Source organism: Collinsella sp. LCP21S3_C7 (genome assembly GCF_052118485.1).
Lineage (GTDB): Bacteria > Actinomycetota > Coriobacteriia > Coriobacteriales > Coriobacteriaceae > Collinsella.
In genome coordinates, this window is sequence record NZ_JBQKHC010000011.1 from 1 (window position 1) to 57,671 (window position 57,671).

Sequence of the window (57,671 nt, forward strand, 5' to 3'; positions counted from 1 at the left end):
CCGAGCGCGCCAGGTCCATCGCCCTCCACAGCCTGGGGGCCCCGCGGTTCGCCATGTCGTAGAAGTCGCAGGCCCTGCCGCATACGGGGCAGCGGCGCTGCTCGCGCTTGTAGGGCCGGACGCTCACGACGATGCGCTCGGCCTCGATGCGCGCGCCCAGGACGACCGTGCGGGCCAGACCGAGGGCGAGAAGTAGTAGACTCTTCATGCGTCACACCTCTTCGGTTGTCTGAATTTGGCTTAGCAATCATAGGCGGATGACGCGGAAACGGCCCCTCCCGGGGCCGTTTCAGTTCCAGATCGTTGTTTTCGCCCGCTGAGCTGGGCCTATGCCGGAATCTCTCCCACAGAAACCACCGAAGAGCCTGATTTTACGTCTGATCTCGCACTTTTCCATCTGGGTAACTTAGATAAAACTGGGGTTCGAACCAGTTTTCGAATGAGTAGGAATCACTTTCTTCCGTCCATTTGTCGTCGTCAATGAAGAATCTGAAATCATCGTCCCCGCAGATATCTTCGGGCCATTCATCCCAACCTAAATCTCTTGGATAGCCGTTTGCATCGAGATCGGTCTCATCGGATTCCCAGTCGGAAACGAGTTCGAATGACACGTCTCGGATCAGCCGTACAAGTAGTTCTTGTGCAACGGTGTGAGCCATTAAGTCATGTCCGTGTTTTGCTCTCAGGCGATATCTAATCAGATCTGCTCGCAATCTGAAAAGAAAGTCATAGTCGTACTTCATCAGGTATTGAGATGGAAGTAAGTCAATTATCCAGCTATCGGGGAGTTGTCCAACATGAGTCCCTTTTGGAAGATGAGAAAGGTCCTCAAGATCTTGATTAATATAGTCAAGCAGAATATCTGTGCCAAAGGCGAAGGACGCTGCACCCTTATAACCGTATTCGTCTTTTAAGAATTGGGACCAGGCGGCATGAGACGAATCGATCGCCAGCGATTCCTTTGTTGTGTCCTCATTAACAGTCTCTGCTGCGGAATCATCGGGGAAGTTTTTCCATTTAAGGACTTTGCATACAGCTGTTGCCTTGTCGCTTCGAATGGATTGGCCGCTCTCGTACTTACCCCATGTTTTTGCCCCGATACCGGCTCTGGAAGCTGCCTCTTCGATGCTTAGGCCCAGTTCTGCTCTCCTTGTTTTGATTTGGTTTGCTAGATTTTCGCTAACCTGGATCGTCTTTGGAGGCATCTTTGTTCCTTTCAGATACCGGAACGTATAGGATACCTACCATATTAATACTAAATAGGTGTTTGTAAAGCTGGTATGTTGTCAGTTTGCGTTTGATGGGGCTCGAACGAGAAAAAACGCGCGTCCACAGAATGTGTGCTGCGGACGCGCGTTTCTCTTATGGATGTTACCTTGGCGGACAGAAGATCGATGCACTTGATCCAATCGCCTTGTTTGCTTCTTCCTATCCCAGACGCTCCCTCAGCAGCTCCAGCGCGTGCGAATACCCCTGCAGACCCTCGCCGGTGATGGTGGCGAAGCAAGCCAGGCGCGCATAGCTCACCTGGCGGAAGTCTTCGCGGGTCTCGACGGCGCTAATGTGGACCTCAACGGCGGGGATGGCGACGGCTTTGAGGGCGTCGAGAATCGCCACGCTCGTGTGCGTGTAGGCGGCTGGGTTGATGACGATGCCGTCGACCTTGCCGTAGGCCTCCTGGATCTTGTCGACGATACTGCCCTCGTGGTTGGACTGGAAGACTTCGACCTCGTCAAAGCCCTGTGCGGCTCCTGCCTCCTGGCAGATCTGGACCAGGCGGTCGTAGTTGTCGCTGCCGTAGATGCCCGGCTCGCGAATGCCGAGCATGTTGAGGTTGGGGCCGTTGATGACGAGTGCTTTCATGGTTGCTTCCTTTGCGGTCTGGTTGGTGGCGGGGCTTGCTGTCTGCGACGTTTGCCCAGATAAAACCTGCCAAAATAAACCTGTCCCTTTTTGGCAGGTTTTAGAGGGTGTCGAGGAGGGCGCGGGCGGTGTTGGCGGCGCAGTCGCGTGAGTCGATGATGTAGTCGGCCCAGGCGCGGTAGCGCGGCATGCGCTGCGCGGCGAGCTTTTCGATGCCGTCGCGGGCGGTGATGGGGCGTCCCTTGTGGGCGAGCTCGTCGAGCTTGCGGTTGAGCATCACAATCTGACTGTTCTGGTGCAGCAGCGGGTAGTTCTCGTCACGCGTGACCACGCCGCCGCCGGTGGAGAGCACCAGGCCACTGCGCTTGGAGATGTTGGCCAGCGCCGCCGTCTCCTGCTCGCGGAATGCCGCCTCGCCGCGCTCGACGATAAAGTCGGCACAGGGCATGCCGAGACGCTCCTCGAGCGCGCGGTCCAAGTCGATGTGCTCGCGGCCCGTGAGCTGGGCGATCTGCTCGCCCACGCGGGTCTTGCCCGAGCCCGGCATGCCGATGAGCGCGATGTTCTGCTCGCGGCGAGACAAGCGCTCCGTCACATCCAGGATGCGCTCGCGCGGGGTAATCTGGCCGGTGTAGCGCTCAACAGCCTGTGCCGCCTGTGCCACAAGCATGAGCAGGCCACCGATGCAGGGGATGCCGCGGCGCTCGGCCTCGAGCATCAGTCCCGTGCGGGCGGGGTTGTAGACAATGTCGATGACGCCCTCGAGCGCATCGAGCCCTTCGAGCGTGCAGGGAGCGTCGGGGCAGTGGGGGAACATGCCGGCGGGCGTGCAGTTGACGAGCAGCGCCGCGTCGGACTGCTGTGCGATGTTCTCGTAGTTGACCTCGCTCGTGCGACCCACGGGCACCACGACGGCGCCCAGGTCACCGAGCACCATGCTGGCCGTGGTGCCCGCACCACCGGTGGCGCCGAGCACGAGGACCTTCTTTCCGGCAACCTCAACGCCCAGCTCCTCGACCAGGCACTGAAAGCCAAAGTAGTCGGTGTTGTCGCCGCGCAGGCGGCCGTCGGGCAGGCGTGTGATGGTGTTGACGTTGCCCATGCGCTTGGCCAGGGGACTCAGCTCGTCCAGGTAGTCCATGACGGCGCGCTTGTAGGGGATGGTCACGTTGGTGCCCTCCCACTCGTCGCCCGTCATAAAGGCTTCGAGGTCCTCGGGCTCGCGCTCAAAACGCACGTACTCCAGGCCCGCGAGCTCTTTGTAGATGGTCGGGGTGTAGCTGTGGCCCAGCACGCGTCCCAGCACGCCGTAGGGACGGGTTGCGGCGGTATCGGTCATCTAGAGCACCTCCGTGTAGCTGCCAAAGTAGGTGAAACTCTCGCACACGTCGTCAATCGAGTCGAGCAGGTCGTCGAGGGCCTTGCTGCCAAAGGGGCAGTCCAGGTCAAAGTAGAACATAAACTCAAAGTCGTGCCCGGGGATGGGGCGGCTCTCAAGCTTGATGAGGTTGATGTTGAGCGCGTAGAAGCGCTCGAGTACGCGGTAGAGGGCACCTGGCTCATTGGCCGTGGTGATCATAAGCGAAGTGCGGTTGGCACCGGGATAGACGCGCGGCTCGCGGCAGATGACAACAAAGCGCGTGTAGTTGTTGTCCGAGTCCTGGATGTTGGGCTCCAGCACCTCGAGGCCATACAGCGCGGCGCAGCTGCGTGAGGCGATGGCGGCGACGTCGGTGCGATCGGAGTTGGCGACCATCTCGGCCGACATGGCCGTGTTGGGGTACTTGGTGGCGTGCAGGCCGTGGGCTTCGATAAAGCCGGCACACTGGGCGATGGCCTGGCCATGGCTGTAGACCTCGCGCACGTCGGCGAGCTTGGTGCCGGGTTTGACGAGCAGGTTGTGATCGATCTTGAGGCGCAGCGAGCGCACGATATAGAAGTCGAACTGGGCGAGAAGATCGTAGACGGCGTTGACCGAGCCAGCGGTTGAGTTTTCGATGGGCAGCACGCCAAACTCGCAGAAGCCGTCGCGTACGGCGCGCATAACGCCCTCAAAGGTCTCAAAGAACGCGATATCGGGCACGTCGAAGAGCTTGCAAGCGGCGATTTGGCTGTAGGCGCCCTCGACGCCCTGGCAGGCGACGGTGGCCGTCTGAGGGAAAGGTGTGTCAAATGCTGCTGCCGTGGCATGGGCCTTTTGCGACACGGTGATGCCCTTGAGCTCGTTGATGTAGCGCTGCTGCTCGGCCTTGCTCATGCTCATGAGAAGGCGGAACAGGGTAATGGTCTGGGCCTCGTAGCGCTCGGGTGCTCGGCTGGCAAGGTTGTTGAGTTTGGAGCGCTCGCGGGCGGGGTCAAAGACGGCCTTGCCCATCTCGATCTTTGATTTGGCGACCTCGGTGGCAATATCCATGCGCTCGATAAAGCTATTGAGGAGCGTGGTATCAATGCCGTCGATGGCCTGGCGGATGTCGGCAAGGTCCATGGAGACCCCTTTCGTGAATCGTTGCCTAGGGTAGCTAATTTGGGACGGGGCTTTTTTAGCTACCCTTTGACTGGTGGCGAATCGATGGGTGCCGGGGCAAATACTCACTGGCATATGGGGGTAGCTAAAAAAGCCCCGTCCCAAATTAGCTACCCTCGGGGTGGGTGGGCTAAAGCTGGGCGGCGTCCTCGAGGAGGGCGTCCCAGATGGCGAGCGCTGCGGCTGCCTCGGCTACGGGGACGGCGCGCGGGACGATGCAGGGATCATGGCGGCCGTGGACCGAGAGCTCCGCATTTTCCATGGCGTCCATGTCCACGGTCTGCTGCTCGCGACCGATGGAGGGCGTCGGCTTTACGGCCATCCGCCACATGACGGGTGCGCCGGTGGAGATGCCGCCCAGGATGCCGCCGGCGTTGTTGGAATCGACCGCAATCTCGCCGGTCTCGGCATCTATGCGGTACGGATCGTTGTTCTCGCTGCCGCGCATGGCGGCCACGGCAAAGCCCATGCCAAACTCCACGCCCTTTACGGCGGGAATGCCAAAGGCGATCTGTGCGATGCGGTTCTCGACGCCGTCGAACATGGGGTCACCGATACCCGCGGGGAGCCCATAGATGCCGCACTCCACGATGCCGCCGATGCTATCGAGCTCATCGCGTGCGGCGAGAATTTCCTCGCGCATGCGGCCGGCTGCGGCGGCGTCAATGCAGGGCAGGTCGTTCGTAAGGATCGCCTTGCGGTCGGCCTCGCGATAGACCATGTCGTCCATGGGCAGGTCGGAGATGCCGCCGATCTGCGCGACGTGCGCCATCACCTGAATGCCGCGGGCCTCGAGTGCCTGCAGCGCGATGCCGCCGGCGATGCATAAGGGGGCCGTCAGGCGGCCGGAGAAATGCCCGCCACCGGCGACATCGTGCATGTTGTGGTACTTCACGCGCGCGGGGTAGTCCGCATGGCCCGGACGTGGCTTGCGGCGCAGCTCGGAATAGTCCTTGGAGCGCGTGTTGGTGTTCTCAATGATCGCAGCGATGGGCGCTCCGGTGGTGTGCCCATCGACCACACCGGCAATGATGTGCGCGGCGTCGGCCTCGCGGCGCTTGGTCGCGGTCTCGTCGCGACCGGGGGCGCGACGGTCCAAAAAGGCCTGCAACGCCTCCTGGTCAACGGCAATACCTGCCGGAATGCCATCGAGCGAGCAGCCGATGGCGGGGGAGTGCGACTGGCCGAAGATGCTTAAGTGCAATACGTTGCCAAAGGTCGAGGACATGCTATTCCTCCTCGAGCGTGACCTTGCCGCCCAGCAGGCGGTAGTGGTCAAAGAAATCGGGATAGGACTTGTTGACGGCCTCGGCGCCGTGGATCACAACTTCGCCGGTAGCACGGCTCGCGGCGATGGCGGCCATCATGGCGATACGATGGTCGTTGTGCGAATCGACCTCGCCGCCGGTAAAAGCATCGACACCCTTGATGATGAGGTCGTCGCCGGCAATGCGCACCTGTGCGCCCAGCGCGGTGAGCTCGCGGGTGGTAGTGGCCAAGCGATCGGATTCCTTGATGCGCAGGCGGGCACAATCGCGGATGAACGTGCGGCCTTGTGCCAGCGATGCCACGGCCGAGATAACGGGTACCAGGTCGGGAATGTCGTGGGCACTCATCTCAAAGCCGGCGAGCTTGTCGGACTGCACGGTGGCGGCGTTGGTGGAGCGCACGATGCGGGCACCAAAGCGCGAAAGCGCGGCGAGCACGTTGCGGTCGCCCTGCGCGGAGCTCAGTGATACGCCTTCCACAGTGATGGGGTCGGAGCCGATGGCGCCGGCACACAGCCAAAAGGCGGCGTTGGACCAGTCGCCCTCGACAGCCACGTTGCCGGGCGTGCGGTACGAGCCGCTGCTCACGCGGAAGTTTGTGACCTCGGGCTTGCCGTTTTTGGCGGGGATGCGCTCGACGTTGACCTCGACGCCGAAGGCCTTCATGGCCTGGATCGTCAGGTTGATATAGGGGCGACTCTCGATAAGGCCGGTCACCTGCACGCAGGAGGGCTGGGCCAGCAGCGGGGCTGCCAACAGTAGACCGGAGATGTACTGTGAGCTCACATTGCCCGGCAGGATAAAAGTACCCGGGCGCATGCGGCCGCTCGTCTTGAGCGGAAAGCCGCCCAGGCCCTGCAGGTCGCAGCCGGCGGCGATGATCTCGTCGGAGAGCGGGGAGAGCGGGCGGGCGCCCAGACGGCCCTGGCCCACAAACGTGGCCTCTGCCCCCAGCGCGCAGGCGACGGGCAGCATAAAGCGGAGCGTGGAGCCGCTCTCGCCGCAGTCGAGCGTGCCGCCGGCAAGTGCTTTGAGCAGGCCAAACTCAATACTCTTCATAGTGGGATGGACTTGGAAGCCATCCTCGACGGTCTCGATGCGGGCGCCGAGTGCCGTGAGGCAGCGCACCGTGGCCTCGATATCGGCGCAGGTGGTGTTGCAGGTCACATGCGTCTCACCGTTGGCAAGGGCGGCGCAGATGATCAGGCGGTGCGCCATCGACTTGGATGCGATGGCGGGGACGGTGCCCTTGAGTGGGGACGGAGTGATGCGGGCTAGCATGCGGAGGCGTCTCCCTTCTGGCCGAGGCCCTCGGCAATTAAATCATGGAAGGCGGAAAGCGGCGTGCGGTCGATGCTGCAGCGGCCAATGCCGTGCGGAATTACCAAGTCGATGGTGTCACCGGCTCGTTTTTTGTCGTGCAGTGCCTCGGCAAAGATGGCGTCGGCGGAAAGCTCGCAGCGGGTCTTGAGACCGTGGCGTGCGCAGAGCTCCTCGATGCGGCCGGGCAGCTCGGCGTCGCAAATGCCGTGCAGGGCTGCGGCGCGCGTGATGATGCCCATGCCGATCGACACGCAGTTGCCATGTCCCAGCTCAAAGTGCTCGCAGGCCTCGACAGCGTGTCCAGCGCTGTGTCCAAAGTTGAGCAGCTTGCGCTGGTTGGTCTCGCGCTCATCGGCGACAACCACGGCGCGTTTAATGTCGATATTGCGGGCGATGATGAGCGCCACACGGGCAACGTCGCGGTTGAGGAGCTCCAGCGTGAGCGGGGTCTTCTCCAACTCGGTGAAAAGCTCGGGGTCAGCGATCACGGCGTGTTTGACGACCTCTCCGCAACCGTCGGCGAACTGCTCGGGCGTGAGGGTGGCGAGACACCCCACGTCGGCAATAACAACACTCGGCTGCCAAAAGGCGCCGGCCAGGTTTTTGCCGGCAGCTAGGTCGATGGCCGTCTTGCCGCCCACCGACGAATCAACCATAGCGAGCAGGCTCGTGGGGATCTGCACAAACTTGCAGCCGCGCATGTAGGTGGCGGCCACAAAGCCGGCTACGTCGCCTACAACGCCGCCGCCGAGCGCCACGATCACGTCGGAGCGCGAGAGCTCGTGCTCGGCCACAAACTCCAAGATGTTGATGTAGGTATCGGCGCGCTTGTGGGCCTCGCCGGCCTCGAAGGTGCAGACACTCACCGTATAGCCCGCAGCCTCCAGGCTCTGCTTAACAGGCATTTGGTAGAGCGGGCCCACGTTGGTGTCCGTCACGATGACGGCTTTGGTACCGCCGGCGGTGGCGCGCACGAGCGGGCCCGCCTGCTCCAGCAAAAACGTGCCGACGTGCACCTGGTAGGGGCGTGCGGTGTCGATATCGATGGTAATCGCCATAAGCTTTGGTCCTTTCGACCTGGCGTGGTAGGTGGTCTAGTGGGTGGCCTCGTCGTCGAGCGCGCGCTTGATGCGGTCGCCCTCGGCAAGGAGATTCTCAAGATAACGCTGGTCGCGGTCCTTGAGCGCGCGGCTGTAGGCGCCGAGCGCCTCGATCAGATGGTCGATCTCAAAGGCAAGTGCGTCGGCGTCGTCGATCATGAGCTCCGACCACATTTGCGGGTTGAGGTGCGCCACGCGGGTAAGGTCGCGGTAGCTACCGGCCGAAAAACCGTGGTGGACCTGGGCGGTCGGGCTTTTGACGTAGGCGTTTGAGACGACGTGCGCGAGCTGGCTCGTAAAGGCGATCACGCGGTCGTGCTCGGCGGCGGTGGTCACGCTGAACTTGCCAAACCCTAAGGGGCGCACCATCTCGCGCACCTGGCCTAAAAGCTCAAGCTTGAGCGCATCGTCCACTGCAGGCGGCACGAGCACGAGTGGCGCGCCCTGGAACAGGTCGGCACGGGAGTGAGCGTAGCCCGAGTACTGGGTGCCCGCCATGGGGTGCGCGCCCACAAAGTAAAACCCGTGCTCGCGGGCGAGTTCGAAGGCACGCTCGCACACGATGCCCTTCACGCCCACGGTGTCAATCACCACGGGCCCCATGATGGCCTCGGTATCGGTGGCGTCGGCGAGTGCCTGGGCGTGCGCCTCGAGCCACTCGATGCAGGCCTCGGGGTAACAGGCCAGCACGATGATGTCGCACTCGCCGAGCGTCTCGTCGTTGAGCTCGCCGGCGACGGTGCCCATGCTGGCGGCCGTCATGACGTCATCGTCGGGGTCCCAGGCCAGCACGCGGACGCCCGCCTGCGCATAGCCGCGGGCAAAGCTGCCGCCGATCAGACCCAGGCCCACAACGCCGGCGCATTTGGGGCCGCCCTGGTTAACGCGCGCGTTTCTTACCGTACCCATGGGCTACTCCATGGTCTTTTGGCAGACGACCTCGCGGATGGCGCGGATACGGCGCATGGTGTCGTCAAACTGGTCGGGGGTGAGGGCCTGAGCACCGTCGGACCATGCGCGGCTGGGCTCGTCGTGGACCTCGATCTCCAGACCGTTGGCGCCGCATGCGGTCGCGGCGAGCGCCATGGGTTCAACGTAGCGGGTGTAGCCGGTGGCGTGGCTGGGGTCGGCCACGACGGGCAGGTGCGACAGGTGGTGCAGCACCGGCACGGCGTTGAGATCGAAGGTGTTACGGGTGCGGGTCTCGAAGGTGCGGATACCGCGCTCGCACAGGATAACGTTGTCGTTGCCCTCGCTCATGATGTACTCGGCAGCCATGAGCAGCTCGTCGACGGTGCCGGACATGCCGCGCTTGAGCAGAATCGGGGTCTGGGTCTTGCCGACCTCCTTGAGCAGGGGGAAGTTCTGCGCGTTGCGGGCGCCAATCTGCATGACGTCAATCTTCTTATCCAAGAAGACCTGCACGTCGCGCGGGTCCATGATCTCGGTGACGATCGGCATGTCGAGCTCGGCCGAGGCCTCGCATAGCAGGTCCAGGCCGGCGGGGCCCATGCCCTGGTAGGCGTAAGGGGAGGTGCGGGGCTTGTAGGCACCGCCTCGCAGCATCGTGGCGCCGGCGGCCTTTACGCGACGGGCGATGCGAATGAGGTTTTCGCCCTCGACGGAACAGGGTCCGGCGATGACCTGGAACTGGTCGCCGCCGATCTTGATGCCGTGGCCGCAGTCGATGACGGAGTCCTCGGGGTGAAACTTGCGGTTGGCACGCTTGAACGGCTCGGAGACGCGCTGCACACGCTCGACGACGTCCATGGACTCGAGCAGGAACGGGTCGATCTTGGTCGTATCGCCCACCAGGCCGATGATGGTCTCGTTCTCGCCGCGCGACACGTCGGTTTTGAGACCCTTCTTCTCAATCCAGCTGACGATGTGGCCGATGGCTTCATCGCTGGCGCTCTGCTTTAAAATTGCAATCATGGTGTGCCTCTCACCTCGATGGATAACCCGTGCAAAAACGGCCCGCAGTGCGAGCCGTATCATATGGTGCATGAGAGTTTATACTAATTATTTCACTTTTGCGTCCTAAAGTGAGCCGTTGCGCTTCGTCTCCCACGTAATTGCAGAGCTTTTTCTGTTATGTTGTTAGCTCATGGCGCACTTGGGTATAATGCCAACCGTTGGCCCTATTAGCTCAGGGGATTAGAGCGTCTGCCTCCGGAGCAGAAGGCCGTTGGTTCGAATCCAACATGGGGCACCATCGAACGTAAGACCGTCCGAACCTCGCATGGTCCGGGCGGTTTTTCTTATACCGACGCGACGTGATAGGACGTGGTATGGCAACGACGGATATCGAGCGCGGACTTTCGACCGCCGAGGTCGAGGAGCGCATTGCCGCCGGCAAGATCAACCGCAACATGGAGCTCAAGACCAAATCGGTTCGTGAGCTTATCATCGAAAATCTCTGCACGCTGTTCAATCTGATCAACGTGGTCTTAGCGATTTTGGTCATTATGACCGGATCGTTTAAGAACCTGACGTTCCTGTTCGTGGTGTTCCTCAATACTGCCATTGGCGTTATCCAGTCCATGCGCTCCAAGAAGATGGTCGATAAGCTCACACTCCTCACTTCTAAGAAGGCCATCGCGGTGCGCGATGGTGCCGAGGTGGAGCTCGACTTGGACCAGATCGTGCTCGACGACATCATTCGTCTGGGGCGCGGGGACCAGATACCTGCCGACGCCGTGGTGGTATCGGGCGAGGCGCTCGTTAACGAAAGTCTGTTGACAGGCGAGAGCGACCTTATTAAGAAGCAACCTGGTTCCGAGCTCATGAGCGGCAGCTTTATCGACTCGGGCCTGTTGCGTGCCCGCGTGGTCCATGTTGGTGCGGATAACTATGTGGCCAAGATCAACAACGAGGCCAAGTACGTCAAAAAGGTCAATTCCGAGATCATGAACGCGCTCAACGCCATCGTGCGTTTTGCAAGCGTCATCATGATTCCGCTTGGTCTGGCTCTGTTCGCCTCGAGTGTAAGTGGGTTGTGGGACGCCGCGGGCGCGCCGGGCGATAGCGCGCTTTCGTGGTGCTTTTCCGAGCTGCTGGCCGGTCGCGTGCCTTCGTCGGCGCTGCTGTCCACGGTTGGCGCTCTTTTGGGCATGATTCCGCAGGGCCTGGTGCTGTTGACCTCGTCAGTGCTTGCCATCGCCACGGTGCGCCTGGCGCGCCGCAAGGTACTCGCGCAGCAGCTCTATTGCATCGAGACGCTCGCGCGCGTCGACGTGCTGTGCCTGGACAAGACGGGCACTATCACGTCGGGTCGCATGGAGGTCGAGGGCACCTATCCGTTGCCCGTTGAGGGTGTGGGCTTGGCCCCGGACGAGGCACCTGTCCCCGTCGATACTACCGTGCTCGATTTTGCGCTTGCCAATGTCGCGCGCGCGACCTCGGCTGATGCCAATGAGACCTGCCAGGCGCTGCTCAACTACTACGCCGACCGCCCGGTCGAGGTGTCCGAGCCTCTGTCGGTCATTCCGTTTTCGTCCTCCAAAAAGTGGAGCGGCGCCTCGTTTGCGCAGGGCTCCTATGTGATGGGCGCGGCGCAATTTGTGCTTTCGGAGCGTATCTTTGCGCAGGTCGAAAATCGTGTGGCCGAGCTTGCCGACACCTGCCGCGTGCTCGTGGTGGCCCGTGTGGACGGCTTTACGCCCGATGGCGATATGGTGGGCGAGGCCGAGCCCGTGGGCTTTGTGACCATTCGCGATGAGATTCGCACTTCGGCCGCCGAGACCATCGGCTACTTTAACGAGCAGGGCGTGACCCTCAACGTGATCAGTGGCGACGACCCTCGTACGGTGTCGTCGATCGCGCGCGTGGTGGGCGTGCCGGGGGCGGACGCTTATGTGGACGCCACGACGCTCGATGCGCCGTCCAAGATTGATGCGGCGGTGGACCGCTATCACGTCTTTGGCCGCGTGACACCGCAGCAGAAGCGCGAGCTCGTGCAGGCGCTCAAGCGTCGTGGCCATACCGTTGCCATGACGGGCGACGGCGTCAACGATGTGCTGGCACTCAAGGAGGCGGACTGCTCCGTGGCCATGGCCGCCGGTTCCGACGCCGCACGCAACGTGGCCGAGATCGTGCTGGTCGATAACGACTTTGCCTCGATGCCCGCCGTGGTGGCCGAGGGCCGTCGCTCCATCAACAACCTGCAGCGTTCGGCCTCGCTGTTCCTGACCAAGACGCTGTTCTCGATGGGCCTGGCGGCGCTGTGCATCGCGCTGCCGCCGTATCCCTTTGAGCCTATCCAGATGACACTCATTAACTTCTTCTGCATCGGTGCGCCGGGCTTTGTGCTGGGCCTTGAGCCCAACAATGCCCGCGTGAAGGGGTCATTCTTGACCAACGTGCTCAAGCGCGCGCTGCCGGCGTCGGTTGCAGTCATTTTGGCCGCGGCGCTCGACATCTTTGTGGCGCGCGTGTTTGGCTTTAGCCAGCTCACGCTGTCGACGATGTGCCTTCTCACGTCGTGTGCGGCAAGCGTGAGCCTGATCTGGCGTATCTCGCAGCCGCTCACACCCTTGCGTGTGGTGCTCTTTGTATTTGTCGTCGTCGGCATCTTGGTGGGCGTTATCGGATTCCCCGAGCTGCTGTCTATCGCCAACTTGTCGATGGGCGAGGCAATTATCCTTCTGGTGATTGTGGTCTTTACTTGCAGCGTGTTCTTTAAACTCGCCACGATGATGGATTCGCTTAAGCCGCGTCGCCGCCATGCCGCCACTGGCTTTGGCCGCGGCGTGCGCGTTCGCTTGGGCCGCGGTGGCGGCAAGGTGAGCTCGACGGGCTCGACGGCCGAGCGTTTTGCCAAGCGCGTCGCCGCCGACATGGCGCAGCGCCGCGAAGATCGCACCGCTCGCGAGGCCGAGGCCCGCGCGCTCGAGGGCGTGGAAAAGACCCAGCCCAAGAAAAAGAAGGGCGCGGGCGCCAAGCGCTCGCGTGTGACCAAGTCCGCGCAGGGCATTAAGGTTTCGATGCCGAGCAAAAAGAAGAAGTAACCGCACCTCACAGGGTAGCTAATTTGGGACGGGGCTTTTTTAGCTACCCGGCTGATGATGCGATCTATTTGGCCGATTGGCGGCCAGGGTAGCTAAAAAAGCCCCGTCCCAAATTAGCTACCCTGCGATGTTGAATTGGTGCCCTGTGCCTTTAGGGGCGTAGCGATGTTATGCTCTAACCTCGATTGTTCGAATGATTCCGAAAAGAGGATGCCGTGATTTGCCCGCATTGTCTCAAGACCATAGAGGACGGCTCCTCGTTCTGCCCCTATTGCAATACCTATGTTGGCCCGGGCGATGGCCCCGAGCACACCGAGTTTGTGTTCTGCGAAGGCTGCGGTGCCCGTCTGTCGCCTCATGACCGTACCTGTTCCAAGTGCGGGCGCCCTGCCCCGGGCATTCTATCCGAGGATGCGGCCGCATCCGACCTGGCTGCTGGGCGCACGGCTGGTTTTCCCCGCCTGACACAGGAGCAGATCGATACCGAGGTGCCCCATGCGCCGGCCTCTGCCGCCGCGGTACTTTCCGATGCCGCCGATCCCAATGAGACCTGCGTGCTGCCGGCTTTCGACAGGGATTTTGGCATTCCCAAGGTCGATATCCCGCTGCCGGTGTCCCTTCGTGACGACGCTCAGTCCAAAAATCAAAAACCCAAGCGCAAGGTGCATCCTGACGAGGATGCCTACCACAAGCACAAGCGCCGTATTCCCAAGCCGCTCATCGTCATCGCGTTGCTCGCTGCCGTGTGCGGCAGTGCCTATTGGTTTGTGACGTCGGACCCCATGGGCGTTATGCCGGGCTTTTACGACCAGTTTGGCCAGGCCGCCAAGACGACGTTCCCCTCGCGCCAGAAGGGCGAGGCTACCGAGGAAGAGACCAAGTCCGACGATACCGCCGAGGTGGTCCAGGAGGAGACCGTCCTTTCCGACGACCAGCTCTATACCAAGCTCGACGGTCTGTATCGGACGATCGTGTCGTATGGCGACGATGATCAGATCGGCGAGGTTGTCGACTCGTTTAACAGCGGGTACCTGCGCACGCCGCTCTCCACGCGTCAGGAGCTGTCGCAGAGCGCTTATGCCCTGCGCGACCAGATCAAAAAGACCCAAGACGAGCTCAACAACCTTAAGGTGCAAGATGATACCGTCTACGCGGAGGATATCGAGCACCTCAAGCAGCTTGCCGAGTGGATGTACGAGCGCGTCGACATGATCTGCCAGAGCTGGGATATCTCGCTGTCCATTCCCGATGGCGAGTCGCTGAGCGCTCGCCAGAGTGAAATCTTGGCGCCCATCGCACAGGGCGGCAACAGCGCCCTTAACCAGTACGATGCCAATGTGAGCGCCTGGAAGCCGCAGCCGCGTTCGTAATTTGTTGCCCTCCGACGGCATAACCTGCGTGCGCAATTGATGGAAGCCCGTGCTTATTGCTACAATTCGTACAAATATGCTTTAAACGCACGAGGAAGGAACCGCATGTTTGGTTTTAAGAAAGAGCTTTATACGCCCGCGTACCAGCTCGCTGGTGACGAGTGTGCGATCATCGAGACGTCGAAGGGTACGATCAAGGTCAAATTTGACGGCGAGGGCGCTCCCATCCATGTGGCGAACTTCTGCGAGCTTTCCACCATGGGCTTTTATGACGGCCTTAAGTTTCACCGCTATGTGCCCGGCTTTGTGATCCAGGGCGGCGACCCCAATACCCGCGATATGTCCGGCGCTGACGTCGCCGCCGGCCTTGAGGGCCCCGACGGTATGCCCGGCACCGGTGGCCCCGGCTACTGCATCAAGGGAGAGTTTGCCACCAACCCGCGCAACAGCCATGTGGACGGTGCGCTTGCCATGGCACGTTCCATGGATCCCGATTCCGCGGGCTCCCAGTTCTACTTCTGCCTGGGTGCCCAGCACAATCTGGATTCCGGTTACACCGTCTTTGGCACCACGGTCGAGGGCCTCGACGTGATTTCGCAGCTGCGTGCCGGCGACGAGATCGTCCATGTCGAGATCGTTCACGAGTAAAAGGGGACTTCCTTGAATAGCCAGCTGATTCAACAGGGTCGAGCCGCTTATCGTGCGGGCGACTTTTCTGCAGCCGCTCAGATGCTCGGTGCGGCAAAGACCCCCAGCGAGATCATGGGCGAGGCCGACCATCTGCGTGGCAACGCTCTGATGCACCTGGGTATGTATGCCGAGGCTGCCGAGGCGTACGCGGCTGCCCTCAACGACGGCACCTATGGAAAGCGCGGCGCGCTGCTCACCAACCGCGGCAAGGCGCTCGCTGCCGTGGGTGACTATGTGACCGCAGCCCAGGCGTTCTCCGCCGCAACGCAGGATGCTTCCTATGCCACGCCGTTTAAGGCCTATCTGGGTCTTGGCAACGCGCTGTTCCAGTCGGGCGATTTCGCCAATGCAGGCACTGCCTTCCGCCAGGCCGCCATCGATGGCGCCAATCCAGCCCCCGCGGCCGCCCTTGGCGAACTCGGCCGCTGCTTCATCAAACTTGGCCGACCGGCGGACGCCGTGGAGACCTATCGCACGGCCATCGACTTTGCCGGTCCGCGCGATGACACGCGTGCGCTTAACGCGGGTATGGGCGAGGCGCTTTCTGCCGCGGGTCGTCCTTCCGAGGCGCTCGATGCCTTTAATGCCGCCACCGCCGACGGCATCTATCAGCTCACGCCCGAGCAGGCCGATGAGCTTGCCCGCGTGCACGATTCACTTGCCGCGCTTTCGGCCCAGACCGCCATGGCCATGGCCCCGGCGCCCGCCATGGATACGACTGCTGTCGATTCGCTCGATCCCACGGGTGCCACTGGCCAGTTTATGCCCGATCCGTCCGACACGGGCTTCTTTACGCTGTCCGAGTCCGAGATGGTCCAGCAGGATCGTCAGGACCGCAAGCAGGCCAAGGTCCGTCGTCGCCATCGCCATACGGGCCTCAAGGTCTTCCTGGTTTTGCTTCTGCTGATTGTTCTTGCCGCGGGCGGTTTGGGCTTTGCCTACACGCGCGGCATGGGTATCCCCTCGCAGGAGTCCGTCATCACCGATCTGTTCCAGGCTGCCGGCGACGGTGATACCGCCAAGGCCGAGTCCTGCCTGGCCTCCAGTCTGTCCGAGGACGCCAAGGCGATGATTATCTCCTCGATCCCGCAGGGCGCCACCGTCTCCATCGAGGGCATGGATCAGTCCATGACCGAGACCACCGCGAAGGTGAAGGCTTCCCTGTCCAAGGGCGGCGAGCAGGAATATACCGTCAAATTCGTGCGCTCCGATAACCATATCGGCTGGGCGGTATCTTCGCTCGACATCGATTTCTCGGCCGCTGACAACCAGTAGTGACCTTATGAGATTTGGCGCTGCCCGGTGCTTCACCGCAAGTGAGGTGCCGGGCTTGCGCTAGTATGATGAGCTAGTAGTTTTCCAGCAATCATTCAACACATCAGGAGTTGCGTTGTTTTCTTTGATGGACATGTTCTTCGGTAGCTATGCGGGCGATCTAGCCATCGACCTCGGCACCGCCAATACGCTTGTCTCTGTGCGCGGCAAGGGCATCGTCATTCGCGAGCCTTCCGTCGTCGCCATCGACAAAAACGATGAGCGCATTCTTGCAGTCGGTATCGAGGCCAAGCGTATGCTTGGCCGTACGCCCGGCAACATTGTGGCCGTGCGTCCTCTTAAGGATGGCGTTATCGCCGACTTCGATGTCACCGAGGCCATGCTTCGCTACTTCATTGATAAGGCTTCCGAGAAGCGCTATCCGTGGACCCCTCGTCCGCGCGTCGTCGTATGCGTTCCCTCTGGTGTCACGTCGGTCGAGAAGCGCGCCGTGTTCGAGGCTACGATTCAGGCTGGCGCTCGCCAGGCCTATCTGATCGAGGAGCCTATGGCCGCGGCTATCGGCGCTGACTTGCCTGTCGAGGAGCCGACCGGCTCCATGGTCATCGATATCGGTGGCGGCACCACCGAGGTCGCCGTTATCGCCATGGGCGGTATCGTCGTGTCGCAGTCCATCCGTATTGCCGGCGACGAGTTCGATCAGGCTATCCTCACGCATGTTCGCGATGCCTACAATTTGGCCATCGGCGAGCGCACGGCCGAGGACATTAAGATTAAGGTCGGCTCTGCCGTGCCGCTCAAGGACGAGCTTGACGTCGAGGTCAATGGCCGCGACGTGATCACGGGCCTGCCCAAGACCGTGCGCATCGAGAGCGAGGAGATTCGTCGTGCGCTCAATAAGCCGCTCGACGAGATGGCCAAGGCCGTCAAGGACGCACTCGACGCCACGCCGCCCGATCTTGCCTCGGACCTTATGTACTACGGCATTCTGCTGACCGGCGGCGGTGCGCTGCTGCGCGGCCTCGACGTCCGCTTGCGCGATGAGACAGGCGTTTCGGTCAACGTGAGCCCCACGGCGCTCGACAACGTCGTAAACGGTTGCGCTCGCGTGCTCGAGGCCAACGCGTTTGACGGCGGTTTCGTCCAGACCAACGCTTAATTTCCAAAAGGTGGATTCCATTTGGCACGTTCTTCGGGTTTCTCTTCAAATCTGAATACCAAACGACAATCAACGGGTATGCGCCCGTTGATTGTTTTCAGCCTGATTTCTGTGTTGCTGCTCACGTTTTACATTCGAGAGGGCGAGGCCGGGCCGATACATGCCGTGCGTTCGGGCGTCACGACAATCACCTCTCCGGTGCGTTTCGTTGGCTCGGCGGTGGCGGCGCCATTCAATGCCATCGGCAACGTGTTCTCCAACCTCACCGCTTCGCAGGAGTCGCTCGACGACCTTAAGAAGCAAAACGAGGTTCTCACTTCCAAGGTCGCGGAGCTTTCCGAAGCCCAAAAGACCGCTGAGCGCCTTGAGGGTCTTGTGGGCCTGCAGTCGACCTATAACCTCAAGTCCACTGCGGCTCGTATTGTCGGAGCCTCGGGTGACGCCTGGACGTCGACCGTCACCATCGATAAGGGTTCTGCCGACGGGCTTACCATCAACATGCCCGTGACGAGCTCGGCCGGCGTCATCGGCCAGATTATCGAGGTTTCGGCCAAGACATCGACCGTGCGCCTGATTGGCGACGAGAACTCTGGTGTGTCCGCCATGGTGCAGGAAACGCGCGCACAAGGCATGCTGCAGGGTCAGCCCGATGGCACGCTGCGTCTTGAGTACGTGAGCGTCGACTCCGATGTTAAGGTGGGCGATATCATCGTGACCTCGGGCATCGGTGGCGTGTTCCCCAAGGGACTGCCGCTCGGCACCGTGTCTTCGGTCGAGAAGTCGGCTAACGACGTGTACTACACCATTGTGGTACGTGCGCAGACCACGGCCGAAAATAACGAGGAAGTGCTCGTCATCACCTCGCTTACCGATGAGCAGTCGGCTTCGGACGATGATGTGAGCTCGGCCAATAGTACCCCGCAGGGCTCGTCGCGCGATGCCGCGACTCAGTCTAAGGACGAGAAATCGGATGATGATTCCGACACGTCCAAAGCGTCCGATTCTGGATCGAGCGAATAGGGAGGCATGTCCATGGATCTACACGAGCAGGGGACTGGCTCCCGCGCCTTTGCAATCGCCGCTATCGTCTGCGTGCTGCTGCAGGCGGGACTGGCACCGCAAATCTCCATCGCGGGTGGCCGCGTCAACTTTATGATCATCTTGGTGTGTCTGAGCGTGTTTTCGGGCGACCCTACGCGTGCCGTCGTGTGCGGCTTTTGCAGCGGTCTGTTTTACGACCTTTCCGCCGCCGTGCCGGTGGGCGTTATGTCGCTGCTGCTGACCGTGGGCAGTTTTGCTTTGGTGCACAGCGCGGCTGGTCAGACGGGCGGCTCGCCGAGCGCGCGCGGCATTACCGTGGGCGCCTTTGCGCTTGCCATCAACGTGGTCTACAGCATCATCTTGCTGTTTATGGGTCTGGAGACGAGCTTTGTGGTGGCCATCTTTGGGCACGCTCTGCCGTCCTCGATCCTGACGGGCTTGATTGCCATTCCGTTTTTGATGTCCGGTGCCGCTCCGCAGTCTGGCTATGGGTTCTCCGCGCGCAGTGGGCGTCAGACGGGCATGCGCTTTAAGCCCAAGACCCGTAAGCTCAAATAGGGGAGGCCTCAAGATGTCTTCCCAGTTGACGGTTGTTGTCGCCGGTATCGCGCTGGTCGTGGCCATTGTGGTCGCGCTGGTCATCATGCGCCGCGGCGACTCCCGCTTTACCTACGACACACAGCACGGAACGGCCCCGCGCGCCACCGAGGGCGAGGGCAATACGGCCGCCACGGCCTTCAAGGGCCGTTTTTCCATCCTCACCACGGGTGTGGGTGCCATGTTTGCCGCGCTTGCCGTTAAGCTGTGGGGCATGCAGATGGTCTCGTCGGACTACTACGACAAGCAGGCCAAGAGCAATCAGACCCGTACCGTTACCACGCCGGCCGTGCGTGGCCGCATCTTGGACCGCAACGGCGTCGCACTGGTGCAAAACCGCCCCTCGCTCGCCGTCGTCGCCTATCGCGATCTTGCCGACGACAAGGTGCTGGTGCGTCATCTTGCCAACGTGCTCGGCATGCCGTATGTCGCGGTGCTGCGCAACATCCAGGACAATTCCGAGGGCGCGCAGAGCCTGCATACGATCGCGACTGACGTGCGCCGCTCTACCGTCGCCTACATTCAGGAGCACGCCGGTGAGTTTCCCGGCGTGAAGATCGCCGAGCGCACCGAGCGCCAGTACCCGTATGGCGAGACCGCCTGCCATATTTTGGGCTATACCGGTACCATTACCTCCGAGCAGCTCGAGGCGCAGAACAAGAAGTCGTCGGACGGCAACGAAAGCGCGGCTGGCCAGATCTCGTATCAATCGGGCGATATTGTGGGTCAGGCGGGCGTAGAGATTTACTACGAAAACCTACTGCAGGGCATTCGCGGTGAGCAGACCGTGAAAGTTGACGCCTCGGGTAACGTTACCGGTCAAGCCGGCGCCGTTCCCGCCAAGGCCGGTTCTGACATTAAGCTTACGCTCGATCTTAAGATTCAACAGGCCTGCGAGACGGCTCTGGCGAATGCCATTGAGCTTGCCAAGACTACGGGCCATAGCAATGCCGGCAACGGTGCCGTGGTGTGCCTTGACCCCAACAACGGCGAGATCTTGGGCATGGCAAGCGAACCCAAGTTTGATCCTTCTGTCTTTATCGGCGGCGTTTCCAATGACGTGTGGACCGAGCTTAACGATGACGAGGGCTCGCATCCGCTGCTCAACCGCGCCATTAGCGGCCAGTACATGTCCGCCTCGACCATCAAACCCCTCTCGGCGTTGGCTGGCCTCGAATTTGGCACGTACACTTCGAGTCAAACGACCAACTGCACGGGATATTGGACCGGCTTGGGCAAATCTTGGGGAAAGTACTGCTGGCTGCACTCCGGCCACGGCACGATGACGCTGCAGTCCGGTATCGCCAACTCCTGCGACCCCGTGTTCTACGATATGGGCAAGGCCTTTTTCTACAACGACCAGCATCCCGAAGGCCTGCAAGAGGTCTTTCGTCGTTGGGGCCTGGGCAAGACCTGCGGCATCGACCTGCCGAGTGAGGGCGCGGGCCGCATTCCCGATGCAGAGTGGAAAGAGTCGTACTTTACCGACGCCTCGGCCGAGGACCGCAAGTGGAATGCCGGCGATATGACCAACATCGCCATCGGCCAGGGCGACATTCTGGTGACACCGCTGCAGATGGCCTGCGCCTACATGGGTATTGCCAACGGCGGCAAACAGTATGTGCCGCATGTGTTCTTGTCTGCTGTCTCGCGTGATGGCGACGGCGATGCCTACAAGTACAACGGCAAGGGCAAAAAGAAGCGCCTTGAGGCCCAAATTAACAACGATGCCGATCTTGCGCTGGTCCGCAACGGCATGCACGATGTTATTTACTCGGCGTCGACTTCGACCGCCGCGCACTTTAACTCCCTGACCCCTACGGTCTACGGCAAGTCCGGCACGGGCGAGAAGAGCGGCGAGGACGATTACGCGTGGTTTTGCGCCTACGCGCCGGCCGATGACCCCAAGTACGTGATCGCCACTGTCTTGGAACAGGGCGGTGGCGGCTCCGATACCGCGCTGCACGTTGTGCGCGATGTCCTCGGTGCGATTTATGACGAGCCCGACACGTCGACGGCCACGGGCGATTCCTCGGTTCGATAGGAGGTTGCGATGGACTTTTCGCCGGCGGACCTGTTCCGCTCAACCAAAACCGGCTCTCGCAGCAGCCTGGACCGCGTCAACAAGCAGATTTCCGCATCGCGCGGAACGTTTCGCCAAAAGGTGCACGTCGGCGTGCTGTTGGCGACTGTGGCGCTCGTCACCTATGGCGCCATTATTATCTGGTCCGCCTCGCAGTTTAAAGCCGACGCCTCGTTCTCGCGTCACCTACTGGGTATCGGTATTGGCGCGGTGCTGGCGGTGCTCGTCTGGCGCACCGACCTGCGCGGCATTTCCAACTTTTCGACGGCCCTGCTCGTCATCGATCTCATCGTGATCTTCTCGCCTAAGATTCCGGGCCTGTCCTACACGGGCGGCTTGGGAATGACGGGTTGGATCAAGATTCCCGGTATCGGTTTAACATTCCAGCCCGTTGAGCTTGCCAAGCTCATCACCATCTTCTTTATGGCCACGCTTGGCTCGCAGTACAACGGGCGCATCGATACCGCTCGCGACTACATTAAGCTCTGCGGCATGCTGTCCGTTCCGTTTTTGGCCGTCGTCGCCATGGGCGATTTGGGCTCGGGTCTGGTCGTGCTGGTGTCGGGCGCCATCGTCATCTGCATGAGCGGTGCGCGCCGCGAATGGGTGCTGTCGACTTTGGCTCTGCTCGTGGGTTTGGTGGCGCTCGTCCTGGCGCTCGATTCGGTCTTCGATTCGCTGCTCGGCCACGATGTGCTCATTAAGCAGTACCAGATGAATCGTCTGACGGTCTTTATCGACCCCGACAACGCCGATTCGGACGATGCGTATAACCTGCAGCAGTCGTTGATCGCGGTCGGCTCGGGCGGTTTCTTTGGTAAGGGCCTGGGGCATGCGACGCAGTCGGCCGGCGGCTTCCTGCCCGAGTTCCATACCGACTTCGTCTTCGCCTTTTTGTCAGAGACGTTCGGCTTCTGCGGTTCCTTTTTGTTGCTGTGCCTGTACGTACTGCTCATCTTCTCGACGATTCGCGTCGCCTTTAAGTGCGAGTCTCTGTTTCTACGCTTGTCATGCGTGGGTATTGTCGGCATGTGGGCATTTCAGACGTTCGAGAACATCGGCATGTGCATTGGCATGATGCCGATTACCGGTATTCCGCTGCCGTTCATTAGCTTTGGTTCGTCCTCGATGATGATTCAGTTGTTGACGGTGGGTATCGTACAATCCATATGGCGGCATCGTTCGGGCGCCGCGTAACCGCTGGAGGGGTTTGCCATGAAGATTCCCGTGGAAAAGCTGACTCGCGCTTTTAAAATGGGCGCGACCACCAAGAGGGATTCCGATACGCCGGTGCGCGTTTCGGTCTACCTGGATTCGACCGCCTCGCGTTTTTTGGTCGAGACGGTGCGCGATGCCTTTGTGCCGCAGACGACCTCGGGCATTGTCCGCGTTGAGCGTCTGGGGGAGGAGCGTATCGTCCCCAAGACCGATACCGACGTGGTGCTGGTGCTTTCGTGCGGATCTGAGCGCCTTGAGAGCGCCGTGCAGGAGCTCGTCATTGCCGGCGCGCCCGTGTGCGTGCTGGCCGAGTCCGCTGTCGAGGTGCCTTTTATCCAGGAGTCCACGCCCATGCTCGGCGTGGTAGCGGCCACCGATAAGACGTATCTGCTCGAGACACTCGCCCGCTGGATCCTGGACCGTACGGAAAAGGAGACGGCCTTTGCGGCGAACTTTGCCTTTATGCGCATCGCCGCCGCCAACCGCATCATCACCTCGTGCGCGCTTACCAATATGGCGACGGGCGCGCTGGTGTTTTTGCCGGGGGCCGATTATCCCGTTATGGCGCTGGCGCAGGTTGGCATGCTCTTTGAGCTTGCGGCTATCTTTGGGCGCGGCATTAAGCCCGAGCGCGGCTACGAGGTCGCGGGCGTGCTTGCCGGCGGCTTGGTAATGCGCGCCGTCACTCGCGCCCTGGTAAAGCAGACGCCGCATATTGGGTTTGCCGTCAAGGCACTCTCCGCCGCCGCGGGCACCTATGTCATGGGTCGTGCGCTCGTGTCTCTCTACGAGCGCGATATCGACTACAGCCGTGCCAACGAGGTGGTTGCCGCCACGTTCTCGCGCGTCCGCGACCTGGTGACCACGGTTGCCGGCGCTACCCGTCCCATGAATCCTTTTGAGGATGCATCCGATCTCGCTGCTTAGGGGTTTCTTTTGCGCGTTCCATACCAAGACTGTTTTCATTTGATTGAGCCGCTGCTCGCGAAGGTCGAAAAGCCGAGTCGCTATATCGACCACGAGTGGGGTACGCTCTCCAAGGCCGATGCCGACTATCGTTGCTGCATGATTTACCCGGACGTGTACGAGGTCGGCCTGCCCAACCAGGGTATCGCCATCCTGTACAATATCCTTAACCAGGCCGAGGGCATCTCCTGTGAGCGCGGTTATGTGCCGTGGCCCGATATGGGCGATGCCATGCGCGAGGCCGGTATCCCGCTGCTGTCGCTCGAGGGCGCAGCGCCCGTGGCCTCGTTTGATATCGTCGGTATGCACGTGCCGCACGAGATGGCCGTGACAAACTTTCTCGAGGCGCTCGACCTCGCCGGCATTCCGCTGCTGGCTGCTGACCGCACCGAGGACGATCCCATCGTCGTCGCCGGCGGACCTTCGGTTTATAACCCCGAGCCGTATGCGGCCTTCTTCGATGCCATCCTGATTGGCGAGGGTGAGGAGTCGCTGCTCGAGATCTGCCAGTTGCATCGCCGCCTGCGTGACGAGGGCGTCCCGCGCGCCCAGATTGTCGAGCGGCTCGCGACCGTCTCCGGTACCTACGTGCCGTCGCTGTACGAGGTGCGCTATGACGAACCCTGCTCACCGCACGGCTACACCGTGCCGTGTGAGGGTAAGGACGTGCCGCCGGTGGTCTACAAGCGCGTCGTCGAGGACTTTGGCGCTACCAATCCATTGTCGCAGTCGTGCGTGCCCTATGCGCAGCTCGTTCACGATCGCCTGTCTATCGAGATCCTGCGCGGCTGCGCTCGCGGTTGCCGTTTTTGCCAGGCCGGCATGACGTATCGCCCGGTGCGCGAGCGTTCGGCCGACCAGATTGTGTCCTCGGTGATCCAGGGTTTGCAGAAGACCGGCTATGACGAGGTGTCGCTTACCTCGCTTTCGACCACCGACCACTCCTGCATCCGCGACGTGCTTGGCAGGCTCAACCGCCGCTTGGAGGATACGGGCATTCGCGTGTCCATTCCCTCGCAGCGCCTGGATTCGTTTGGCGTGGATATGGCCGAGTCGGTCGCCGGCGAAAAGAAGGGCGGCCTGACGTTTGCCCCCGAGGCCGGCAGTCAGCGTATGCGCGACATCATCAACAAGAACGTGACCGAGGAGGACGTGGACCGCGCGGCCAAGGCGGCCTTCGAGGCCGGCTGGAACCGCATGAAGCTCTACTTTATGATGGGTCTTCCCGGTGAGCGCGATGAGGATATCGTGGCCATCGCCAACCTGGCCGACCATGTGCTCGAGCTCGGCCGCTCCGTGGTGCCCAAGGCGCGCCGCGGCTCCATCTCGGTGTCCATCTCGGTGTCGGTGTTTATTCCCAAGGCCGCCACGCCTTTCCAATGGTGCCCGCAGCTCGATTACGACGACGTCAAACGCCGTCAGAAGCTCCTCATTACGAGTGTTCGCAACCGTGCAGTCCGCGTGCACTACCACGATGCCGAGACCTCGCTTATCGAGGCGGCGCTGTCTCGTGCAGGCCGCGACATGACGCCTGTCATCATCGATGCCTGGCGTGCCGGTTCGCGTTTTGACGCCTGGGTGGAGCATTTCTCGCTCGATAACTGGAAGGAGGCCGCGGCCAAAAACGGCATCGACCTCAACGAGCTCGTGCACCTGCCCTACGAGCTGGACTGGCACCTGCCCTGGGAGCACGTGAGCCCCGGCTGCTCGCGTGGCTTCCTCGAGCGCGAGTACCGTCGCTCGCTGGAGGGTGTCACGACGCCCGACTGCACCCGCACGTCGTGCACCGGCTGCGGAATCTGCCCCACGCTCCACGCCAAGAACGTATTGGTGGGTGATCGCGCATGAGTGAGCGCTTGACCGACAACCCCACGCTCTTTAGGCTGCGCGTTCGCTACGGCAAGCGCGACCGCCTTAAGTACCTGGGCCATTTGGAACTAATCCATACCATTGAGCGTATCGTGCGTCGCGCGGGCCTGCCCTATGCTGTGACGCAGGGCTTCTCGCCGCACATGCGCGTGGGTTTTTCCTCGGCGCTGCCCGTGGGCACGTCGTCGACCTGCGAGTGGTATGACCTGTTTATGACCGAGTTCGTCGCGCTCGACGAGGCCTTTGGGCGCCTGGCCGCGGCATCTCCGGCCGATTTGGCGCCCATCGAGGCCGCCTACATCGACGTGCGCACGCCGGCGCTCACGGCGCAGCTCACGCGCCTGTCGTATCGTATCGACTTGCATCTGGACCCTGAGTCGCCCGTGAGCGCCGATGAGGTGCGCGGCGCGATTGACACGTTGCGTGCGGCCCACGGCATCGATTATGCGCGCGGCAAAAAGAGCAAGCGCCTGGACTTGGACCATACGCTCGTGGGCTACGAGCTTAAGGCGGGGGAGCGCCCGGACCATCTGGTGCTCATACTCGACACCCATGCCGACAACGAGGGCTCCATGCGTCCGGAAATTTTGCTTTCTGCTGCTGATGTTTTGTTGCAGGGCTTGACCCCGGGCGTCGATGCACCTATTGTTTCCACCGGTATGCAAGACCTCGTGACCATCTGCTCCTACGATGTCGAGCGTCAGAATCAAGCATGCGAAGACGACGAGGGCCGACTCGTCAGCCCCATACCTGTGCGAACTTGTGGATTTGCTCCACATACTCGTTGACGGGGGTATTATCGCCTGCTACTATATTCGGCTGTTGCACTAACTGATGCATGAAGGGCAAGTAAACATGTACGCAATCGTTAACACGGGCGGCAAGCAGTACAAGGTCGCCACCGACGATGTCATCACCGTCGAGAAGATCGAGGGCAATGAGGGCGACAAGGTCACCCTGCCGGTCATCTTCCTCAACGATGGTAAGAAGATCGTCACCGATCCCGACAAGCTGGCCAAGGCCAAGGTTACCGCTCAGATCGTTGAGCAGTTCAAGGGCGAGAAGCAGCTGGTCTTCAAGTTCCACAAGCGTAAGCGCTATCGTCGTCTGAAGGGTCACCGTCAGCAGCTCACCAAGCTGAAGATCGTGAAGGTTCAGGCTACCTCCCGCGCCAAGAAGGCTGTCAAGGCAGAGGCTGAGGCTGTTGCCGAGGCTCCCGTCGCCGAGTAGATTACACTCGTAACGAAAGAGTAGGTATACACAATGGCACACAAAAAAGGACTCGGTTCCTCCCGTAATGGCCGTGACTCCCGCGGTCAGCGCCTTGGCACGAAGCGCTTCGCCGGCCAGACGGTAACCACGGGCACGATTCTCGTCCGTCAGCATGGCACGCACATCCACCCGGGTGCGAACGTTGGCCGTGGCAAGGACGACACGCTGTTCGCGCTGGTCGACGGTACCGTTGAGTTCCACAAGGGTATCAAGCACAGGGTCAGCGTACGCCCGCTCGAGAACGCGTAATTCACCCTTCATAGAGCACATATGTGGGAGGCACTTGAGTTTTAGGATTCAAGGGTCTCCCTCTTTTTTGTAGGAGGCGATTCTGTTGTCACAGTTCACCGATATCAGCCGCATTAACGTTTGTGGCGGCGACGGCGGAGCCGGATGCATGTCGTTTAGGCGCGAGGCATTTGTTCCCAAGGGCGGCCCCGATGGCGGCGACGGCGGTCGTGGCGGCAATGTCGTCATCCAGGCCGATGCTCAGCTGTCTTCGCTGATCGATTACCGCTTTAAGCATCACTTCCGTGCCGAGCGCGGCACGCACGGCCAGGGTGCCCGTCGCAATGGCAAGAGCGGCGAGGACCTGATTTTGAAAGTTCCCATGGGCACCGTAGTCCGCGAGCTCGATCCCGAAACGCAGACCCCGATGTTCGAGATTGCCGACCTGGTGCACGATGGCGAGCGCGTTGTCGTGGCGCCCGGTGGGGCCGGCGGTCTGGGCAACACCCACTTTGTGACGTCGGTGCGCCGCGCGCCCGCGTTTGCCCAGCTGGGTGAGCCAGCCGAGGAGCACTGGATCGAGCTCGAGATGAAACTTATGGCCGATGCCGCGCTCGTGGGCTTTCCCTCGGTGGGCAAGTCCTCGCTCATCGCGCGTATGAGCGCCGCCCGTCCTAAGATTGCCGACTACCCGTTTACCACGCTCGTGCCCAATCTGGGCATGGTGCGTGCCGGCGAATATTCTTACGTCGTTGCCGACGTCCCCGGTCTCATCGAGGGTGCGAGTGAAGGCAAGGGCCTGGGTCACCAGTTCCTGCGCCATATTGAGCGCACTGCTTTGATCATGCACGTTGTCGATATGACGGGCGGTTTTGAGGATCGCGACCCGGTCGAGGACTATCGCATCATTAACCGTGAGCTCGAGCAGTATGGTGCCGAGCTCTCGGAGCGCCCGCAGATCGTCGTCGCCAACAAGTGCGATGCGCCGGGCACGGCCGACAAGATTGCCGACCTTAAGCGCGCGGCGCTCGACGACGGCCACATGTTTTTTGCCGTTTCCGCCGTTACGGGTGCCGGCCTCAACACGCTGATGCTTGCCGTGGGCGAGCAGGTGGCTAAGCTCCGCGCGGAGCTTGCGGTCTCTGATGAGCCGGTCGATCTGCGCGACGAGGAGTGGGAGCGTCGCCGTCTGCAGCGCGAGAAGCGCTTCCGCATTGTTGAGGAAGAGCCCGGTGCTTTCCGCGTGGTTGGTCGCGCGATCGAGCGCATGGTCATCCAAACCGACTGGGAAAACGAGGAAGCCGTCATCTACCTGCAGCATAAGTTTGCGCGCATGGGCGTTGACGACGCGCTCGAGAAGGCCGGCTGCCGTGCCGGCGACGAGGTTCGCATTTGCCAGCGCGCGTTTGACTTTGAGGGCGCCGAGGATTTCTCGGAATACGAGGACGAGCTCGAGGATGCAGGCGTTGAGGTTATTGACGTAGCGGCCGAGGGTGCGGACGTGGCTAATGTCGCCGAGGGCTCCGAAGGCGCTACCGAAGTCGACGTTATTGAGACCCCGGAGGGCGAGTAAGCCATGTCGCTGCGCGGTGGAATCGGATTGCCTGAGCTTCCCATCAAGGATGGGCACGAGTTTCGGCTTGGCATTATGGGCGGCACCTTTGACCCGATTCATTACGGGCACTTGGTGACTGCCGAGCAGGCTCGCGAGTCGCTCGACTTGGACGCTGTGCTTTTTATGCCGGCCGGCTCTCCTGCCTTTAAGCTCGACAAACCGGTGACGCCTGCTGAGGACCGTTATGCCATGACGGTCCTCGCGACTGCCGCGAACCCGGCCTTTTTGGCAAGCCGCTTCGAGATCGATCGTGCCGGTGTCACCTATACAGCCGATACGCTGCGTGCCCTTCGCGAGTTTTACCCGCCACAGGTGAAGCTTTACTTTATTACGGGTGCCGATGCGATTATTGATATTGTGACCTGGCACAATGCTCACGAGATTGCCGAACTGGCAACCTTTATCGCTGCGACACGCCCCGGCTTTGACATCGATACGGCCCGGTCGAGGATTAAGGAATCGGGGCTGCCCTTCGATGTGCGCTATATTCAGATTCCGGCGCTGGCGATTAGCTCGACCAACATTCGCAAGCGGGTTGCCCGCGGCATGAGCGTGCGCTATCTTACGAGCGAGTCCGTGCTCGGCTATATCCGTAAACGCGGCCTGTATGCCGATCTTGGGCAAGACGATTTTGATTAACGGGGGGAAACGTTGTCGGTAGAAGATCAGTTTGAGGGCGACGAGCGCGCGCTCTTGACGCGTATCCACGAGTTGCTCGATGTGCGCATGAAGGATAAGCGTAAGCGCTACGTGCATTCGCTCGGGGTTGCCGAGACGGCGCTGTACCTAGCCGAGGTATACGGTGTCGACCGCTTTGATGCCGCTGCCGCCGGCCTGATCCATGACTGGGACAAAGTGCTCTCCGACGACGAGCTGGTCACGCGCGCTCTGCATTATGGCATTAAGATTGCCGGCTCTCCGTCTGCCGCGACGCCGCTTTTGCATGGCCCGGTTGCCGCCTATGAGCTTCCGCAGCTTTTTCCCGAGCTGTCGCCGGCGGTCTTTCAGGCTGTCGACCGTCACACCGTGGGCGCTTGCGACATGACGCCACTCGATATGGTGGTCTTTGTGGCCGATGCCATCGAACCCAACCGCCACGGCGATTATGCCCATGCGCTGCGCAAGATGGTGGGGAAGTCCTCGCTCGACGAGTTGTTCTTCTCCTGTTTTGCGCAGGGTCTGGTCTATGTGATCCAGTCCGGGCGCTATCTTTATCCCACGGCTATTACGATTTACAACCATTACGCCCAGCTGCGCTAGTTCGGGCTGTCTAGAAAGAGGTATTCCATGGCCGATGAGACCATGACTGACGAGCAGATTCTTGAAGGTGAGGAGCACAAGAGTTTCGTGGCCACGTCCGACCGCACTGCCGCGACGCTCTCCGCCAGCGGTGTCGCCGCCGAGGATGTCGCCCGCGCTGCCGCGCAGGCCGCCTACGACAAGAAAGGCGAGGGCGTTCAGGTGCTCGACCTGACTGAGCTTTCCGATGTGTGCGACTACTTTGTCCTTGCTACCGGCACCAACAACCGCCAGGTTGATTCCATCGTCGACGAGATTGAGGAGAAAGTCGCCGAGGCTTGCGGCGAGCACCCGTTTTCCATTGAGGGCCGCGAGCAGAAGACCTGGATGCTCATGGACTACGGTTCGGTTGTCGTCCACGTCTTCACTCCCGAGGCGCGTGAGTTCTACCGCCTCGAAAAGCTCTGGGGCGACGCTCCCCAGCTCTCCCTGGACCTCCTCTAGTAGCTCATTTGGGACGGGGCTTTTTTAGCTACCCTCAAGTATTTCGCCGGGCAGTCGCGTTTTTCCGCGGCCGCCCGGCTTTCTTTTTGCCCAAAAGTAGCTAATTTGGGACGGGGCTTTTTTAGCTACTACCTACCGTTCGCCGAACATCGCGATTTATAGCTCCCAGTACGTTTTTTTCTACTCTGGCTCGGGTAACGTAATTGTCATCTGTAGAGGAGGGGATGCGTATGACTCGGACTGCGCGAGAAATCTCTGTATATGGTTTTTACCATGTCGTCCAAAAGGGATGTGCCGACCAACTCATATTTGAGGATGACGAAGATCGGCTCTATCTGATTCGGCTGATTGCTTCGAAATGCCAGAAGTTTAAAGTGGATGTCATCGCGTGGTGCCTTATGGATAACCATATTCATCTTCTGCTTGACGACGAGCATGTTCATCTGAGCGATTGCATGCATTCGATTACGACGGCGTATGCCATGTATTTCAACTCAAAGACAGGCAGGAAGGGGCCTGTTTTCCAGGATCGATTTAAGAGTGTGCCGATCCTCGATGATGATCAGCTGCTCAACTGCGTGAGATACATTCACGACAATCCCGCGAAGGCGAGGATTGGGACCGCTTCGCTGTATCGATGGAGCAGCTTTCGCGAGTATATGGGATATCCGGGTATCTGCAAAACGGATTGCGTTCTCGGGCTGCTCGGTGACTCTCAGAGATTTTTTGCCTTCAGCACCTCGGGTGAGCCCAATCGCTATTGCTTCCGTGACGGCGCTCATGTGAGCGACACAGATGCGCTGGAGTTTGCGCAGGCGCTTCTTAAGCCGTACGAGCCTCATCACCTTAAGGCTTTGCCAAAGGGGGCGCGCGATGCCTGCATTCGTACTTTGAAGAGCGAGGGCTTTTCGATTAAACAGATCGTTCGCCTTACGGGCATTGGACACTGCACCATACAAAAGGTCAAAGTCAAAAAATAGCTCATTTTGGACGAGGTCTGTGTTGCGACCGCGTCAGGTATGGGTTGGGTAGCTAATTTGGGACGGGGCTATTTTAGCTAACCCTACAAATCGGTTGAGTTTTATTCCGGCCCCGGGTAATTCGCTGCCAGCTGAAGGGTAGCTAAAAAAGCCCCGTCCCAAATTGACTACTTAGTGGGAGGAGAAGCGTGATTGGCGGCCGAAGGATAGGGCGGTGTCGCCGAACTTGTCTCGGACCGCGTCGATGGCGACGGAGAGGTCACGGCGGCCGCTGGATTGGGCTCCGCGGTCGTCGACTTCGCAAAACAGGTCGGTCTGTATGCCGCCTTGATGATTGAAGTCACTCATGCCTATGCCGGCAAGGCGTACATGCATTCCTTCCTGCCAGATGTTGTCGAGCAACTCGATCGCTACCGCCACAAAGATGTTCTCGTCGTCGGTGGGATGGGGGAGTCGTCGCTGTGCCGAGCGACCGCTGCCGTACGAGTACTTAAGTTTGAGCGTCACCGTGGCGCCGGTAAGCCCCTGGCGGCGCAGGCGACGTCCGACGGATTCGCCCAATAATGCAATCGCCGCTTCGATGTCCCCGCGCTCGGTCAAATCTTTCGCAAAGGTGCGCTCATTGCTTACCGACTTGACCTCACGCTCTTCATCGAGGCTCGTGACTTCGGAAACCTCGAGCCCCAACGCACGCTGGCGCATGCGCTCGCCGTTAACGCCAAAAATCGCAGACAGCGTGGATTCCGGTGCGCGCGACAGCTCGCCCAGCGTGTAAATCCGCATGCGGCGCAGCCGCTCCTCGGCCGAGCGCCCGATACCGCTCATGGCAGAAACAGGTAACGGTGCCAGAAAACGCTGCTCAGTTCCCGGGCGTACGACCGTAAGCCCAAACGGCTTGTCTCGCTCGCTTGCAATCTTGGCCACCGTTTTGTTGCAACCGACGCCGATGGAGCAGGTCAACCCCAGTGCCGCCACGCGATCGCTGATGCGTCGTACGACGAGCAGTGGGTCCTCGGGCGCAAAGCGGCCCGGCGTGATGTCGATAAAGGCCTCGTCAATGGACACGCGCTCAACGCGTGGTGTCTCGTCGGCAAGAATATTCATGACCTGTGCGCTGACCTCGTGGTAGCGATCGAAATGCCCGTGTGTCCAAATGGCCTGCGGACATAGGCGACGCGCCTCGGCCGAGGGCATGGCGGAGTGCACGCCAAAGCGGCGTGCCTCGTATGAGCAGGTGGAGACGACGCCGCGCGATTCGGCGTCTCCGCCAACGATAAGCGGCTTGCCGCGCCACTCGGGATGATCGAGCATCTCCACGCTCGCAAAAAACGCATCGAGATCCATCAGACCCACCGCCGGACCCGTCCAGGGCGGCGGCGTGACGCCCGCAGTATCCTCATAACCGTATGTATGTTCGCATCTTTTCATGGCATGAGTATACCGCGCAGCTCATGTGGGGTGCGTGGATGTGCTTGCAAATCGCGAATTCTTGTCTAAGATATGGATTTGCCTTCGACTACACCGAAGAAGTTGGTCTCACGGACTTCACCTGCCCGCGTCGATGGCGTATTATGTTCAACTGTTTGTTTGTAGTTGCAGCCTAAAGCTGCTTGGTTGGAGGAGTTTCCTTTGGCAGTCAAGATTCGCCTTGCTCGTCACGGCGCTAAGAAGCGTCCGTACTACCGTGTCGTCGTCGCCGATTCCCGCGCCCCGCGTGACGGTCGTATCATCGAGGAGGTTGGCCGCTACAATCCGATGACCGCCCCCAAGACCATCAACCTCGATCTCGAGAAGATTGCTGACTGGCAGTCCAAGGGCGCTCAGCTCACCGACGCTGTCGCTGCCCTGGTCAAGGCCGCCAACGAGGGCGAGAAGACCGAGACCGTCGTCAAGAAGTCCAAGAAGCAGCTCGCCAAAGAGGCCGAGGCCGCTAAGGCTGCCGCTGAGGCCGCTGAGGCCGCTGAGGGCGCCGAGGAGTAAATCGTGCCTGAGGTTGACGCTGCACAGCTCGAGGGTGAGGCAATGCTCTCAGATCGCATCGCCGATCTCGTCGAATATCTCGTTGTTCAGATCGTCGACGACCCGGATTCCGTGAGCCTGGAAGTTATCGATGGCGACGATGCCTCAACTATTGAGGTTTCGGTCGCCGAGGATGACGTAGCTAAGGTCATTGGCCGTCGCGGCCGTACCATCAAGGCCATTCGCACGCTCGCCCGTGCACTGGCCGCTCGCCTCGACACTTCCGTCGAGGTAGAGGTTCTGGGCTAGGACCTTGAGGTCCCAGTACAAAAACATCGCCCGTGTGGTTAAGCCGCATGGAAGGAAGGGGGAGGTCCTCGCGCAGCCGCTGCGGGGGCTTCCTTCTGTATTGGAGCCGGGTATGCGTGTCGCCCTGACGCCACCGGCGCTCAAGCGTGACCGCTTTTGCACGGTTACATCCGTTACCGATACGGGCGATGGCGATATGGTTTCGTTTGAGGGCATTGACGACTTGACGGCCGCCGAGGGCATCACGGGTTGTTTCGTTCTGGCGAACCGTGATGACTTTGAGCTCGATTCGCTTGACGCTGCCTATACCGACCTTATGGGTCGCGAGGTGGTTGACGAGCGCTTTGGGTCGCTCGGAACGATCGTTGAGATTATGTCGACGCCCGCCAACGACGTTTGGGTTGTCGAGGGTGATTGGTACGGCGAGGTGCTGATTCCCGTGATCGAGCAAGTTGTGCTCGATCTTCCCGATCGGGGAGCAATATCCGTCCACGTTATGGACGGCTTGATCGATATGGACAAGTAGGGAGGACAACATGCTGATCGAGACCCTTTCGGTCTTTCCCGAGATGTTTGAGCCCGTCATGTCCACATCGATTTTGGGCCGTGCCCGCAAGGCCGGCCTTTTTGATTTTAAGGCGTATGACCTGCGCGACTGGACGCACGACCGCCATCGTACCGTCGATGACGAGCCGTACGGCGGCGGGCAGGGCATGCTCATGAAGGTCGAGCCTATTGCCGAGGCAATCGAGGCCATTAGCTCTGAGGGCCCCAAGCCCACCGTGGTGTTCTTTACGCCTTGCGGTGAGCCTTTTACGCAGCATGTAGCCGAGCGCCTGCTCCAAAGCGAGCGCCTGCTGTTTGTGTGCAGCCGCTACGAGGGTGTCGATGAGCGCGCGTATGCCTATGCCGACGAGCGCCTGTCGATCGGCGACTATGTGCTCACGGGCGGCGAGCTGCCTGCTATGGTTGTTGCTGACGCTGTCGTGCGTCTGATTCCCGGCGCGCTTGGTGACGAGATGAGCAACGTTGACGAATCATTCTCGACCGCCGAGGACGGTGGGCTGCTCGAGTACGCGCAGTACACCCGTCCTGCCGAGTTTAACGGCGAGGGCGTGCCTCCCGTGCTTGTAAGTGGTGACCACGCCAAGGTTGACGCTTGGCGCCGCAAGAACGCCATCGAGCGCACCTGTCGCTGGCGTCCCGACTTAATTGAGACGGCGCGGCTTACGCCTAAGGAACGCGCGTATGCGCAAGAGATTTTGGACGCTTCGTATTCGCAGAGCGAGGAGTGAGAATGGTTCCGTCGCAGCATTCCATGCTAAAGGGTGCGTTTGAGTGGGTCGTGATCGTCGCAATCGCGCTCGTGGCCACCTTCTTGATTCGCACCTTTGTGGTCGAACCCTTTGTGGTACCCACCGGTTCCATGGAGTCCACGATTGAGATTGGTGACCAGATCCTGGCGCAAAAGGTGACGCTTGAGCTCGGTCAGCCGGTCAGCCAAGGCGATATCGTGGTGTTTCACAACCCCGATGGCACCTCTGAGCACGATGTTCTCGTCAAGCGGGTCATCGCTACGGCCGGCCAGACGGTCAACCTGCAGGACGGCAAGGTGGTCGTTGACGGCCAAGCGCTCGACGAGGACTATACGACGGGCATGAGCTGGCCACTGTCGGTCCAGGCGCCTGGTGCTCAGGTGAGCTATCCCTACATCGTCCCTGACGGGTGCGTGTGGGTGATGGGCGACAACCGCGAGAACTCAGCCGACTCACGCTACTTTGGCCCGGTCGACCGTTCGGACCTGATCGCCGTGGCGCTCGTGCGTTACTGGCCGCTCAACCGTCTGGGCGCTATCGACTAAAAACCGCTATAGTACAGTACCTAACCGTGTAATCGTTTCGACGAGGGGATATTAGAGGCATGAACGCTTCATCGCTTTCCTTCCAAGACATCATCCTGCGCCTCCAGCAGTACTGGGGCGAGCAGGGCTGCGTCATTATGCAGCCCTATGACTCCGAGGTCGGTGCCGGTACCTTCCATACCGCGACCACGCTGCGCTCGCTCGGTCCTGCCGAGTGGCGCACCTGCTATGCGCAGCCCTGCCGCCGTCCCGCCGACGGCCGCTACGGCGAGAACCCCAACCGCATGCAGCACTACTATCAGTTCCAGGTGCTCATCAAGCCCTCGCCGGTCAACGCTCAGGAGCTTTACCTGGGGTCTCTTGCCGCCATTGGCCTGGACCCCAACGACCATGACGTCCGCTTTGTCGAGGACGACTGGGAGAGCCCGACGCTCGGCGCCTGGGGCCTTGGCTGGGAGGTCTGGCTCAATGGCATGGAGGTCACGCAGTTTACGTACTTCCAGCAGGTGGGCGGCATCGAGGTCGACCCCGTGCCCGTCGAGATCACCTATGGCCTGGAGCGCATCGCCATGTACGCCCAGGGTGTCAACTCCGTCTACGACCTGGTGTGGAGCTATCTGCCCGACGGCACGCCCATGACCTACGGTGACGTGTTCCTGGAGAACGAGCGCGAGTTTAGCGCCTACAATTTTGAGGTCGCTAACGTCGAGATGATGCGTCAGAAGTTTGACGACTACGAGGCCGAGTGCCACTCCTGTCTGGAGCGCAAGCTGCCGCTGCCCGCATACGACTGCGTCATGAAGTGCAGCCATGCCTTCAACCTGCTCGATGCCCGCGGCGCCCTGTCCGCAGTCGAGCGCGCCAACTACATCCTGCGCGTCCGCGCCGTCGCCAAGGCGTGCTGCGAGGCCTATATGGCCGAGGTCGCCGGAGTTAACGAGAATGCCGACCAGGAAGGCGAGGTGGCGTAAGCCATGGCAGACGCTAAGGATTTCCTGTTTGAGATCGGTACGGAGGAAATGCCCTCCGCACCGCTGAACAATGCCGTCAAGCAGCTTGGCGATATGATCGCCAAGGGCCTCGACGAGGCCGGCCTGGCCCATGGCGAGGTCCGCGTGATCTCGAGCCCGCGTCGTCTGGCTGCGCTCGTGGCCAACGTCGCCACCGCGACCGATGAGGTCCACGAGGTCAAGCGCGGCCCTGCGGCAAACATTGCCTTCGATGCCGACGGCAACGCCACCAAGGCCGCTCAGGGCTTCGCCCGCAAGTGCGGTGTGGCTGCCGAGGACCTGATCCGTCGTGAGGATACCGACGGCCGCGAGTACGTGTTCGCCGAGAAGAACATTCCCTCCGTGCCGGCTACCCCTATTCTGACGGCCCTGTGCGAGAAGACGATCGCAGGCCTGCAGTGGCCCAACTACCGCAGCCAGCGCTGGGGCCACGAGCACGCTACGTTTGTGCGTCCGGTCCGTTGGATCTGCTGCCTTCTGGGCGAGGACGTTGTGCCCGTGACGTTTGCCGATGTGACGAGCGGCAATACCACGCGCGGACATCGCGTGCTGGGCGCCGGTGACCATGTTGTCGCCAGCCCCGCCGTCTACGAGCAGGTGCTCGAGGACGCCGGCGTGCTCTCTGCCGAGCGTCGTCGTGAGGCCATCCTTACCGGTATTGCCGAGGTCGAGGCCGCTCGACCTGGCTGCCATGTCGATACGCCCAAGAAGGTCTTCGAGGAGGTCATTAACCTCTGCGAGTGGCCGACGGTGCTCGTCGGTACCTTCGACGAGGAGTTCCTCAAGGTCCCGCACGAGATCATCTGCGAGTCCATGCTCACCAACCAGCGCTACTTCCCGATCTATGACGGCGAGGGCAAGCTCACGCGTGAGTTCGTGGTCGTCTCCAACAGCAAGCCCGAGAATGCCGAGCGTGTGATCGACGGCAACGAGCGCGTCGTGCGCGCCCGTCTGGACGATGCCAAGTTCTTCTACGAGGAGGACCTGAAGATCTCCCTCGACGAGTTCCGTGAGCGTCTGGCCAAGGTTGCCTTCCAGGAGAAGCTCGGCAGCGTGCTCGCCAAGTCCGAGCGCATTGAGCAGCTCGCGCTCGCTATTGCCCGCGAGGCCCATCTGGGCGCCCACCTCGCTGCCGATGCCGCTCGCGCCGCGCACCTGTGCAAGGCCGACCTGGTTTCCAACGCCGTCGTCGAGTTTACGAGCCAGCAGGGTGTGATGGGTGGCTATTACGCGACTGCGATGGGGGAGAACGACGAGGTCGCCCACGCCATTCGCGATCACTATCGTCCCCGCTTTGCCGGCGATGAGCTGCCCGAGGGCACCGCTGGCTGCATCGTGGCCTGTGCCGACAAGCTCGATACCATTGCCGGTATCTTTGCCATCGGCGAGCCCCCGACCGGCTCTTCCGACCCGTACGCGCTGCGTCGCGCCGCTATCGGCATTATCAACATCCTGCGCGATCGTCTGCCGATCGACCCCACGACGCTCATCGACTTTGCCCTTGAGCTCTATAGCGAGCAGGGCATCGAGTTCGACGCCGCCGAGGTCGCCCAGCAGGTCCGTGACTTCTTCCACGGCCGTCTGGTGAGCATGGCCCGCGACGAGAAGATTCCGGCGGATACCGTCGCCGCCGTCTCCGCGGTGCACATCATCGCTCCGTCCGTCTTCTTCGCCCGCTGCGCCGCGCTCGACGAGGCTCGTAAGAACGATGCCGAGACCTTCGACAACCTGGCTACTGCCTATGCCCGCGCCGCGCACATCTCCAAGCCCGAGCTGGGTATGGAGTACGATCGCAGCCTGATGGGTGAGGCCGAGCTCGCGCTCGCCGATGCCTCCGAGGCTGCTCAGATCGCTGTCGATGGCGCCCTTGCTGCCGAGGATTACCCGGCCGCATTTGCCGCCCTTGCCGCCCTGCGTGCCCCCATCGACCGCTTCTTCGACGAGGTTATGGTCATGGACAAGGACGAGCAGCTCCGCGATAATCGCCTTAAGCTGCTCAACCGCTTCGAGGCCGTTTTCTCTGGCATCGCCAACATCGGTGAGCTTGCCCGCAAAAAGTAAGCCAGCCTGCGCATAAGCGCAAAAGGAGCCCCGCATGGATTGCCCGGTCACCGCTCGTCCCACCGTTATCGTTATCTCCGACTCGCTCGGTGATACCGCTTGTGAGGTGGTGCTTGCGGCGTCCGGGCAATTTGATGAAGGGGCTTTTCGTCTCTTGCGCTTGCCCAAAGTGAACTCGGTGGAGCAGGTCAAGTCGTTTGTGGGCCCGCGCGTCGATGCGGACCATCGTGATATCGCCGTGTTCCACACTATCGTCGATCCGGCGCTTCGCGCCCGCGTGCTCGATTACCTGGGTATGCTGCATATTCGCTCTGTCGACCTGATCGGTCCGACCCTTGCCGTGCTGTCGTCGCTCATCGGTGTGCCGCCCAAGGGCGTTGCGGGCGTTATTCACAAAACGGATGACCGCTATTTCCACCGCATTGAGGCTATGGAGTATTTCGTTGAGCACGATGACGGGCGCGGTTGCGACGACCTTTCGGGGGCCGATATCGTGCTGCTGGGCGTGTCGCGTACGTCCAAAACGCCGCTGTCGATGTATTTGGCCTATCAGGGTTACAAGGTCGCAAACGTTCCGCTGGCGCACGGCATGGAGCCGCCGAAGTCGATTTACGAGGTCGACCCGATGCGCCTGTTCGGCCTGATTTCGACCGTTGACGTTATTTCTGAGATTCGCGACAGCCGCTTGGGCGATGACTACGCCCGCGCCGTCGCCGGCTCCTATGCCGAGCCCGAGAGTGTGCGCAGCGAGCTTGAGGAAGCCCGTGCCCTCATGAAGCGCCTAGGCTGCTTTGTGGTGCGTACCGACGGTAAGGCGATTGAGGAGAGTGCATCCGAGATCATCGGTCATTTGGAGGAAATCCAAGAAGCTCGAGCCCGTCGTGCCGCTCGCCGCGCTCAACAAAAGTAGCTAATTTGGGACGGGGCTTTTTTAGCTACCCCGGCTGAGGCCGCGAGCTTTTTGGCCGATTGCCGACGGGGTAGCTAAAAAAGCCCCGTCCCAAATTAGCTATTTATGGTAAAGCGATTTAGCAAAGTTCTTTTAGTTAACCTGCAAGTCTCGTACACTGGTATCTTCATAAGGTAACCACCTTTATCTACCGTTTACCGTCAGTTTTACCACGTTTACCAAACCTCGCACCCTCTACGCAAGCACTTCCAATACCCGCCGTATAGTACCCTCACGGCTCGCATCCGGCGGGTCGATTCGTTACCACGGTCGTGCGCGACAGCGCATGGAAGGGGAGTATCGTGAGCGATTGCAAGAGGGTTTACCGTTTTGGAACCGACGCCCAGGGCACCTGTGTCACTGAGGGCGACAAGTCCATGAACTTCGTGCTTGGCGGCAAGGGTGCAAATCTTGCCGAGATGAGCCGCATCGGCCTGCCGGTTCCCGGTGGCTTTACCATTACCTGCCAAACCTGTGTCGAGTACTCCGGTGCCGGCAACGTGTGGCCCGAAGGCGCACTCGATGAGATCGTTGCCGCCGAGGCCGATCTCGAGGCCCGCTGCGGCAAGAAGCTTGGTGACGCATCCGACCCGCTGCTCGTGTCGGTTCGCTCGGGTGCTCCGTTCTCCATGCCCGGCATGATGGACACGGTCCTCAACTTGGGCCTTAACGACGACTCCGTTCTGGGCCTCATTACCCAGACGCAAAACCCGCGTTTTGCCTGGGATAGCTACCGCCGCTTTATCCAGATGTTCTCCAACGTCGTTATGGGTGTCGATGCCGACTTGTTTGAGAACGCCCTGACCCATGCTCGCTTGGTCGCCGGCGTTCGCGTCGATTCCGAGCTTTCGGCCGAGGACCTGCAGGAGCTCGTCGAGACCTTCAAGGGCATCTTCTCCGAGAACGTCGAGGCTGCCCTGTATCCCGAGCTCGAGGTTGTCGACGGCAAGCCCGTCTTCCCGCACGATCCGGAGCTCCAGCTGCGCCTTGCCATCCAGGCCGTCTTTGGCAGCTGGATGAACGAGCGCGCCTGCATCTACCGCAAACAGCATGGCATTTCCGACGAGCTCGGTACCGCCGTCAACGTCCAGGCCATGGCTTTTGGCAACAAAGGCGAGACCTCTGCGACCGGCGTCGCCTTTACGCGCAATCCGGCCGATGGCACCAAGGAGTTCTACGGTGACTTTTTGGTTAACGCCCAGGGTGAGGACGTCGTCGCCGGCATCCGCAACACTGAGCCCATCGCCGACCTCAAGACCACCCCGGGCCTCGAGTCTGCTGGTGAGGAGCTCGAGCGCGTTTTCCTGACGCTCGAGGATCATTACCGCGATATGTGCGATATCGAATTCACCATCGAGCAGGGTAAACTTTGGATGCTTCAGACCCGCGTGGGCAAGCGCACCGCTACCGCCGCGCTGCGCATCGCCATCGAGATGGTCGAGGAGGGCCTCATCACCCGCGAGGAGGCCGTGAGTCGCATCGATCCCGCGCAGCTCGACCAGCTTCTGCATCCGCAGTTCGACTCCTCCAAGAAGTACGAGGCCCTGGCCTGCGGCCTTAACGCCAGCCCCGGCGCCGCCGTAGGCGAGGTCGTGTTCTCGAGCGACGATGCCGTCGCGCGCGCCAACGAGGGCCACAAGGTCATTCTGGTTCGCTGGGAGACCAACCCCGATGATCTGAAGGGCATGGTCGCTGCCGAGGGCATCCTTACCAGCCACGGCGGCAAGACGAGCCATGCCGCCGTTATCGCCCGCGGTATGGGTACGCCCTGCGTCTGCGGCGTTGAGCGCTTCCATATTGACGCCGCCGAGAAGGTCGTGCGCATCGAGGGCAGCGACCGCGTACTTCACGAGGGCGACATCATCTCCATCGACGGCACCCAGGGTATCGTCGTCGACGGCGCCGTCGATCTGGTCTCCGCCGAGCTCACCGGCGATCTGGACACCATTCTGTCCTGGGCAGACGAGATCCGCCTGGACGAGACCGACGGTCACGCCAACCACGTGCGCGTCAACGCCGACAACCCCGAGGATGCCGCGCTCGCACTCGAGTTTGGCGCCGAGGCCATCGGCCTGTGCCGCACCGAGCACATGTTCCTGGGCGACCGCAAGAACATTATCCAGAGCTTTATCCTGTCCGACGACGAGGCCGTGAAGCAGCAGGCCCTGGCCGACCTGCTCAAGGTTCAGACCGAGGACTTTCTGGCGATGTTTAAGACCATGTCCGGTCGCGATGTGGTCGTTCGCCTGCTCGATCCGCCGCTGCATGAGTTCCTGGATAATCCTCGCGAGCTCGAGGTCGCCATCACCAAGAAGGAAGCCGCCGGCGCCAGCGAGGAAGAGCTTGCCACCCTGCGTGCCCGCCTGCGTCGAATCGACGGCATGGTTGAGTCCAACCCGATGCTCGGCTTGCGCGGTGTGCGCCTGTCCGTTGTCTTTGGCGATCTGCCGCTCATGCAGGTTCGCGCCGTCGCCACGGCTGCTGCCCGCCTTATCAAGGAGGGCGTCGACCCGCGCCCCGAGATCATGGTCCCGCTCGTTTCCATCACAGCCGAGCATGTCCAGACCCGCGAGGTCATCGAGCGCGTGATCGCCGAGGTATCCGCCGAGGAGGGCGTCGAGCTCAATATTCCCGTGGGCACGATGCTCGAGCTGCCGCGCGCCTGCATGGTCGCCGACGAGATCGCCCACCATGCCGACTTCTTCTGCTTTGGCACCAACGACCTCACCCAGACAACCTTCGGCTTCTCGCGCGACGACGCCGAGGCCAAGTTCATCCCGCTGTACATGCACAAGAAGATCCTGAAGGATAATCCCTTCGAGACCATCGACGCGGCGGTGCTCGAGCTGGTGCGTATGGCCGTCGAGAAGGGTCGCGCCGCCAACCCCGACATGCACTTTGGCGTGTGCGGCGAGCACGGCGGCGACCCCAAGTCCATCAAGGGCCTGTTCAACGTGGCCGATGTGGACTACGTGTCCTGCTCGCCCTATCGCGTACCCCTGGCGCGTCTGGCTGCCGCTCAGGCCAAGCTCGAGGCCAAGCGTTCCGCTTAACTGAGTCGCGTTCCATTTGCGCCTCTTACGCCCCCCCTTCGCGCCGCCGCGCTCCCTGTGGACGCGGCGGCGTTTTATATTGATTCTATTGGTTCATTACATTGGCAACTGACGGGAGGACTGCGATGAAAAACCTCACCAGGTATTTGCAACGAGCGCGTCGGGGAGCACAGATGACCCTGTGCTGGGTGGTCGTTGCGGTCACGGCGCTTTGCGGGATGCCGACGGCCGGTTTTGCCCTTCAGGATGAATCGCGCGACGAGCTCTATGGTGACGTGGTCAACCCGCTCACCATTACGGTCAACGATCGCGACTGCACGTTTGTTGATATCGATGACGGCAAACTCGAGGGCCGTACCTCGATGTACGACAACGTCTCGTTCTACACGGCCGCCGTCAAAAAGGTGCTGCCCAACTGGGCATCGCTTGCCTATAACATCCTTGGCTATGGTGGAGGCGACGACTCCGGGGACTTTTTGTACTGGGACCACGCCGGCAAGGGCTTTGAGAAGGACTTTGGTAAGGGTCACTACATCTATCTGTATGATGCGCTTTCGGGCGGCAACGGTGAGCATTCCGACGGCGCCGACAAATCGAAACAGAGTGGTCTGACATCGGCAAAAAGCCTCAAAGCTGTCTACGATCGCTTGACCGACGATATCGCCGGCTGTATCGGTCACAAGCTGAAGGGCTCCGATTTCCGTGAAAACGTGCCGCTCGACGGACTGTCGAAAGACACGACTGAGCAGGACGTCATCTATGCCACCATTGCTTGTGTCGACAAGCTCGGCGGCACCTATCAGTATGATTTCAATGGCTTTGGCATCGCGTTCTATAACTTTAGAGTTCAGCAGCTCAACAGCATGAACAAGCTTAACTGCGCGCCCGAGGACGCGCCGGGCTATTCCTTTGTCGATTCTAAAACTGAGCAGGAGCTCGTTACCTCGGCTCTTAACGTCGGCTATGAGGACGCCTCGCAGAGCATCACGCTCGCCCGCGGTACCGAGGAGACGGTCGGCACGAGCACTTCTGAATCCGCATCGTATTCCAAAGGCGGCTCGTGGGGCGCATCGGTGAGCCTCAAGGAGTCGCTGGGCGTGCCCGCAACAGCGAGCGAGGAGATCGAGACCTCGTTTTCGGCCGAAGCCACGATGTCCCAGTTGTGGGAGGCGAGCAAGACCGAGGAACAGTCGATCACCACAACGGACAATCAGTCGGTCACCGTCGATATGACGATCCCTGCGCACACGCAGGTCAATAGCAAGCAGACGAGTTCTACCACGACGCTGTCCGAGGACTATGACCAGCCGGTGGGCGTTACGTTCGACGTGATTATCTTTAACATGAACGGCGAGTGCTACGACGACAACGCCGCCGTGCAGGAGTTCCATACCGCCGGTTATGACCAGCGCTCGTTCTACACCACCTTTGGCGATCAGTCGACCGACGCCGTGCAGAACCTGTTCCTGCGCTCAATCGCCCATCGTGGCGACGACGGCTACGATACCACCGCCGGAAACGTTACGAGCTGGTCGTATCGCACCAACAACCACATGGTGCGCGCCATCGATTGGAATTCTGTCCTGGCCGATCGCGAGGTGCCATCGCGCAACGGCGGCGCCCCGCGCACGTGCAATGTGCTCAACGACATGGCCGCCACCTACCCCATGTCCATTACGGGTTCCAATCTGTCGTTTGAGTCGGTGACGGTCGATACCCAGTTGGGCACGCCGCAGCCCATTAAGCCCATTTCCAAGATTCTCGTATCGCTGCAGACCGATAAGACCCGAAGGCTTACGGTGGGAGACGAAGACCCCATCTCTTCCTATCGCGTGCGTGCAAGGGACGAGGACGATGTTGACTATTACGGCTTTGTGAAGTCGTCGGGCGACTGGCGCGTGGTCGATAAAAACGGCAAGAAATGCAAGTCCGACGTCATCGAGATCCAGACCGACCCTGTCACCCACGAGCAAGTCGTGGTGGGTAAAAAGGCCGGCACCGCCTACGTAAAGTACTTTATCCCCGAGGACACCTATGTGGACGTGAACGGGCATGTTTCGACCAATGACGAGATCGACGCCGCCGCCTACAAATATAAGGTAAGCGACGTGGCGCCCGAGTCGTTTAACGGCAGCATCAAGCTCGAGGGCTCGGCACAGACCGTCGTCGGAGTCGAGGAGAATCTCAACGGCATCGACGGCCTAACGGCTACGGTCTATGACACGACGGGCAAGGAAGTCGATAGGGTCTGCAGCTGGGAGGCCCAGGAGCTCGAGAGCAAGGGCATTTCGGTCGCGACGGACGGCACGATGACCATCTCGCAACCGGGCACCTTCCATGTTCGCGCCTTTATTGACGGCGTGTATTCCGATTGGGCCGAGGTCATCGCCGCACCCGCACCGGTCGACCCGATGACGACCGTGGTCGAGACACCGGTGAGCGTTACGTCCGTTTCTTCGGGGGATTCTTCGGCAACGACGGATAGCGCGGCTCCTGCCCAGGGAGAGCAGGCGGCTTCCGATGCGAACGCGGCCGAGCCTGCTCCGGCGAGCGACGATGCCACTGCAGTGACTGACGACACCGCGCCCGCTGCCGCAAAAGATGCCTCTCCGATTCCTACGGGCCTCGTTACCGTTTTGACCGATATCTGCCGCTACGGTATCGATCACGGCCTCATCGGCACATCAAACAAGGAAGAGATGACCAAGCAGGACTTCGACATCTTAGGCATCCTGTACCTGATGGCGGACAGCCAGGACCTGGTGCCCCAAGACGCCGAGGACGCGATGAACGAATGGGCTCATGACAACTATAATGACGAAGAGCTTGCCACCTGGAAGCAGCATGCGCTTTCGGTGCTGCTCGAATACGGTTATATCGCGCCCGGAACGACCGTGACGACGCCGACGACTGATGCTGCGGACGGCGCATAAGTGCAGAAAGAGTGCGTGTTTTTGTCTTTTTGCGCACGGGCAAAATAGTTCTTGCAGCCAAGGTCGTGGCGTGTATACTCGAATACGTTTGTTCAACTACGTGCCGGCCAAGGTGGTACGGCACCTCTAGAAGAGTAAGGAATTGCACATGGATTACATCCGCGCAATCGAGCGTCAGCAGATCCGCGAGGACATCCCGCAGGTCCGCGTTGCCGACAACGTCAAGGTTCACTACCGCATTAAGGAAGGCGACCGCGAGCGCATCCAGGTTTTCCAGGGTGACGTCATCCGCATGGCCGGCGCCGGTGCCCGTGAGACCTTCACCGTCCGCAAGATTTCCTTCGGTGTCGGTGTTGAGCGTACCTTCCCGCTTCACAGCCCCAAGATCGCCAAGCTCGAGGTCGTCCGTCATGGTCGCGTCCGTCGCGCCAAGCTGTACTACCTCCGCGACAAGGTGGGCAAGGCTGCTCGCATCCCCGAGAAGCGCTAAGAAGATCGCAGCGTCTGTCCACTCGTTTGGACACAAGGGTCACCTTCGGGTGGCCCTTCTTTTTATCTGATTTCCATGCAAGGAGGGCCTGGTATGGCCAATATGACGAGCTCGATTTCGGCATCGCAGATTGCCGGCGAGCTGGCGAGTGCCACGTTCGAGGAGATTCCCGCCCTCGTGGAGCACTATCGCGAGGATCCGCGCCAGCAGGTGATCAAGGCTTGCGAACGCGCACTTAAGCGCCATGCCAAGGAACTTTCCGAGCGCGAGCGCGTCAACGGCATGTACGAGCTTATGCATGAGCTCGGCGGCGATGGCGTGGTCGTTGGTGTTGACGAGGTGGGGCGCGGCTCTGTCGCCGGCCCGTTGACGGTCTGCGCTGTCTGCCTTCCCATGGAGCCGCGCGTTTGGGGCATTAACGATTCCAAAAAGCTCACGCCTGCCCGTCGTGAGCTGCTCTCGGTGCAGATTGCCGAGGTGGCTACGGCCATTGGTTTTTGCCATATCGCTCCTGTGGATATCGATGAGATGGGCATGGCCCGCGCCATCCGCGCTGCCGTCGCGGGCGCGGTGGCCGATACGGGGCTCGAGCCCGATTGCGTGCTTATGGACGGCAACCCCTTGGGCGCCGTTCCCAACGAGCGCGATGTGATCAAGGGAGATGCCAAAATCGCCTGCATCGCCGCTGCTTCCATTATGGCCAAGGTCACGCGTGACGAGATGATGGTCGAGTACGATGCCGAGTATCCCGAATATCATCTTGCTGAGTCAAAGGGCTATGCGAGCCCCGAGCACATTGAGGCTATTCGTAAACATGGCCTTTCTCCGTTGCATCGTGTGAGCTTCTGCGGAAATTTTTTGCAGACGGAGCGTCTTTTTTAAGGCAAATATGGAGACAGGGACTTCTGGAATTTTATAAACCAGCTGGTGGGGACCGCATACAACGCAATTGTTGCATGCGGTCCCTTTTTTGTTTGTTTTTGGTTGGACTTTGGTTTTCTTTCGGTACTTGCCCGCAAGAAAGGCGGCCCCATGATCGGGTCAATATCGTGCGCGGGAAAGGAGACCCCATGTGCGCCGCAAGTGCAAAGAGCAAGACGCAACAGCTCAAAGAGCTTTGGGAGAGCGGGGAGATTGATTGCGCGTCGATTACGCCTGGGTTCATTAAGGGCCTCAGTCCTCGAGAACTGGGCATGCTGGGCGAGCTTATTGCAATCGATTACTTTCGCGAGCGCGGTTATGCCCTCTTGGAACAGGGCTACCGGTGTCCCGAGGGCGAGGCCGATCTGGTACTGCTTGATGAACTTGATGATGTCGTGGTGATGGCTGAGATCAAGACAAGGCGCGTCGCCCTAGATTGCAACACGCGGGTCTTTCCCGAGGAGGCGGTGGACGCCCAGAAGCAGCGTCGCTACCGCCGTATCGCGAGTTGTTACCTTATGGATCACTATCCCCTTAAGGCGATTCGCTTCGACGCGGTGGGCGTTACTATCCGCGGCGGTCATATTGCGGAGATTGAGCATCAATACAACGCATTCGATTGGCAGGTATCGTGATGGCGTTTGACACCTTTGCCGTCCACGCTGCATGTATTCGTGGCGTCGAGGCGATTCCCGTCACGGTCGAGGTCTCGCTTGCCGGCGGTATTCCGGGTATCCAAATGCTTGGCATTCCAAGTATGGAGGTGATGGAGTCGCGTGGCCGCATACGCTGCGCAATGCGCTCGGCGGGATTTGAGATTCCACGGGCGGGCATTACCGTCAACTTGGCTCCGGGCGACATCCGTAAAACGGGCAGTGGTTTTGACCTGCCGATTGCCATCGCGGTACTGGCGGCCGATGGGCAGATTCCCCGCGACCATCTAGACCATTGCCTTATTGCCGGTGAGCTCGGGCTGGATGGTAGCGTGCTGCCCGTAAAAGGCGAGGTTGCGTTTCAGTTGTTGGCGCGTGATATGGGCCTGTCCTTTATTGCGGGAAGGTCGGATCAACATGTGCCGCTTGCCGGTGTGGACTGTGGCTTTATCGACCATCTGTCTCAGCTCGCCCGCGGTATGGGCGAGGCGGCTCGGCATTATCTGGATTCCGAGGGTGTCGAGGCGTCGTTTGAGCCAGAACTTGATTATGCCGATGTGCTGGGGCAGGAGGTTGCCAAGCGCGGCATTGCGCTCGCGGCGGCGGGGGAGCTCGGCCTGCTTATGATTGGCTCGCCGGGTTCGGGCAAGACCATGCTCGCACGCCGCATGACGGGTATCTTGCCCGAGCTTTCTCTCGAGGATCAGCAAGAGGCGCTGTGCATCCATTCGGTCTTGGGCGAGAACATCGATGGTTTGCTGGCGGGACACCGGCCGTTCCGTAGCCCCCACCACAGCATTTCGACTGCGGGCCTTATTGGCGGCGGACGGCCGGTGCACCCGGGCGAGATTAGCCTAGCGCACGGCGGCGTGCTCTTTTTAGACGAGCTTGCCGAGTTTCCCAACAGCGTGCTGCAGACACTCCGTCAGCCCATAGAGCGCGGCTACGTCAAGATCGTACGCGTCGATGGGGCTTTCACGTTTCCCTCGCGGTTCCAGCTGCTTGCCGCGAGCAATCCCTGTCCCTGCGGCTTTTTGGGCGATCGCGAGGTACCGTGCCGCTGCTCGGCTACGATGGTTGAGCGCTATCGGTCTAAGCTACGTGGTCCCTTGGCCGATCGTATTGACCTTATGATTGACGTGACCCGACCCGACCCGCAGGTAATTATCGAGGGCGCCGAGGGTATGTCGTCAGCTGAACTACGTGACTATGTTGTGCGGGGTCGGGCATTTCGTGCCTGGCGCGAGTCCCGTATGGACGATGCAGATGCCGAGGCCGAGGACGATGAGTCACGTTCCATCGACGGCGTCGTTTCGACCTTTGCGCTCGATGGGGCAGCGGAAAAGTGCGTGCTCGGCCTGTCGAGGCGCACACATCTTACCGGTCGCGGCATCGTGCGCTTGGTGCGTATCGCGCGCACGATCGCCGATGTCGCCGAAAGTGAGCGGGTAACCCAAGACCACGTGCTCGAGGCGGCGATGTACCAGGGGAGGAGGGACCAGTAATGCCCGAGGAGACTTTTGAGCTGCATCCCGGTGATGCGTTGTATCCAGATACCGTTTTGGAGCTCTCTGATGTACCCCAGACGCTTTATGTGCGTGGCGACCCCGCCGCACTGTCGACGCCCGCGCTCTCCATCATCGGCGCTCGCAAGGCCTCGCCGTACGGCCTTGCCGTGGCAGAGCTGGCCGCGAAAGTTGCGGTCGAGGCGGGGGTGACGGTGGTCTCGGGCGGTGCGGTCGGCTGCGACCAGGCCTCGGGTTGGGCCGCGGTCAACGCTGGTGGCAGGCACGTCGTGGTGTTGGGTACGGGCGCCGACGTGGTTTACCCGCGCTCGAGTGCAGGGCTCATCGCGCGCACGATCGATACGGGCGGCGCGGTCGTGTCCATCTCGCCTTGGGGTATGGGGCCACGCAAGTTTGCCTTTCCGCGGCGTAACCGGGTGATTGCCGCGCTTTCGCAGGCGCTGTTCGTGTCGGAGGCCGGCATGCCCTCGGGCACGTTCTCGACAGCGGAGGCCGCCATGGACCTGGGGCGCGAACTGCTCGCGGTACCGGGCTCCATTTTGTCACCAGAGTCGCGTGGGACCAACTACCTCATCGCCAACGGGGCCTGCTGCATTGTTGACGAGGAGTCTATTGAGATGGCCATCTCGCGAATATACGGCACCCTGCGTTATTCACGTCCCGATGCGCCCGGTATCGCCGATCTGGACCCCACGCAGCAGGCCGTGATGCACGCGCTCATTGCCTCGCCGCTCAAGGTCGATGACATTGCCGCGCTCGTCTCCCTCGATGCCGTCGGCGTGCTCAAACTCCTGGGCTCACTCGAGCTCGAGGGACTCATCGAGCGCATGATGGATGGAAGGTATGCGCCCTCAAAGTTTGCGCTTCACGCTCAGACGCCCTTCGGTCACAATGGAAAGCGTGTCAATTAGAAAGGTGTTTGCAGATGCTGTTTGATCAAGTGACGGTTATCGGTGGCGGTCTGGCGGGATCGGAATGCGCGATTCAGCTGGCAGATCGCGGGTTTGCCGTAAAGCTGTGCGAGATGCGGCCGCTGGTGACCTCTCCTGCCCACCATACCGATCACTTGGCGGAGCTCGTCTGCTCCAATTCGTTTAAGTCGACCCGACCCGATTCCGCCGCCGGCCTGTTGAAGGCCGAACTCGAGCGTATGGGTTCGGTGCTGCTCGACTGCGCTCATCGCGCTGCCGTTCCCGCTGGTGGCGCCTTGGCAGTCGACCGTGTTAAATTCTCCGAGCTCGTCGAGGCCGAGGTTGCCGCCCGTCCCAATATCGAGGTCGTTCACGGCGAGGTCACCCAGATTCCCGAGGGCCATGTGGTTATCGCCGCGGGTCCCTTGTGCTCGCCGGCGTTGAGCGGGGAGGTCATGAAGCTCGTCGGTGGTGATTCCCTGGCGTTCTTTGACGCCGCGGCCCCGATTGTCGATGCCTCGACGCTCGATATGGATGTGCTGTTCTCGCAGTCGCGCTACGAGGAGCAGGGGAGTGGCGACTATCTCAATGCCCCGCTCAACAAGGAGGAGTACGAGGCCTTTATCGAGGCGCTTACCACGGCCGATCGCGTGGTGCTCAAGGACTTTGAGGGCGGGGACCTCTTCCAGGCCTGCCAGCCTGCCGAGGAGGTTGCGCGCACGGGCAAGGATGCCATCCGCTTTGGCGCTATGAAGCCCGTCGGGCTCACCGACCCGCGCACCGGTCGCCGTCCCTGGGCGGCGATTCAGCTGCGCGCCGAGAACAAGGAGAAAACCGCCTATAACCTGGTTGGTTTTCAGACTAACCTGACCTTCGGCGAGCAGAAGCGCGTTTTTCATATGGTTCCCGGTCTGGAGAATGCCGAGTTTTTCCGCTATGGCGTCATGCATCGCAATACCTTTGTCGATGCTCCCCATGTGCTCGATGGGACCTTCGCCGTGCCCGGCACGGGCGTGCGCCTTGCCGGACAGATTACCGGTACGGAGGGTTACATGGAAGCGGTCGCCACGGGTCTCCTCGCTGCGCTCAATACCTATGCCGAGGCTATCGAGGTTGCTCCTGTCGAGCTGCCGCGCGTGGGCGCTCTCGGCGCGCTCGTGGGCTATGCGACCGATCCTGCTACGGTCGGATATCAGCCCATGCATGTTAATTTTGGCCTGGTGCCTCCCCTCGAGGACGGTAAACGCCGCAGCAAACGTGATCGCTATCAGGCCTATGCGGATCGCGCCCTTAAGGCCCTGGATTCCTATCTGGAATCGCGCTCCGACCTGTTTGGGGGCGACCGGCCATAGCCTTTGACCTGTACGGTGCCGTCGACTCGTTCATAGCCTATATTGCGCGCGTCGAGGGGCTTTCTTCTAACACTGTTATCGCTTACGGCTCTCGTCTGGAGCGTTTTGCCGCTTGGTGCGAGCGTGGGGATATCGATGCACGCACGGCGGACGTACGTACCGTTCGCATGTATCTGGCGGAGCTGTCGCGCGAGCAGGTGGCGCCCAGGACGATTGCGGCGCACCTGTCTGCCATTCGTTCGTTCTATCGATGGATGGCTGCCGAGGGTCTTATCGATGGAGACGCTGTCTCTGCGATTGCCTCGCCCAAGCTTCCACGCGATTTGCCCGGAGTGCTGACCACCCAGCAGGTTAAGGCACTGCTTGCAGCGCCAGACGTTTCAACGCCTGCGGGACTGCGCGATGCGGCGATGCTCGAATTGCTCTATGCATCTGGGGCTCGCATCTCTGAGCTTGCGGCACTCAATGTTGAGTCCATTGCTTGGTCCGAGCGAACGCTGCGGCTTTGGGGTAAGGGGAGCAAGGAGCGTATCGTGCCCCTGTATCGGCGTGCTCTCGATGTGACCCGCCGCTATATTGAGGAAGGAAGACCGTTGCTTCTTGCTCAGGCAAAGCGTGGCGACGGTACGAACGGTGTGCATCCGCTGTTTATCTCGGCACGCGGCAACCGTATGAGCGCCGCCATGCTTAGGCGACGGTTTCATATGTTGGCGACGCTTGCGGGTATCCCTTCCGATATCGCCCCGCATGCGATGCGCCATACTTTTGCGACCGATTTGCTCGAGGGCGGAGCGGACTTGCGCTCTGTCCAGGAGTTGCTGGGGCATGCAAGCTTGTCCACCACGCAGATTTATACGCATCTCACGCCCGATCGGCTCAAACGCGCCGTTACCCAAGCTCTTCCGCGCGGCGAATAAGGCAGGAGATGGGTTCTATCCAATCGATCGCGCGTCCGTGTGTGTGGTTTTGATTTCGGGTTGGCAGAAAGATGTAATCCTGCTATCATTCATCGGGTTGCTTCACGGCAACAGGTTTTTATCACGCACGCGCGGCTACTTCATACCGTGGTGCCCGGGCTTTGGTAGCACATGTCCGGGTTGGTTTTGGAGGATGACCCCGCGCGGAGGCAAACCACAGGAGGTTTAACATGGCTACCAAGATTAATATCCGCACCCTGCTCGAGGCCGGCTGCCACTTCGGTCACCAGACCCGTCGCTGGAACCCCAAGATGAAGCCGTTCATCTTCGGTGAGCGCAACGGCATCTACATCCTCGACCTCAAGCAGACCATTCTTGACGCCGACCAGGCTTACACCTTCGTCAAGAACGTTGCCAAGGGTGGCAACGTGCTGTTCGTCGGCACCAAGAAGCAGGCTCAGGAGGCCGTCAAGAACGCCGCTGAGCGCGCCAACATGCCTTACATCAACCAGCGTTGGCTCGGCGGCATGCTGACCAACTTCGTCACCATCCGCTCCCGCATCAACCGCATGGAGGAGCTCGAGGCCATGGTCGAGGACGGCCGCATGGCTGTTCTTCCCAAGAAGGAGCAGGCTGTTCTGGGTAAGGAGCTCGCTAAGCTCCAGACCAACCTCGGTGGCGCCCGCGACATGAAGGGTCTGCCCCAGGCTCTCTTCGTCATCGACACTAAGCGCGAGGAGAACGCCATCAAGGAGGCCCAGCGCCTGAACATCCCCGTCGTCGCTCTGATCGATACCAACTCCGATCCCGACGAGGTCGAGTACGGCATCCCCTGCAACGATGACGCCATCTCCGCTGTCACCCTTATGTGCGAGCTCATGGCCGACGCTTGCCTCGCTGGCTCCGGCAAGGAGCAGGTCTCCGAGGCCGAGATGGCCGCTGAGCCCAAGGCCGAGTAAATCAGTCCTAATTAAGTCTTTTTCATCTCTTTGAAAGGAACCACAATGGCCCAGATTACCGCCGCTATGGTCAAGCAGCTCCGCGAGATGACCGACTCCCCGATGATGGAGTGCAAGAAGGCTCTCGTCGAGGCTGACGGTGACATGGACGCCGCTGTTGACGTTCTGCGTAAGAACGGCCTCGCTAAGGCTGCCAAGAAGGCTGGCCGCGAGACCAACGAGGGCGCTGTCGCCGCGTTCGTCTCCGAGGATGGCAAGACCGGCGCTCTGCTCGAGCTCTCCTGCGAGACCGACTTCGTCGGCTCCAACGCCAAGTTTACCGGCTTTGCTTCCAAGGTCGCCGAGGTTGTCGCCACCACCGAGCCGGCCGATGTCGACGCTCTGCTCGAGAAGCCGATGGGCGAGGAGACCGTTTCCTCCGAGCTCACCGAGATGATTCACATCATGGGCGAGAACATGAAGATCTCCCGCTTCGCCGCCCGCAAGGTCGAGAACGGCGCTCTCGCTTCTTACATCCATATGGGTGGTAAGATCGGCGTCCTCGTCGAGTTTGCTTTCGAGAAGGCTGAGACCGCTCAGGCTGAGTCCTTCAAGACCTTTGCCCACGACGTTGCCCTTCAGGTTGCCGCTGTCGCTCCGATCTGCGCTACCCGCGATCAGGTTCCGGCCGAGACCGTCGAGCATGAGAAGCAGATCTACATGGCTCAGGCTGCCGAGTCCGGCAAGCCCGAGGCCATCCAGGAGAAGATGGCTGTTGGCCGCCTGGAGAAGTTCTACAAGCAGTCCGTGCTCACCGAGCAGGAGTTCATCAAGGACAGCTCCCTCACCATCAAGAAGTACGCCGAGCAGGTCTCCAAGGAGCTCGGCGATACCATTACCGTCGTTGCCTTCGACCGTCTGGTCCGTGGCGAGTAAATAAGCTCTTGTAGCTGGTAATGAGCAGGCTGTGGGTTTTACTCACAGCCTGCTTTTTCATGGCTCCAAGCAGAGCCTTTGCTATCATATTGAGAGTCTAATAAAAGGAGGATCGCTTTGTCCGACATCCGATATAAACGCGTGCTTCTGAAGCTTTCCGGCGAAGCACTGATGGGCGATGGCCACTATGGCATCGACCCCAAGATTACCGACCATCTTGCCAAGCAGGTCAAGGAGCTGCTCGCCGTTGGCCATGAGGTCGGCATCGTTGTCGGCGGCGGCAATATTTTCCGCGGCATGGCTGGAGCTGCCGGCGGTATGGAGCGTGCTCAGGCCGATTACATGGGCATGCTTGCAACCGTTATGAACGCGCTCGCCCTGCAGGACGCCTTCGAGCATAACGATGTTCCTTGCCGCGTTATGAGTGCCATCCAGATGAACGAGATTTGCGAGCCCTATATTCGTCGTCGCGCCATCAATCACCTCTCCAAGGGCAATGTCGTTATCTTCGCAGCCGGCTCGGGCAATCCGTACTTTACGACTGACACCGCCGCGGCCCTTCGCGCCTGCGAGATCGGTGCGGAGATTCTGATTAAGGCCACCAAGGTCGACGGTATCTACGACAAGGATCCCGTCAAGTGCGCCGATGCCGTCCGCTTTGACAAGATCACCTATCACGAGGTGCTCGTCCGCGGCCTGCAGGTTATGGATTCCACGGCTACGGCCCTGTGCCAGGATAACCGTATGCCCATTTTGGTCCTCAACATCGATGGCGAGGACAACGTCAAGCGCGCGCTTTCGGGTGAGCCCGTCGGCACGCTCGTCTATCAGGAGGATTAAGCATGGCAGAGAACATCACCGCCCACATGGACAAGTCGCTCGAGTCCCTCAAGCATAACTTCTCCAAGGTCCGTACCGGCCGAGCCAACGCTAACATTCTGTCCGACATCACCGTCGATTATTACGGTGTTCCCACGCCGGTCACGCAGGTTGCCGCCGTAAAGACCCCCGAGGCCCACATGCTGCTCATCGAGCCGTGGGATAAGGCGCTTATCAACGCCATCGTCAAGGCCATCGGCGCTTCCGATCTGGGTATTACCCCCAACTCCGATGGCACCGTTGTTCGTCTTCCGTTCCCGGCTCCCACCGAGGAGCGCCGTCGCGAGCTCGTCAAGGAGTGCCGCGAGTATGCCGAGCAGGCCAAGGTGTCTATCCGTAACATCCGTCGCGACTTTAACAACAAGCTCGAGCGCGATGAGGAGCTCACCGAGGACGACGTCCGCCGTGAGCAGGCCAAGGTGCAGAAGCATACCGACGAGTATGTCGCCAAGGTCGAGGAGCTTCTGAAGGAAAAAGAAGCCGAGGTCATGGAGATCTAAGGTGCAATACGACGAGAACAAACTGGTCGAGTACTTTGCCGACGCCCCTGCGGGCGTCGGTTTTTCCGACCTTGACCTCAATAACATTCCACATCATATCTCGTGCATCATGGACGGTAACGGTCGCTGGGCTACGGCGCGAGGTCTTGCCCGTACCGAGGGCCACAAGGCGGGTATCGTCTCCCTTCGTGAGATCATTACTGCCTGCGTGCGTCTGGGTGTCGACGTGCTTTCCGCCTATGCGTTTTCAACCGAAAACTGGAACCGCCCGCAGCATGAGGTCAACGTCTTGATGCATCTGTTTGCCAAGACGTTTATCGATGAGCTGCCGCTTCTGAAGCGCGAAAACGTGCGTGTTGTCTTTTTGGGCGATATTTCCGCGCTGCCCAAGAAGACCCGCGACGTTTTTGAATGCGGTCTTGCCGAGTGCGCCGATCACACCGGTATGACGCTGGCGCTTGCCGTCAACTACGGCGCGCGTGCCGAGATTACCCGTGCCGCCCGTCAGCTTGCGCTCGATGCCGCCGCCGGCAAGATCGACCCTGCTGCTATCGACGATGATATGGTTGCTTCGCACCTGTACACCGCCGGTCTTCCCGATCCCGAGCTGGTCATTCGCACCTCTGGTGAGCTTCGCCTTTCGAACTATCTGCTGTGGCAGGTGGCTTATTCCGAGTTCTATGTCACCGATACCTATTGGCCTGACTTTAATCGTTGGGGCCTTGTTGACGCCATTTTGGCCTATCAGGGCCGTGACCGTAGGTTTGGTGGACTGAGCAAGACCGAGGAGGCTTAATCGTGTCCGATCGTCCCAAGGCATCTGCTCCCAAGACGCCTGCGCGCAAAGCTGCCACTGCGGGAGCGCTTGCAGCGAAGAGCGACACCGGTTCGTGGCTTGCGGGCTTTATTACCCGTGCCGCCGCCGGTATCGTCTACGCCGTCTTCTTTATCCTGTGCCTGGTTTTGGGTATCGTGCCCACCGCCATTTTTGTCTCTGTCATGAGCGGGCTTTGCTGCTTTGAGTTTTTCCGTATGACGAGGCTCGATGGCAAGGTCGCCAACGAGCATCTGGGCATTATTGCCGCCGTGCTCTTTCCGTTATCGGCGCTTGGCGATTCGCTTTTGCTGAACGCCCTGCTTTTTGCACTGATGCTCGCGGTGGGCATTTGGTATGTTTGGTCGCCGCGTACCCGCATCTCTGATGTGGCCGTGACGCTCATGGGTCCCATCTACACAGGCTTTATGCTGTCGGCTATTGTGCTGCTGCGCGATGCCGTGCCCGGTTTTGCCGGCGCCCTGCTTTCAGTGGGTGTTTGCGCGTCCCTTTGGGTCTCCGATTCGTTTGCCTACATCGTGGGCAGCCGTATCGGCAAACACAAGATGGTTCCCAAGATCTCTCCCAATAAGAGCTGGGAGGGGTTTGTCGGCGGCATTCTGGGCTCGGTTCTCATCTGGCTCATTTTGTGGGTGACGCATTTCTATAAGCTGAGCTTGCCCTATGCGCTGCTTTGCGGCGTGGTTGTGTCCATCTTGGGCGTTATCGGCGACCTTATCGAGTCGCGCATCAAGCGTGGCGTGGGCGTCAAGGATTCCGGCAACCTTATCCCGGGCCACGGCGGCATGCTCGATCGTAGCGATTCGCTTATCTTCGGCTGCATCACCGCGCAGCTGATGCTGATGATCGGAGGCGTGCTGTAATGTCCTTCCAGACGACCTATGGCTCCGATGGACGTCTCCGTGTTGCCATCCTGGGCTGTACGGGCTCTATCGGCACTCAGGCGCTCGATGTTTGCCGTCAGCATGCCGATCGTCTGCAGGTGACGGCGCTTTCCGTTAATTCCAGCACCTCCGAGCTCGTTGCCGCTGCCCGCGAGTTCTCGGTTCCGGCGGTTGCCGTGGCCGATGTCGCTCATGGCGATGACGCCGTGCTGCAGGAGTTGCCCGAGGGAACGGAGCTCGGCGTAGGTGCGCAAGCGGTTTGCGAGCTCGCGCGTCGCGACGATGTTGACTGCGTGCTTGTCGCTATTGTGGGCGCCGCCGGTCTCGAGGCGAGCCACGCGGCCTTGACCTCGAATAAGCGCCTTGCCCTTGCCAATAAGGAGTCGCTCGTTGTTGGCGGTGACCTGCTGATGCCGTTGGCTCAGCCCGGTCAGCTTATCCCGGTCGATTCCGAGCACTCTGCAATTTACCAATGCTATCTGGGTGAGAATCCGCGCGAGGCCCATTGTATTTGGCTTACCTGTTCGGGCGGTCCGTTCTTTGGCCGTTCGCGCGAGGAACTCGACCGTGTGTCGCGCGCCGATGCCCTGGCGCACCCTAC

54 protein-coding genes and 1 tRNA gene (1 of these 55 running past the window's edge) are annotated in these 57,671 nt (G+C 60.6%); 44 read left to right on the forward strand and 11 right to left on the reverse strand.

The annotated features are described in order from the left end of the window. From ACTQ1E_RS05455 to aroF, 10 genes are all read right to left on the reverse strand, one after another. Nucleotides 1-208 (reverse strand): hypothetical protein (locus ACTQ1E_RS05455; protein ID WP_441565177.1); only part of this gene is annotated, 208 nt, incomplete at its 3' end. 163 nt (nt 209-371) lie between these two features. Then, nucleotides 372-1,205 carry a helix-turn-helix domain-containing protein gene (locus tag ACTQ1E_RS05460; RefSeq protein ID WP_441565179.1) on the reverse strand — a complete coding sequence of 278 codons (834 nt, stop codon included), beginning with the start codon at nt 1,203-1,205 and terminating at the stop codon, nt 372-374. Between the two features lie 223 nt (nt 1,206-1,428). Next, on the reverse strand, nt 1,429-1,863 hold the full coding sequence (aroQ, locus tag ACTQ1E_RS05465) for a type II 3-dehydroquinate dehydratase (protein ID WP_441565181.1): 435 nt from the start codon (nt 1,861-1,863) through the stop codon (nt 1,429-1,431). A 100-nt stretch (nt 1,864-1,963) separates the two neighbouring features. Beyond that, a complete protein-coding gene (locus ACTQ1E_RS05470) occupies nt 1,964-3,202 on the reverse strand; it encodes a shikimate kinase (protein ID WP_441565183.1) in 1,239 nt (412 codons plus the stop codon). Continuing rightward, on the reverse strand, nt 3,203-4,348 hold the full coding sequence (gene pheA / locus ACTQ1E_RS05475) for a prephenate dehydratase (protein ID WP_441565185.1): 1,146 nt from the start codon (nt 4,346-4,348) through the stop codon (nt 3,203-3,205). 169 nt (nt 4,349-4,517) lie between these two features. Next, complete coding sequence (aroC, locus tag ACTQ1E_RS05480; RefSeq protein WP_441565187.1) at nt 4,518-5,615, reverse strand: chorismate synthase; 1,098 nt, start codon at nt 5,613-5,615, stop codon at nt 4,518-4,520. A gap of 1 nt (nt 5,616) precedes the next feature. Next, a complete protein-coding gene (gene aroA / locus ACTQ1E_RS05485; protein ID WP_427794801.1) occupies nt 5,617-6,936 on the reverse strand; it encodes a 3-phosphoshikimate 1-carboxyvinyltransferase in 1,320 nt (439 codons plus the stop codon). Then, nucleotides 6,930-8,036 carry a 3-dehydroquinate synthase gene (gene aroB / locus ACTQ1E_RS05490; protein WP_441565189.1) on the reverse strand — a complete coding sequence of 369 codons (1,107 nt, stop codon included), beginning with the start codon at nt 8,034-8,036 and terminating at the stop codon, nt 6,930-6,932. Before aroB ends, aroA begins: the two co-directional genes overlap by 7 nt. Nucleotides 8,037-8,072: 36 nt before the next feature. After that, nucleotides 8,073-8,987 (reverse strand): prephenate dehydrogenase, encoded by a 915-nt coding sequence (locus ACTQ1E_RS05495; protein ID WP_441565191.1) that lies wholly within the window; start codon nt 8,985-8,987, stop codon nt 8,073-8,075. 3 nt (nt 8,988-8,990) lie between these two features. Beyond that, nucleotides 8,991-10,013, reverse strand: a complete 1,023-nt coding sequence (aroF, locus tag ACTQ1E_RS05500) for a 3-deoxy-7-phosphoheptulonate synthase (protein ID WP_441565193.1) — start codon at nt 10,011-10,013, stop codon at nt 8,991-8,993. A gap of 203 nt (nt 10,014-10,216) precedes the next feature. Here aroF and ACTQ1E_RS05505 point away from each other — a divergent pair. The 20 genes from ACTQ1E_RS05505 (at nt 10,217) to ACTQ1E_RS05600 (ending at nt 31,193) form a co-directional block, all read left to right on the forward strand. Further along, nucleotides 10,217-10,293 (forward strand) — tRNA-Arg (locus ACTQ1E_RS05505). A 76-nt stretch (nt 10,294-10,369) separates the two neighbouring features. Next, entirely contained in the window at nt 10,370-13,087 is a 2,718-nt protein-coding gene (locus ACTQ1E_RS05510; RefSeq protein WP_441565195.1) for an HAD-IC family P-type ATPase, read from the forward strand. A 215-nt stretch (nt 13,088-13,302) separates the two neighbouring features. Further along, nucleotides 13,303-14,457 carry a zinc ribbon domain-containing protein gene (locus ACTQ1E_RS05515; RefSeq protein ID WP_154516175.1) on the forward strand — a complete coding sequence of 385 codons (1,155 nt, stop codon included), beginning with the start codon at nt 13,303-13,305 and terminating at the stop codon, nt 14,455-14,457. Between the two features lie 105 nt (nt 14,458-14,562). Next, entirely contained in the window at nt 14,563-15,105 is a 543-nt protein-coding gene (locus tag ACTQ1E_RS05520; RefSeq protein WP_441565197.1) for a peptidylprolyl isomerase, read from the forward strand. Nucleotides 15,106-15,117: 12 nt separating this feature from the next. Beyond that, the gene (locus ACTQ1E_RS05525) at nt 15,118-16,422 is read left to right on the forward strand and encodes a tetratricopeptide repeat protein (protein WP_441565199.1); all 1,305 of its coding nucleotides are present in this window, start codon (nt 15,118-15,120) and stop codon (nt 16,420-16,422) included. A gap of 127 nt (nt 16,423-16,549) precedes the next feature. Next, nucleotides 16,550-17,581 carry a rod shape-determining protein gene (locus tag ACTQ1E_RS05530; RefSeq protein ID WP_006236061.1) on the forward strand — a complete coding sequence of 344 codons (1,032 nt, stop codon included), beginning with the start codon at nt 16,550-16,552 and terminating at the stop codon, nt 17,579-17,581. 78 nt (nt 17,582-17,659) lie between these two features. Continuing rightward, nucleotides 17,660-18,601 (forward strand): rod shape-determining protein MreC, encoded by a 942-nt coding sequence (gene mreC, locus ACTQ1E_RS05535; RefSeq protein ID WP_441565201.1) that lies wholly within the window; start codon nt 17,660-17,662, stop codon nt 18,599-18,601. Nucleotides 18,602-18,613: 12 nt separating this feature from the next. Then, nucleotides 18,614-19,180 carry a hypothetical protein gene (locus tag ACTQ1E_RS05540; protein ID WP_441565203.1) on the forward strand — a complete coding sequence of 189 codons (567 nt, stop codon included), beginning with the start codon at nt 18,614-18,616 and terminating at the stop codon, nt 19,178-19,180. Nucleotides 19,181-19,193: 13 nt separating this feature from the next. Then, nucleotides 19,194-21,263, forward strand: coding sequence for a penicillin-binding protein 2 (gene mrdA, locus ACTQ1E_RS05545; RefSeq protein WP_154516187.1), 2,070 nt, complete (start codon nt 19,194-19,196; stop codon nt 21,261-21,263). A gap of 9 nt (nt 21,264-21,272) precedes the next feature. Continuing rightward, on the forward strand, nt 21,273-22,499 hold the full coding sequence (locus ACTQ1E_RS05550; protein WP_154516190.1) for an FtsW/RodA/SpoVE family cell cycle protein: 1,227 nt from the start codon (nt 21,273-21,275) through the stop codon (nt 22,497-22,499). 18 nt (nt 22,500-22,517) lie between these two features. After that, complete coding sequence (locus tag ACTQ1E_RS05555; RefSeq protein WP_441016849.1) at nt 22,518-23,447, forward strand: YcjF family protein; 930 nt, start codon at nt 22,518-22,520, stop codon at nt 23,445-23,447. A gap of 9 nt (nt 23,448-23,456) precedes the next feature. After that, a complete protein-coding gene (locus ACTQ1E_RS05560) occupies nt 23,457-25,334 on the forward strand; it encodes a TIGR03960 family B12-binding radical SAM protein (RefSeq protein WP_441565205.1) in 1,878 nt (625 codons plus the stop codon). Beyond that, on the forward strand, nt 25,331-26,143 hold the full coding sequence (locus ACTQ1E_RS05565) for a TIGR03936 family radical SAM-associated protein (protein WP_441565207.1): 813 nt from the start codon (nt 25,331-25,333) through the stop codon (nt 26,141-26,143). Before ACTQ1E_RS05560 ends, ACTQ1E_RS05565 begins: the two co-directional genes overlap by 4 nt. 67 nt (nt 26,144-26,210) lie before the next feature. Then, nucleotides 26,211-26,585, forward strand: coding sequence for a 50S ribosomal protein L21 (gene rplU, locus ACTQ1E_RS05570; RefSeq protein WP_035138585.1), 375 nt, complete (start codon nt 26,211-26,213; stop codon nt 26,583-26,585). Between the two features lie 33 nt (nt 26,586-26,618). Then, nucleotides 26,619-26,876, forward strand: a complete 258-nt coding sequence (rpmA, locus tag ACTQ1E_RS05575; protein ID WP_441565209.1) for a 50S ribosomal protein L27 — start codon at nt 26,619-26,621, stop codon at nt 26,874-26,876. Between the two features lie 85 nt (nt 26,877-26,961). Beyond that, complete coding sequence (gene obgE / locus ACTQ1E_RS05580; protein ID WP_441565211.1) at nt 26,962-28,428, forward strand: GTPase ObgE; 1,467 nt, start codon at nt 26,962-26,964, stop codon at nt 28,426-28,428. A gap of 3 nt (nt 28,429-28,431) precedes the next feature. Next, nucleotides 28,432-29,109, forward strand: a complete 678-nt coding sequence (nadD, locus tag ACTQ1E_RS05585; protein ID WP_427718693.1) for a nicotinate-nucleotide adenylyltransferase — start codon at nt 28,432-28,434, stop codon at nt 29,107-29,109. 87 nt (nt 29,110-29,196) lie between these two features. Beyond that, entirely contained in the window at nt 29,197-29,730 is a 534-nt protein-coding gene (yqeK, locus tag ACTQ1E_RS05590) for a bis(5'-nucleosyl)-tetraphosphatase (symmetrical) YqeK (protein ID WP_441565242.1), read from the forward strand. A 27-nt stretch (nt 29,731-29,757) separates the two neighbouring features. Beyond that, nucleotides 29,758-30,213 (forward strand): ribosome silencing factor, encoded by a 456-nt coding sequence (gene rsfS, locus ACTQ1E_RS05595; protein ID WP_441565213.1) that lies wholly within the window; start codon nt 29,758-29,760, stop codon nt 30,211-30,213. A gap of 230 nt (nt 30,214-30,443) precedes the next feature. Continuing rightward, entirely contained in the window at nt 30,444-31,193 is a 750-nt protein-coding gene (locus ACTQ1E_RS05600; protein ID WP_195838550.1) for a transposase, read from the forward strand. Between the two features lie 171 nt (nt 31,194-31,364). On the opposite strand, the gene dinB is transcribed toward ACTQ1E_RS05600, so the two are convergent. Beyond that, nucleotides 31,365-32,621 carry a DNA polymerase IV gene (dinB, locus tag ACTQ1E_RS05605; protein WP_441565215.1) on the reverse strand — a complete coding sequence of 419 codons (1,257 nt, stop codon included), beginning with the start codon at nt 32,619-32,621 and terminating at the stop codon, nt 31,365-31,367. Between the two features lie 201 nt (nt 32,622-32,822). On the opposite strand from dinB, the gene rpsP reads away from it, so the two are divergent. From rpsP to dxr, 24 genes are all read left to right on the forward strand, one after another. Next, nucleotides 32,823-33,173 carry a 30S ribosomal protein S16 gene (rpsP, locus tag ACTQ1E_RS05610; protein ID WP_427717582.1) on the forward strand — a complete coding sequence of 117 codons (351 nt, stop codon included), beginning with the start codon at nt 32,823-32,825 and terminating at the stop codon, nt 33,171-33,173. 42 nt (nt 33,174-33,215) lie between these two features. Beyond that, a complete protein-coding gene (locus ACTQ1E_RS05615) occupies nt 33,216-33,461 on the forward strand; it encodes a KH domain-containing protein (RefSeq protein ID WP_154516529.1) in 246 nt (81 codons plus the stop codon). A 34-nt stretch (nt 33,462-33,495) separates the two neighbouring features. Further along, nucleotides 33,496-33,987: a ribosome maturation factor RimM gene (rimM, locus tag ACTQ1E_RS05620; protein WP_441565244.1), complete on the forward strand. Its 492-nt coding sequence runs from the start codon at nt 33,496-33,498 to the stop codon at nt 33,985-33,987. Between the two features lie 10 nt (nt 33,988-33,997). Further along, entirely contained in the window at nt 33,998-34,756 is a 759-nt protein-coding gene (trmD, locus tag ACTQ1E_RS05625) for a tRNA (guanosine(37)-N1)-methyltransferase TrmD (protein ID WP_441565217.1), read from the forward strand. A gap of 2 nt (nt 34,757-34,758) precedes the next feature. Further along, on the forward strand, nt 34,759-35,322 hold the full coding sequence (gene lepB, locus ACTQ1E_RS05630; protein WP_441565219.1) for a signal peptidase I: 564 nt from the start codon (nt 34,759-34,761) through the stop codon (nt 35,320-35,322). Between the two features lie 59 nt (nt 35,323-35,381). Continuing rightward, nucleotides 35,382-36,293 carry a glycine--tRNA ligase subunit alpha gene (locus ACTQ1E_RS05635; protein WP_006236091.1) on the forward strand — a complete coding sequence of 304 codons (912 nt, stop codon included), beginning with the start codon at nt 35,382-35,384 and terminating at the stop codon, nt 36,291-36,293. Between the two features lie 3 nt (nt 36,294-36,296). Then, nucleotides 36,297-38,393, forward strand: a complete 2,097-nt coding sequence (gene glyS, locus ACTQ1E_RS05640; RefSeq protein WP_441565221.1) for a glycine--tRNA ligase subunit beta — start codon at nt 36,297-36,299, stop codon at nt 38,391-38,393. 34 nt (nt 38,394-38,427) lie between these two features. Further along, nucleotides 38,428-39,303 (forward strand): pyruvate, water dikinase regulatory protein, encoded by an 876-nt coding sequence (locus ACTQ1E_RS05645; protein WP_154516238.1) that lies wholly within the window; start codon nt 38,428-38,430, stop codon nt 39,301-39,303. Nucleotides 39,304-39,644: 341 nt separating this feature from the next. Then, a complete protein-coding gene (gene ppdK / locus ACTQ1E_RS05650; protein WP_441565223.1) occupies nt 39,645-42,395 on the forward strand; it encodes a pyruvate, phosphate dikinase in 2,751 nt (916 codons plus the stop codon). A gap of 173 nt (nt 42,396-42,568) precedes the next feature. Further along, nucleotides 42,569-45,328: a hypothetical protein gene (locus tag ACTQ1E_RS05655; protein ID WP_441565224.1), complete on the forward strand. Its 2,760-nt coding sequence runs from the start codon at nt 42,569-42,571 to the stop codon at nt 45,326-45,328. A 148-nt stretch (nt 45,329-45,476) separates the two neighbouring features. Next, on the forward strand, nt 45,477-45,818 hold the full coding sequence (rplS, locus tag ACTQ1E_RS05660; protein ID WP_117583231.1) for a 50S ribosomal protein L19: 342 nt from the start codon (nt 45,477-45,479) through the stop codon (nt 45,816-45,818). A gap of 93 nt (nt 45,819-45,911) precedes the next feature. Then, nucleotides 45,912-46,700 carry a ribonuclease HII gene (locus tag ACTQ1E_RS05665; RefSeq protein WP_441565226.1) on the forward strand — a complete coding sequence of 263 codons (789 nt, stop codon included), beginning with the start codon at nt 45,912-45,914 and terminating at the stop codon, nt 46,698-46,700. A 188-nt stretch (nt 46,701-46,888) separates the two neighbouring features. Continuing rightward, complete coding sequence (locus ACTQ1E_RS05670) at nt 46,889-47,374, forward strand: YraN family protein (RefSeq protein WP_154516246.1); 486 nt, start codon at nt 46,889-46,891, stop codon at nt 47,372-47,374. Further along, complete coding sequence (locus ACTQ1E_RS05675; RefSeq protein ID WP_441565228.1) at nt 47,374-48,897, forward strand: YifB family Mg chelatase-like AAA ATPase; 1,524 nt, start codon at nt 47,374-47,376, stop codon at nt 48,895-48,897. The genes ACTQ1E_RS05670 and ACTQ1E_RS05675 overlap by 1 nt, the downstream gene beginning before the upstream one ends. Next, nucleotides 48,897-49,829, forward strand: coding sequence for a DNA-processing protein DprA (locus ACTQ1E_RS05680; protein ID WP_441015515.1), 933 nt, complete (start codon nt 48,897-48,899; stop codon nt 49,827-49,829). The genes ACTQ1E_RS05675 and ACTQ1E_RS05680 overlap by 1 nt, the downstream gene beginning before the upstream one ends. A 14-nt stretch (nt 49,830-49,843) precedes the next feature. After that, a complete protein-coding gene (trmFO, locus tag ACTQ1E_RS05685) occupies nt 49,844-51,181 on the forward strand; it encodes a methylenetetrahydrofolate--tRNA-(uracil(54)-C(5))-methyltransferase (FADH(2)-oxidizing) TrmFO (protein WP_441565230.1) in 1,338 nt (445 codons plus the stop codon). 8 nt (nt 51,182-51,189) lie between these two features. Further along, complete coding sequence (locus tag ACTQ1E_RS05690; RefSeq protein ID WP_441565246.1) at nt 51,190-52,098, forward strand: tyrosine recombinase; 909 nt, start codon at nt 51,190-51,192, stop codon at nt 52,096-52,098. Between the two features lie 230 nt (nt 52,099-52,328). After that, entirely contained in the window at nt 52,329-53,057 is a 729-nt protein-coding gene (rpsB, locus tag ACTQ1E_RS05695; protein ID WP_055285135.1) for a 30S ribosomal protein S2, read from the forward strand. A 45-nt stretch (nt 53,058-53,102) separates the two neighbouring features. After that, the gene (gene tsf, locus ACTQ1E_RS05700) at nt 53,103-53,972 is read left to right on the forward strand and encodes a translation elongation factor Ts (RefSeq protein ID WP_409064982.1); all 870 of its coding nucleotides are present in this window, start codon (nt 53,103-53,105) and stop codon (nt 53,970-53,972) included. A gap of 117 nt (nt 53,973-54,089) precedes the next feature. Then, entirely contained in the window at nt 54,090-54,812 is a 723-nt protein-coding gene (gene pyrH, locus ACTQ1E_RS05705) for a UMP kinase (protein ID WP_154516255.1), read from the forward strand. A 2-nt stretch (nt 54,813-54,814) separates the two neighbouring features. Continuing rightward, a complete protein-coding gene (gene frr, locus ACTQ1E_RS05710; protein WP_006236112.1) occupies nt 54,815-55,351 on the forward strand; it encodes a ribosome recycling factor in 537 nt (178 codons plus the stop codon). A 1-nt stretch (nt 55,352) separates the two neighbouring features. Beyond that, on the forward strand, nt 55,353-56,147 hold the full coding sequence (locus tag ACTQ1E_RS05715; protein ID WP_441565232.1) for an isoprenyl transferase: 795 nt from the start codon (nt 55,353-55,355) through the stop codon (nt 56,145-56,147). Nucleotides 56,148-56,149: 2 nt separating this feature from the next. After that, the gene (locus ACTQ1E_RS05720; protein WP_441565234.1) at nt 56,150-57,049 is read left to right on the forward strand and encodes a phosphatidate cytidylyltransferase; all 900 of its coding nucleotides are present in this window, start codon (nt 56,150-56,152) and stop codon (nt 57,047-57,049) included. Further along, nucleotides 57,049-57,671, forward strand: partial view of a 1-deoxy-D-xylulose-5-phosphate reductoisomerase gene (dxr, locus tag ACTQ1E_RS05725; RefSeq protein WP_441565236.1) — the 5' portion only. The gene runs 565 nt beyond the window's last position; 623 of the gene's 1,188 nt are visible here — the first part of the coding sequence; its start codon is at nt 57,049-57,051; its stop codon lies off the right edge, out of view. Before ACTQ1E_RS05720 ends, dxr begins: the two co-directional genes overlap by 1 nt.

Coding starts and splice junctions, on each gene's coding strand:
- ACTQ1E_RS05635 (WP_006236091.1), top strand. CDS start 35,382: ATGAACGCTTCATCGCTTTCCTTCCAAGACATCATCCTGCGCCTCCAG.
- lepB (WP_441565219.1), top strand. CDS start 34,759: ATGGTTCCGTCGCAGCATTCCATGCTAAAGGGTGCGTTTGAGTGGGTC.
- pheA (WP_441565185.1), bottom strand. CDS start 4,348: ATGGACCTTGCCGACATCCGCCAGGCCATCGACGGCATTGATACCACG.
- tsf (WP_409064982.1), top strand. CDS start 53,103: ATGGCCCAGATTACCGCCGCTATGGTCAAGCAGCTCCGCGAGATGACC.
- mrdA (WP_154516187.1), top strand. CDS start 19,194: ATGTCTTCCCAGTTGACGGTTGTTGTCGCCGGTATCGCGCTGGTCGTG.
- aroC (WP_441565187.1), bottom strand. CDS start 5,615: ATGTCCTCGACCTTTGGCAACGTATTGCACTTAAGCATCTTCGGCCAG.
- rplU (WP_035138585.1), top strand. CDS start 26,211: ATGTACGCAATCGTTAACACGGGCGGCAAGCAGTACAAGGTCGCCACC.
- dinB (WP_441565215.1), bottom strand. CDS start 32,621: ATGAAAAGATGCGAACATACATACGGTTATGAGGATACTGCGGGCGTC.
- rpmA (WP_441565209.1), top strand. CDS start 26,619: ATGGCACACAAAAAAGGACTCGGTTCCTCCCGTAATGGCCGTGACTCC.
- aroQ (WP_441565181.1), bottom strand. CDS start 1,863: ATGAAAGCACTCGTCATCAACGGCCCCAACCTCAACATGCTCGGCATT.
- aroB (WP_441565189.1), bottom strand. CDS start 8,036: ATGGCGATTACCATCGATATCGACACCGCACGCCCCTACCAGGTGCAC.
- aroA (WP_427794801.1), bottom strand. CDS start 6,936: ATGCTAGCCCGCATCACTCCGTCCCCACTCAAGGGCACCGTCCCCGCC.
- ACTQ1E_RS05510 (WP_441565195.1), top strand. CDS start 10,370: ATGGCAACGACGGATATCGAGCGCGGACTTTCGACCGCCGAGGTCGAG.
- trmD (WP_441565217.1), top strand. CDS start 33,998: ATGCTGATCGAGACCCTTTCGGTCTTTCCCGAGATGTTTGAGCCCGTC.
- rpsB (WP_055285135.1), top strand. CDS start 52,329: ATGGCTACCAAGATTAATATCCGCACCCTGCTCGAGGCCGGCTGCCAC.
- ACTQ1E_RS05645 (WP_154516238.1), top strand. CDS start 38,428: ATGGATTGCCCGGTCACCGCTCGTCCCACCGTTATCGTTATCTCCGAC.
- nadD (WP_427718693.1), top strand. CDS start 28,432: ATGTCGCTGCGCGGTGGAATCGGATTGCCTGAGCTTCCCATCAAGGAT.
- trmFO (WP_441565230.1), top strand. CDS start 49,844: ATGCTGTTTGATCAAGTGACGGTTATCGGTGGCGGTCTGGCGGGATCG.
- ACTQ1E_RS05600 (WP_195838550.1), top strand. CDS start 30,444: ATGACTCGGACTGCGCGAGAAATCTCTGTATATGGTTTTTACCATGTC.
- ACTQ1E_RS05470 (WP_441565183.1), bottom strand. CDS start 3,202: ATGACCGATACCGCCGCAACCCGTCCCTACGGCGTGCTGGGACGCGTG.
- rsfS (WP_441565213.1), top strand. CDS start 29,758: ATGGCCGATGAGACCATGACTGACGAGCAGATTCTTGAAGGTGAGGAG.
- ACTQ1E_RS05530 (WP_006236061.1), top strand. CDS start 16,550: ATGGACATGTTCTTCGGTAGCTATGCGGGCGATCTAGCCATCGACCTC.
- ACTQ1E_RS05520 (WP_441565197.1), top strand. CDS start 14,563: ATGTTTGGTTTTAAGAAAGAGCTTTATACGCCCGCGTACCAGCTCGCT.
- ACTQ1E_RS05565 (WP_441565207.1), top strand. CDS start 25,331: ATGAGTGAGCGCTTGACCGACAACCCCACGCTCTTTAGGCTGCGCGTT.
- aroF (WP_441565193.1), bottom strand. CDS start 10,013: ATGATTGCAATTTTAAAGCAGAGCGCCAGCGATGAAGCCATCGGCCAC.
- ACTQ1E_RS05615 (WP_154516529.1), top strand. CDS start 33,216: ATGCTCTCAGATCGCATCGCCGATCTCGTCGAATATCTCGTTGTTCAG.
- frr (WP_006236112.1), top strand. CDS start 54,815: ATGGCAGAGAACATCACCGCCCACATGGACAAGTCGCTCGAGTCCCTC.
- yqeK (WP_441565242.1), top strand. CDS start 29,197: ATGAAGGATAAGCGTAAGCGCTACGTGCATTCGCTCGGGGTTGCCGAG.
- ACTQ1E_RS05460 (WP_441565179.1), bottom strand. CDS start 1,205: ATGCCTCCAAAGACGATCCAGGTTAGCGAAAATCTAGCAAACCAAATC.
- ACTQ1E_RS05670 (WP_154516246.1), top strand. CDS start 46,889: ATGTGCGCCGCAAGTGCAAAGAGCAAGACGCAACAGCTCAAAGAGCTT.
- ACTQ1E_RS05655 (WP_441565224.1), top strand. CDS start 42,569: ATGACCCTGTGCTGGGTGGTCGTTGCGGTCACGGCGCTTTGCGGGATG.
- ACTQ1E_RS05495 (WP_441565191.1), bottom strand. CDS start 8,987: ATGGGTACGGTAAGAAACGCGCGCGTTAACCAGGGCGGCCCCAAATGC.
- ACTQ1E_RS05550 (WP_154516190.1), top strand. CDS start 21,273: ATGGACTTTTCGCCGGCGGACCTGTTCCGCTCAACCAAAACCGGCTCT.
- ACTQ1E_RS05675 (WP_441565228.1), top strand. CDS start 47,374: ATGGCGTTTGACACCTTTGCCGTCCACGCTGCATGTATTCGTGGCGTC.
- ACTQ1E_RS05555 (WP_441016849.1), top strand. CDS start 22,518: ATGAAGATTCCCGTGGAAAAGCTGACTCGCGCTTTTAAAATGGGCGCG.
- ACTQ1E_RS05665 (WP_441565226.1), top strand. CDS start 45,912: ATGGCCAATATGACGAGCTCGATTTCGGCATCGCAGATTGCCGGCGAG.
- ACTQ1E_RS05680 (WP_441015515.1), top strand. CDS start 48,897: ATGCCCGAGGAGACTTTTGAGCTGCATCCCGGTGATGCGTTGTATCCA.
- ACTQ1E_RS05540 (WP_441565203.1), top strand. CDS start 18,614: ATGGATCTACACGAGCAGGGGACTGGCTCCCGCGCCTTTGCAATCGCC.
- mreC (WP_441565201.1), top strand. CDS start 17,660: ATGCGCCCGTTGATTGTTTTCAGCCTGATTTCTGTGTTGCTGCTCACG.
- glyS (WP_441565221.1), top strand. CDS start 36,297: ATGGCAGACGCTAAGGATTTCCTGTTTGAGATCGGTACGGAGGAAATG.
- rplS (WP_117583231.1), top strand. CDS start 45,477: ATGGATTACATCCGCGCAATCGAGCGTCAGCAGATCCGCGAGGACATC.